Raw genomic sequence first — 47,105 nt, forward strand, 5'->3', positions numbered from 1 at the left:
GCCCCCATCGGGGTTGTCGGTCGGCCAGGTTCGGCTTCGGCAGCGGTGAGGCTGTCGCCGATGGGCCCGCCCGCGCCGCCCGCGCCACCCGCCGGGAGCCTCTGCTGAGTGCCGGGACCGTCGAGATCGGCGAAGATGCGCATCAGCTCCACATCACCCAAGGTCTCCTGCTCGACGAGGGCGTCAGCCAGCCGGTCCAGGGTGGCCCGATGCAACGTGAGGATCTCCCGAGCCTCGTCATGGGCCTCGTCGAGCAGGCGCCGCACCTCAGCGTCGATCGTCGCTGCGATCGCATCGCTGTAGTTCACCTCGTTCCCGTGCTCGCGCGCCAGGAACGGCTCGGCGTTCCTCGTCCCGAGCTGCTGTGGACCGAGCACCTCACTCATCCCGTACTGGGTGACCATCGCCCGGGCGATCTGGGTCGCTCGCTCGATGTCGTTCATCGCTCCGGTGGTGGGGTCGCCGAAGATGAGCTCCTCGGCGGTGCGGCCTCCCATCAACATCGCCAGCTCGTCCCGCAGCTCCGAGCGGGACCGGATGTTCTTGTCCTCGACCGGTAGGGCCTGAGTCCATCCCAGGGCCCGGCCGCGGGCGATGATCGACACCTTGTGGATCGGATCCGCATTGGGCAGCACGTGCCCGACCAGCGCGTGGCCACCCTCGTGATAGGCGATCACCCGCTTCTCCCGCTCCGACATCACCCGGGTCTTGCGCTCCGGGCCAGCCATCACCCGATCGATGGCTTCCTCGAGCTCGGTCATGGTGATGCAGCTCTGCCCCCGGCGGGCCGAGAGGATCGCCGCCTCGTTGACCGTGTTCGCCAGGTCGGCGCCGGTGAACCCGGGGGTTCGCCTGGCGATGATGTCGAGGTTCACGTCCTCTGCCATGGGCTTGCCCCGGGTATGCACCCTGAGGATGGCGCGCCGACCCTCCAGATCGGGGCGATCGACCATGATCTGCCGGTCGAACCGGCCGGGGCGCAGCAACGCCGGATCGAGGATGTCCGGCCGATTCGTGGCCGCGATCAGGATGACGCCAGTGGTGGCGTCGAAACCGTCCATCTCGACCAGCAGCTGGTTCAAGGTCTGCTCGCGCTCATCGTGCCCTCCGCCGTAGCCCGCACCCCGGTGGCGACCGACCGCGTCGATCTCGTCGACGAAGATGATGGCCGGCGCCGCGCTCTTGGCCTGGTTGAACAGGTCCCGCACCCGGCTGGCGCCGACCCCGACGAACATCTCCACGAAGTCGGAACCGGAGATGGAGAAGAACGGCACCCCGGCTTCCCCGGCGACGGCCCGAGCGAGGAGCGTCTTGCCCGTTCCTGGAGGCCCGTACAGCAGCACCCCCTTCGGGATGGTGGCCCCTATGGCGTGGAACTTGGCAGGGTCCTCGAGGAAGTCACGGATCTCCCGGAGCTCCTCGACGGCTTCGTCGGCCCCGGCCACGTCGGCGAAGGTGACCCGGGGCGCGTCTTTCGACGGCCGGCGGGTACGAGCTCGACCGAAGTTGGGCCGTCCACCCTGCATGCCCAGCAGGAGGTAGCCGAACACCCCGATGAGCAGCAGCACCGGCAGCAGTTGCAGGGCCACATCGGCCCACAGCGATCGGGACTGGGCGTCGGCGTCGGTCTCGATGCCCGCCTCGATCAGACGCTGGGTCAGCTCGTCCGCGTATTCGGCCGGGTAGACGACCTTGTACTCGGTGCCGTCGGTGAGCTTCCCGGTGACCACGTTGTCGCGATCCTTGATCGTCGCCGTGGCCACCTGCTGTTCGGCCAACTTGGCCTCGAACGCACCCAGATCAAGCCGTTCCGGGCCTGAGCCGCCACGAAGGACGACGACCAGTGCGATGGCCACCACGGCGCCGAGCGCGATCGCCAGCACCACGACGGGGCGGGACAGATGCTTTCTCACGACCCGGCAAGGCTACCGGCGGCTGGCCGGCCGGCGCCTCCGCCCGCTTCCCCGCCGTTCAGGTGATGCCACCGTGGTACGCGACCACGTCCGGCAGGTTCCGGTAGCGCTCGGCCACGTCGAGGCCGTAGCCCACGACGAACTGATCCGGGATCCGGAACCCGACGTAGCGCAGGTCGGGCTCGACCTTCTGCCGGCCCTCCTTCAGCAGCAGTGCGCAGACCTCGAGGCTCGCCGGATGGCGCGCCTGGAGGTTCTTGATGAGGTAGTTGAGGGTCAGACCGCTGTCGACGATGTCCTCGACCAGCACCACGTGTCGATCGGAGAGGTCGAGGTCCAGGTCCTTCACGATGCGGACCACCCCACTGGTCTTGGTGGCGCTGCCGTAGGAGGAGACGGCCATGAAATCGAACTCCACCGGTAGATCGATCCGACGGGACAGATCGGCCATGAACATGAAGGCGCCCTTCAGCACCCCGACCAGCAGCGGTGAGCGGCCCTCGTAGTCGGCGGTGATCTCCTTGCCGAGCTCGGCGATACGCGCCTGCAGGACCGCTTCGGGCACGATGACCTCGCCGAGGTGCGGATCCAGGCTGGTCTCACGGTCCGGATAGCTCGGCTCCATGGCGAGCGGAACCCTACCGCTCGACGCCCGTGCTCGCCCGGTGGAGTCGGAGGCGCTGACCGCTGCGGTCGACGCGCCAGCCGCCGCCCACCTCGGTACCCGTCGCCTCACCGCTGGCCACCATGAGTACACGCTCCACGGTCGCCAGCGACGGGGGATGCCAGTCGGGTGAGCAACCCCGGAGCCAGTTGCGCACCGCGACCGCGCCGAGCACCGGGGGCGCGGCGTCCAGCGCCCCGGCGTCGGTGGGGTCCACGGCGGCCGCCAGCTCATCGAGCAACTCGGCCGCGGCCCGCACCACGTCCGCCTGCCGGCTGATGATCGGCACCACGTCCCGACCCGCGATGTCCGCGAGCAGCGGCAGCAACTCGTTGCGCACCCGGTTGCGCCGCAGCGACGGGTCACGGTTGCTCGGATCCTCCACGACTTCGAGCCCCAGCTCGTCGCACAGCGCACGGGTCTCCCACCGCCGCAGGTCCAGCAGGGGCCGCCTCCCGTCGCGGCGCATGCCCGCCAGACCGTCGAGCCCGGCACCGCGCAGCAGGTTCAACAGCACGGTCTCGGCCTGGTCATCGGCCGTGTGTCCCAGCAAGGCGCCGGGTGGGAGCACGGCGTGGCGGGCTGCTCGGGCGCGGGCCTCGAGGTTCGGCCCGGGCTCGACGGTCACCCGCTCGGCGCGGAAGGACGCGCCGAGCCGCCGGGCCGCCGCCTCGACCACCCGGGCCTCGTCCTCGGAGCCTTCCCGCAGCCCGTGGTCGACGTGGACCGCCGTGGCCACGCAGCCCGCCTCCACCGCGAGAACGAGCAGGCACAGCGAGTCCGCGCCGCCCGAGACCGCGCACACGACGGGCGTGCCGGGGGGCGGGAACGTACACCTGGCGAGCAGCTCGGTGGCGAGTCCGCCCTCCATCTCCCCACGCTCAAGCGACGCGGGCCGGTGCCACCCGAGCGATCCAGGTCGCAGGCTCGCGGATCTCGGCGATGCTCGGCAGATTCTCCGGCCGCTCCCACGCCAGCTCGAGGAGGGACGGCCCACCCGCCCGCTCAACCTCCTCGATGAACCGCTCCCCCTGCTCGTACTGGGCCAACTTCGCCTCGAGGCCCACGAGTTGCTGCAGGAGCCTGGCCAGGCCCTGGGCCGACTGGCGGCGCTTGCGCAGCACGCTGGAGAACCGGCCGGCGCTCGGCACGAGATCGGCACCGGCCCGGTCCATCGTGACGTCGCCGTGGCCCTCGAGCAGGCTCATGAGCCCACTCAACTGGTCGAGCACCGCCCGCTGCTCCGGGGAGGCCACCAGCGCCACGACCCCGCCGTCCGACAACGGGTTCTCACCTCGACGGACAGCCCCCACGGCCCGGTCGATCGCCGCCAGGAAGCGCTTGGGGTCCGGATCCACCGACTCGAGCATCTGCTCCACGAGCCCGAGGAAATGCTCACGCATCCAGGGGATGCCCGTGAACTGCGCCCGGTGGGTCACCTCATGCAGTGCGATCCACAAGCGGAACTCCCGGGGGGGGAAGGCGTACATCTTCTCCAGCGCCAGCACGTTCGGCCCGACGTAGTAGACGATGTCCTGGTCGTGGGGTGCCTCCTCCTCGATGATGAGCAGGTCGTACTGGCCGAGCACCCGGTTCGACATCCAGCCGAGCATCACCCCGACTTCGGCTCCCGCGACGGTTCGGGTGATAGGTGCGAAGGGGCTCGCCGCCATCCGCTCGCCGAAACGCTGGATGAGGGGGCGCAGGAGTCGCTGGAAGGAGGCGATGTTGGCGCGAACCCATCCGGCGCGGTCGGTGACCCGCCCCCGGGCATCACCGCTCAAAGAGCGCAATCCGGTCGCCTGCTCGACCAGGTCCTCCGCTCGAGCGGTGAACTCCGTGAAGTCCGGCTCCAACGACGCGTAGTGGTAGCTCTCGGCGAACGGCTCCCGGCCGGCTGCACGCACGGCCACCCGTTCGGCCAGCGCCCAGTCGACCGTGCCACTCACCAGGTCAATCCCGCGGGTAGCGCGGCATCTCGACCTTCTTCAGGTACATGATGCCGATGGCGAGCACGAGCCCGATCGCGCCCGCGGCGAGCGCAACGGCGATCCAGAAGTGCCACACGACGGCCAAGACGGGATCCATGCAGACGATCATACGGGCAACGCCCGCCGCGACCCATTCCGCCGGCCCGCCCTGACCCGGCGTGGCCGGTGATCATCGGGGTGGCTGATCGGGCGCAGTCGAGAGGGATCGCAGCGTCTCCTCGATGCGCTGGCGGAGCTCGGGGGGCACCTGTTCACGGCACTTCTGCTGGATCACCAGGCGCAGCTCGGCCTCGAAGTCGAACACCTCGAGGCAGGGGTTGCAGTCGTCCAGGTGGCGGGCGATGACCGACCGGCGCTCCTCGGTCAGCTCACCGTCGAGGAAGACGTAGAGCTCCCGGAGCGCTTCGTTGCAGTCCGTTCGGTGGTCGTCACCCATCGCTCGCCCGGTCACCTGTCCTCACCGGCTCCTGTTCCCCGACCGCTCCGTCACTGGCGTCCCGGGGTGCCAGCCCTCGCCCCGTCGCGTATTCGTACAACTTCTTCTGCAGCGCCCTTCTTCCCCGATGCAGCCTGCTCATCACCGTGCCGATCGGGATGTCGAGGATCTCGGCGATCTCCTTGTAGGAGAAGCCCTCCACATCGGCGAGGAGGACCGCCATGCGGAACTGCTCCGGCAGGGACTCGATGGCGTCCTTCACCTCCGCGTCGGTGAACCAGTCCATCAGCTCGTCCTCGGCGCTGCGCCCGACCTGGGCTGCTTCGAGACCGCCGAGGCGGCGGTAGAGGTAGAGATCTTCTGCCTCGTCGAGCTCCTGCTCGTCGGGCCGGCGCTTCCTGGCCCGGTACAGGTTGATGTAGGTGTTGGTGAGGATCCGGTACAACCAGGCCTTGAGGTTGGTCCCCTCCTGGAACCCGCCGAAACCTCGGTAGGCCTTGAGATAGGTCTCCTGCACCAGATCCTCGGCGTCGGCAGGGTTGCGGGTCATCCGCAGGGCGGCGGCATAGAGCGAGGGCATGTACGCCATCGCCTGCTCCGCGAAGCTCGCCTGATCGGCCATCGATGTCACCCTACCCGCCGCCGGGATGACGGAACCCCGGCACGGAGCCGGGGTTCCGGTGTGTGCACTATCGGGTTGGGACATCCCAGGTATCGGCAGATCCCGGGGGATCCTTGAGCAGGAAGTCGAGGCTCGATCGAAGCCGCCCCATCCCCACCGCCCACCCTCACGGGTCGCGGGCGGCACGATACGTTCGACCCGACATGGAGCCTCCCCGGGGACGCCACCCTCACCCTGTTCGTCCGCTGCGGCGGGGTGCTGGCCTGCTCCATGCTCAATCGATCGACGTGGTCGGCGCGCTGGGGTGGGTCGCCGTGGGCACCCTCCTGCTCGGCCTGCGCGACCCGTCCCTCTGGCGGTGGCGGGACGACGCCGTCATCACCCTGTCGCATGCCCGCGGGTGGGTGGAGCTCGGAGTCCCGTCGGTCTCGGCGGCGGGCGAGCGGGTCGAGGGGTACTCCGCACCCCTGCAGTTCTTCGTCGCTGCGCTGTACTACCGGCTGGGTGGCTCGGGCTGGGACACCTTCCTCGACGTGCAGGTGCTCGCCGGATTCGCCCTCTGCGGCTACTTCGTGTCCCGGCTGCTGCACCATGCCGTGCCCGGCGCTCCGACCCGGGCGCGCCTCGTCGCCGGAACCGCGGTTGCTGTCGTGGGGCTGAGCACCTGGGTGGCGCTCGGGTGGTTCGGATCGGGGATGGAGAACAGCATCACGGTGCCGTTGCTGTTCGGCGTGATGGCCACCATGCTCGGGGTGCTCCGTGAGCGCCCCCATCGCGGCTACGCGGCAGGGATCCTCTTCGGTCTCGCGGGCATCGCCCGCACCGAGCTCGCCGTGTTCCTGCTGCCTGCGCTGGCTGCAACCACGTACCTGCTGTGGCGCGACCGGCCCGCCGTGGCGGCCCGGGTCGCCGGGATCGCGATCGCGATCTGGGCGCTCGTCCACGGTTGGAGGTCGGCCACGTTCGGCACGCTCCTGCCGAACTCGGCGATCGTGCAGGGCAAGACCTCGGTGTCGCTGACCGGTCTCCTGGCGCTCGGTGCCGTGGCGGCGCTGCTCGCGGGCGTCGGCTGGCGATGGCGCCGGGCATCCGGCTGGCTGGTGGTGACATCGCTCGCGGGCGTGGCCTTCCTCACCATCGCCCTGGTCGCCGCCGCGGACCCCGACGGCCTGCTCCTCGACGATGTGCCCACACGGCTGGTCATCGCCCTGGCCGGTCTGCTGATGATCGCGGCGGCCGGATGGGCACTGCGCGCAGGGGACCTGCTCAGCTGGGCCGTGATCCTCCTGGTGGGAATGGCACCCATGGCCCAGGAGCTCATGCTGGGTCCCGCCCGCCTCGATCCTCCCCGGATCGGAGGCCAGAGCCTGATCCTGCTGGCCTCCGGTGTGGGGGTCGTGGCCCTGTGGCTCCTCACACCTCCGAACGCGTCGAGACTCCGCACCGAGTGGGAAGCGGGAGCTCGGCGGGCAGCCGGGGCGGCGACGGTGCTGGCCTGCGGCGGACTGGTGGCGGTCGGGGTGATGGCCTGGCGGTCCGGAGACGCCGAGCTGTGCTGTGCCGTGGACAACCACCGGGCGGTGCTCGATCTCGCTGCCGAGCATGCGCACGACACCGGGCTTCCGAGGACGATCGTCGCCGCACCCGACATCGGCAAGCTCTCGTTCGAGAAGGCGGCTGTCCTCGTCGACCTCGGCTTCCTCGGGGACCCGGTGGCCGCGGAGATCCGCCGCACCCGCCCGGATCTCCTCGACGACTACCTCCTGCAGGTCCAGGTGCCCGATGTGGTGGAGGTGCACGGGATCTGGTCCTGCTACATCCAGGACGACTGGGTCACCTCCCCGCCGTTCGCCACGCGGTACCGGCTGGCCAGCCTCGCTGACGACCCGCCCGACCCAACGACCGACCCGCTCTGCGGTGACCGGGCACGAGGCCGCTCCTACGTGCGATCGCCCTCCGATCCCGGGTATCGCCAGGAGATCGACCTCACCGTCGCGCTCGCGCGACGGGTCGAGGAAGCCCCCTCGCTGGTCGCGCGGGCCACGGAGCGATGCACCGCCGGAGCCGCCCACCCGCTCGACTGCCAATGGATACGCCGTAGCATCCAGCGAGCCATGCCCGAGCTCCGGGCGGCCGGAGCCGACGACGCCACCGTCGAGGCCCTTCTCGCCACCTCGCCCACGCCAGAGCTGGACCGGCTCTTCCTGCGAACACCCCCCGGCTGGTCGAGAGGTGCAGCCTCGGAGATCATCGAGGCGCTCGACCGTGGCTGATCGACGAGCCCGCCGCGGAGCCCGGGCAGGGAAATCGAACCCGCAACCTTCCTGACCGTGGCCGGCTGAGCCGGCCGGGCGGCCGGCGCACCGGTAACGTCGCCGCCCGTGACCCGTGACCGATCCGGCCCGCGCTCATCACGAAGGAGAACACCGAGGACCTTCCGGGCTGACCGGCCTGAACGATGGGACCCGCCGCTACCCGGCCGTTTCACCCCCGGGTGACGGTCCGATCGTCGCGACGCGTCACGGCGGTCGCTGCGGCAACGGCGTTCGCCGGTGTGCTCACGATGCTGAGCACCCTTCCACCATTCGCCCATCGCGTTCGCCGTCTCGCCGGGGTGCTGGACCCGATCGAGCTGCGCGTGGGCGCGAACGTCACCGCATTCGTCGTGGGCTTCGCACTGCTGTACCTCGCCGGCAACCTCGCGCGACGCAAGCGGTCCGCCTGGTTGCTCGCCACGACGCTGTTCGGCGTACACACGCTCGTGGTGACGGCACGGTTCGCGGCCGCGGGCGCGCTGCCCAGACCGAGCGTCGCCGAGCTGATCGTCGCCGCCGCGGTGCTGGGGCTGCTCGTCGGCTCGCGGTCGTGGTTCACGGCGGCGTCCGATCCGCCGACCCTGTTCCGCGCGCTCCGTTTCGCCGTGCTCTACACGACAGCCGTGGTCGCGTACGGCGTGTTGACGCTCTCACTCGCGCGCAACCACCTGGAGCAGGAGCCGAGCGTCCTCGACAACCTGGTCACCGTGCTCGAAGGCCTGATCGGCGTGGAGGGGGAATACACGTACCAGCCCGGGATCTTCGGGGTCGTGTTCCCGATGTCGCTCGTCGCGCTCGGTTCGATCGGCGTGGTGACCACCCTGGTGCTGATCTTCCGACCGATCGTGGCGGCGCCGCGGACCGATGCCGACTGGGCTGCCGCGAAGCGCCTCGTCCACCGGTATGGCACGGACACGCTGGCCTACTTCGCGCTCCGTCACGACAAGAGCTACTTCTTCTCGTCCGACGGTGAGGCGATGATCGCCTACGCGTACCTCGGGCGCTACGCGCTGGCCTCCGGAGACCCGATCGGTGCAGCGTCCTCGATCGATCTGGTCATCGACGAGTTCCTCGACATGTGCGTCCAGCACGGTTGGGGCGTCGCGTTCCTGGCGGTCCGGCAGGACCAGGTCGCACGCTACGAGCGTCGCGGCCTGCGATCGCTCTACCTCGGCGACGAGGCCGTCATCGACTGCACGAAGTTCACGCTCGAGGGCAAGCGCAACAAGAGCGTGCGACAATCGGTCGGCCGGGTCGCCCGCACCTACGACTTCGAGCTCGTCGCCGAGTCGGAGGTCGATGCGGCGACCGTCGCGGCCTGCAACGCCGTCAGCGAGCGATGGCGGGGCAAGGCGCCCGAGCGTGGGTTCACGATGGCGCTCGGCCAGGCCGTCGAGGGCAAAGAGCAGGAGTACCTTCTCGCGATCGCGCGCGACCGTGCCGACGCCAGCATCGGGGGCTTCCTGCGGGTGGTGCCGGTGTACGGCGAGCCGGAGCCCGGCGGGACGGTGCCGATCGTGGGGCGCACCCTGGACCTGATGCGCCGCGATCCGGACACACCGAACGGGATGACCGAGTTCCTCGTGGCCAACACCGCGTTCGCCCTCCGCGACCGCGGGGAGCGAATCCTGTCGATGAACTTCGCCTTCATGGGGCGCCTGTTCGAGTCCGACGTGCGATTCACCCTTCGCCAGCGCGTGGCGCGTGTCCTGGTGTCCACGCTGAACCCCTTCTTCCAGGTCAAGTCGTTGCGTGACTTCAACCGACGCTTCCGGCCCGACTGGGTGCCGCGGGTGATCATCTACGAGGACCAGCGCTCGCTGCCCCAGGTCGCAGTGCTGTTCGGGGCCGCCGAAGGCTTCGTACGCCTGCCGCTGGTGGGCCGCTACCTCGTGCCGCGTCGCATCGAACCTGGCCACGCCGGCGGAGCCGATGGGTGATCAGCGCCGGTGACGATCCCGGCGCGGCCTGGTCAGAGCCTTCCGAGCCCGGGAAGGGAATCGAACCCTTGACCTGCTCATTATGAGTGGTACGGGCCTGAACGCTGTGCTCACCTGCGCAAACGCCAGGTCGGCGGCGAGCGTTGTGCCTGGGTGGTATCCGCTGTCGTCGACCGTCAGGTCGTCGGCGGCGGCCCGGGCACGGGCTTGGTGTAGTCGGTGGGGTCGGCGACCCCTACCAGTTCCACTACAGCTACATCTGCTGGGAGCCGGACTGTCCTGGCCACCGGCAATCGATCATCGACTGGGAGATCGCTCAGGCATGGCGACGGTGGCGACACGCGTACTCTGATCCGCTGGAGGCGATCCGCAGGAAGTGGATCGGTGAACTCTGCGCGCCTGACCGCGATACGCAGTTCTTCGTGGGGAACATGCACCAGCACCCGAACTCGTTCCTGGTGCTTGGGGTGTTCTGGCCGAAGAAGCCCTAGACCCTCACCACCCCGACCGACGGGTCGAGGGCCACGGCGCGCTCGACGATGCACTGCCGGTGACACTGCCGCTCGTCGTGCTCGAAGCAGAGCAGGGCCACTCTGTGGGCACGTGCCAGTTCCATCACGCGATCGAACGCCGGACCCGAACCGTTGTCGAGCCTGGCAAAGTACCGCTGACGACGACGAGGAAGGTCGCCCGTGACAAATGGTTCGCGGTTGTCCTTGGGATTGCCGAGGTCCCGCTCGTGCACGTAGCCGATTCCTCGTTCGCCGAGCGCCTCACGGAGTGCCGTCTTCGATAGGCCCCTCTTCCGACTGATCGGGTTCAGCCGAACATCGACGAGTACCTCAACGAGGTTCGCCTCAAGGATGTCGAGGAGTTCCTCCGCCGACCGCCCCTCGTAGCCGATGCTCACGATCCGGTGCGTCTTGTCAGTCGACATCGCTCACCTCGGTCACGGGTGGTGATGATGTTCGGCTATGGCGACCTGCGCCAATCGTCGCGCGCCCCGCCAAGGCCCCCAAAGTGTGGCCGGACAGCGATCCCGGAGCAGGGATCTGGAGCGTGGAACCGAGGTGTGCGCGCGATGAACGCGCGATGGCTCTGCACGAGGAAGGCCCAGTCGATCGGCACTCTGGCCGTGACCTGGGCCTTCACGCGAGCCCGGGAAGGGAATCGAACCCTTGACCTGCTCATTACGAGTGAGCCGCTCTGCCGACTGAGCTACCCGGGCGAACAGGCTGCGTACCGTAGCAGTCAGTCCAGCGGCTCATGACACCTCTTCCCACCGCCCTGGCTCCCCACGGCACCGCCGTCTACGCTCTCCCCGGCGTCGATTTGACGGCTGGGGAGCCGGGGGCGACGGCGCCGACGTTTGGGGGGAGGACCGAGTGACCCTCGATCACGGGCACCACGAGGATCTGGTGACCGGCACGGGCACCGGAACCGCCCGCGGTCCCGGAGTGCTCCCCTTCCCGATGCCAGGGCCGGACGAGACCCTGCTGCGGGAAGCACCCATCGCCATCTACTCGGTCGACCTCCGAGGCCGCATCATGTCGTGGAACCCCGCTGCGGAGGAGATGTTCGGCTGGACGGCCGGGGAGATCATCGGCCGCCAGGTGCCGTTCCTGCCTCCCGAGGAGCGTGAGCGGGCCGCAGACGCGCTGCTCCGGCTGCGTCAGGGCGAGTCGGTGCCACCAGTCGAATACCGGCCGGTGCGAAAGGATGGGACCCGGATCGATGCCCTCAGCTCGGCATCGGTGCTCACCGGTCACGACGGCACCCCGCTCGCGATCGTCGCGTACGCCATCGACATCACCGCTCAACGTCGAGCCATCGAGACGGTCGCCCAGGCGGAGTACAAATGGCGTGTCCTCCTCGAGAGCACCAACGACACGGTGACACTGGTCGACCGCGCCGGTCGGGTGAAGCAGACCACCGGTGAGTTCACCGACGTGCTCGGCTACCCGGCCGAGTGGTGGAGCGGGCGATCGGGCTTCGAGCTCATCCACCCCGATGACCGCACCACGGCGCGGGAACTGTTCGCCTGGGCGCTGAACCATCCCGGCGAGCCGATCACCGAGGTCTTCCGGACCCGTCACCGCGACGGCCGATGGGAGCTCATCGAGTACACGGCGGTGAACAAGCTCGACGACCCCGCGGTCGACGCGGTGGTGATCACCACCCACAACGTCACCGAAGTGAGACGGGCCGAAGCACTCGTGTCCGACGAGGCAAGGGTGCTCGAGCTGATCGCCCGCAATGCCTCCCTGCGCGACATCCTCGACGAGGTTGTCCGCATGATCGAGTTCCACACCGGCGGCCGGGCGGGGGTGTTCATCCTCGATCGCGCCGCTCCGGCCGATGCCCAGGCGTGCGCGTCGTCCGAGTTGTTGCACACCCTGGAGGCTGCCGCGGCAGGGGGCGTCGCCAGCACCTGCGAGGAGGCGATCCGCCGCCGCGAGACCGTGATCGTCCCCGACATCCGAACCCATCCGCTCACCGCTGCCGATCCCGGCCCGTTCCTCGGTGCAGGCATCCGATCGGCGTGGTCCCGGCCGATCCTGGACACGGACGACTCCGAGGTGCTGGGCACCATCGCCGTGTACAACCCCGACCCGCGCGAGCCCACGCCACGGGAGCTCGACGTGGTCGGCGTGGCCTCGCACCTCACGGCCATCGCGCTCGAGCGCGACCGGGTCCAGCGCCGCCTCGAACATCAGGCCCGCCACGACCAGCTGACCGGGCTGCCGAACCGGTGGGCCATCGTCGAGCGGGTCGAGGCGGCGCTCGAGCGCGCTGACGACCGGGGAGCGGTGGCTGTGGTGCTCATCGACCTCGATCGATTCAAGCTGATCAACGACAGCCTGGGCCACGAAGCGGGTGACACGGTGCTGGTGGCGTTCGGGGAACGCCTCCGATCCCTCGTGGGAAGAGACGATCTGGTCGGACACTTCGGCGGCGACGAGTTCGTCGTGGTGATGGAGGGGGTCGAGGACATTGAGGTCGTCCACCGGCTCGCCAGCAGACTCGACCTGGCCCTCTCCGAGCCGTTCACGATCGCGCTGCGGGTCAGCGACACCGGGGAGCTCGCTGCGGTTCCGGTCGCCACCACGACCAGCATGGACGTCGGGGGACCGATCGAGCACCAGATCTTCCTCTCCACCAGCATCGGGGTCGCCCTGGGACATGACCGGTCGATGAGCGGCCATCAGCTCCTGCAACAGGCCGACACCGCGATGTTCCGGGCCAAGGACCGCGGACGGGACCGGCTCGAGGTGTTCGATGACGGCATGCGGCGGCGTGCCACCGAGCACCTGCGGATGGACCGTGAGCTGCGCCTCGCGGTGGAGCGGGCACAACTCCGGGTCCACTACCAACCCAAGATCGACCTGGCGACCGGACGGATCGTCGGCGCCGAAGCCCTCCTCCGATGGGATCATCCCGAACGGGGCCTGGTCACGCCTTCGGAGTTCATCGGCCTGGCCGAAGAGACCGGGCTGATCGTCCGCATCGGCGCCTGGGTCCTCGACGAGGCCGTGCGGGCGGCCAGCACGTGGCGCGAGCGGGCCGGCACCGAGTCGTTCCGGATCTCGGTGAACCTCTCCCCTCGCCAGCTCATGGCTCCGGGTTTGGTGAGCATGGTCGCCCGGACGCTGGCCCGCCACCGCTGGCCCGCCGGCCAGCTCGTCCTGGAGCTCACCGAGAGCCTCCTCATCGACGACGCCGATGCCGCTCTCGGCGTTCTCCAGCAGCTCGAGGCGCTCGGGGTGCAACTGGCCATCGACGACTTCGGCACCGGCTACTCCTCCCTCGGGTACCTGCATCGCTTCCCCTTCGACGTGGTGAAAGTCGACCGGGAGTTCGTCGGACCTCTCGACGCGAACGGTGAAGGCTCGGCGGTGGCCGCCGCGGTCATGCACATGGCCAGGGCGCTGGGTCTGCGGACCGTCGCCGAGGGTGTGGAGTCGGACGAGCAGCTCGCCGGGCTACGCGCCCTCGGCTGCGGGGCAGCCCAGGGCTTCTACTTCAGCGAGCCGGTGCCGGCTCCCGGACTGACCCGCCTGCTCGAGAACGACCCGAGCTGGTGATCCGCCTGAGCCGGGGCGCGACGCGACGGGCGCGCCGCCGGCATCACGTCGAGCTGCGGTCGCCGAGCTTCACGAACAGCGCTTGGAGCTGCAGGCGCTCGTTCGGGTTGCGTACGAGCGCCTGCGCCACCTGCTGCACGGCGTCGAGCGCGGCCACGGCAGGCTGCGGGCGAGCCGAGGCCACGAGCTGGTCGCGGTAGCGGCGGGCCAGGGTGAGCAATCCGAAGCGCAGCTCGTCCACCCGGTGGCGGCGTTCCTCACGCTTGTGGCGCTCGGCGAGCTCCCGGCGGCCCGAACCGCGCTCGCCCGAGCGCGAGACCCGCTCCTCCAGCTCCTCCAGCTCGGCGGCATGCCGGGCCCGCAGCGGCTCGAGCGAGTCGTCGATCATGGCCAGCAGCTCGTCGACCAGCCGGGTGGCGGTCGCGCCCGTGCCGTCCAGGCGATCGGGCACCTCGTGCCAGGCCTGCCGGCGCAGCGCGAGCCGATCATCGGCGGCCAGTACACGCGCCCGGCGAAGATCCCCGCCGGACAACGCGGCGGCCTCCTCGGCACGGGCCTCGTCGACGCCCTCACCGACCAGCCGGGCCACGATCTCCCCGGCGGGCACGGGGCCGAGGTCGACCCGCACGCATCGCGACGCGACGGTGACCAGGTCCGCCGTGATCTCCTCGGCGAGCACCACGAAGAAGGTCCCCTCGGGTGGCTCCTCGATGGTCTTCAGCAACTTGGGACCGACCGCTGGGGTCACCAGGTGGAACTCATCGAGAACGAGCACCTTGCGATCACCCTCCACCGGCGTCCGGCTGGCACGGTCGATGATGCGGTCCGCCTGCTCCGCACTGATCGACGCCCCGACTCGTTCGACCACCACCAGGTCAGGATGCTCCTCGGCCAGCGCCAGTCGCCGGTGCCGCTCGGGGTCCGGGCGGCCCTCAGCGAGCAGTTCCGCTGCGAACGCCCTGGCCAACGCCCGCTTGCCGCTGCCGCGCGGCCCCACCAGCAGGTAGGCGTGCACGGGAGACGCGACCGCGGCCTGCAGCTGGGCCAGGGCCCGGGGCTGACCGACGATGTCGCCCCAGACGTCGACGACCGTGCCGGACGAGACCGTGGGGCTCACACCGGGAGTTGTAGCCGGTCACGGACCGCGCCGCGCACCCTGGCCGCGATCGCGTCCACCGAGCAGGTGCCGTCGAGCACCACCCAGCGCTCGGGATCGGCTGCGGCCATGGCCCGGAACCCTCCGAGAACCCGGGCATGGAACCCCCCGTCCTCGCGCTCGAAGCGGTCGAGCTCCCGAGCCAGCCTGGCCACGGCCACGTCGTGGGGGACGTCGAGCAGGATGGTGAGATCAGGCCACAACCCACCGGTCGCCCATTCGCAGAGGGATCGCACCTCCTCAATCGGCAGCCCCCGGCCGTAGCCCTGGTAGGCGATCGAGGACGCCGCGAAACGGTCGGTGACCACGTGCCGGCCGGCGGCGAGCGAAGGCCTCACCACTTCGGCCACGTGCTGAGCCCGATCGGCGGCCATGAGCAGCGCTTCCGCCCGGGCATCGAGCGCTCGGGTGGCCGGATCGAGCAAGACGCCACGGATCCGGATGCCGATGTCGGTGCCACCGGGCTCCCGGGTGAGCACCGCGCCCAACGCCTTCGCCAGTAGCTCCGCCTGGGTCGACTTGCCCGACCCCTCACCGCCTTCGAACGCGATGAACCGGGCGGTCACGGCGCCGACAGGTCGTGGCGTGACGGATGGCTGGCCTCGCGCGCGGCACGCAGCCGCTGCCCGGAACGCAGCGAGTGCAGCGCCAGGAATCCCGCGGCGGTGATGATGCCAGCGGCCAGCCACAACGCCAGGCGCACTCCCGGCAGCGCGACGGTGACCGACCCGATCTCCACCGCGCCTCCGACCAGCAGGTCCGAGAGCCGCCCGAACGCCGCGGCGAGCAACGGCCCCGCGATCATGGCGACAAGCACGCACAGGCGGACGAGCGTGTTGAGCGAGCTGAAGACCCGGCCTCGCAGCTCGTCGGTGACCTCTTCCTGCAACAGGACGAATCCGATCACGTAGACCGGGCCGACGAACACCCCCATGAGGAACACCGACACCACGGCCACCGTGAGGCTCGACGTCGACGTGCCGGCGAACAGAGCCGCGCCGGTGAAGAAGAGCGCAGTGGTGAAGACCTTCGCCTTCGGGAGCCGCTTCTGGAGGGCTGACACGATGATGGCGCCCGCCGCGACCCCGAATCCCAGAGCGGTCGTGAACAACCCGTAACCGGCAGCGCCAGCTCCCAGCACCTCGGTGGAGAACACCGCGCCGAGCGGTATGAGCATGCCCCCACCGATGAGACCGGTCGCCAAGCCGACGTTCACCGCCCGCACCGTGTGGTTCAGGAAGATGTAGTGCCAGCCCTCCTTCAGCTCGTGGAACGTCTTGGCGAAGTCGACACGACCGGGCCCGCCCGAGGCGCTTCGTCCTGCGCGAACGGGCAACGCCAGCGAGCGGATCATCAGCGCCGAGAACAGGAACGTCGCCACGTCGACGTACAACGCGAGTGACATCTGGTCGAGGCGCAGCACACTCAGAGCGTCGATGGACGACAGCCGCTCGGAGACCCCGGCCAGCAGCGCGAAGAGCAGCGCGGCGAACGGGAAGGTGCCATAGGCCGCTCCGAGAGACAAGGAGTTCGCGGTGGTGAGCTGCTCCTGCGGTACCAGGTTCGGAACGGTCGCGTCCTTGGCCGGGGACCACAGCAGGGTGAAGACCTCGAGCACGAGAGAAGCCACGACCAGACCACCGAGGCTGTTCACGAACGACAACGTGGCGATCACGCAGGCCCGCCCGACGTCGCACACGACCATGACCCGCTTCCGGTCCCAGCGATCGACCAGGACTCCCGCGAGCGGCCCGAAGAAGAACCCGGGGATGATGCGCGCCGCCATCACCAGTGAGATGGCTCCCGCACCGCCCCCGTCACCGATGCGGGCGGCCAGCAGGATGATGGCCGAGAACCCGAGCCAGTCCCCCATCGACGAGACGACCTGCACCAGCCAGAGCCGGAAGAACTCGTGCGTGCCGAAGAGCCGGACGTGCCACCCGGGGCGGTCGCTCGCCGAGCCGGGGTACATCGTGTCGGTCGGGTCGCCCCTGCCTTCGGCCGCGAGCAGCGCGTCGGCGATCACCGACGCGTCACCTGCCGCCCCGATCGTGGTCCGGGCGCGATCGGGTGAGGGCGCCGCAGTCGCACCGAGATCGGTGGACACGGCGTCGGCGTGAGAGGGGTCAGGTCGCAGGACCGCCACGGCCCACCACGTTAGAACGCACGGCCGGAACGACCCCGGGACCGACCGGTCAGGCGGTAGCGGTCGTCTCGCCCCCAGGTGCCGATCCCGCGGTTGCCCGGTCCTCGGGGGTCGCCCCGCCCGTCGCCGCTGCCTTCTTCGTGCGAGCGGGCACTGCCCTGGTCTTCTCGGCCGTCGCGGCCTTCTTCGCAGCCTTCTTGGCGGACTTCTTCGCGGCCTTCTTAGCGGGCTTCTTCGCCGCTGCCTTCTTGGCGGCTGCCTTCTTCGCCGCCGGCTTCCCGGTAGCGGCCTTCTTCCGAGCCGCCTTCTTCGCGGGTCCGCGGTCGCGCCGGTCCTGGAGCAACTCGGCCGCCCGCTCGTCGGTGATCGTCTCGGGGTCGTCGCCGCGCCGCAGCGACGCGTTGGTCTCCCCGTCGGTCACGTACGGTCCGAAGCGGCCTTCCTTCACCACCATCGGCCTACCGCTCACCGGATCGGGACCGAGCTCGCGCAGCGGAGGTCGGCTGACCTGGCCGCGCCGCCGCTTGGGCTCCGCGTAGATCCGCAGAGCCTCCTCCAGGGTGATCGTGAAGAGCTGCTCCTCGGATTCGAGGCTGCGGCTGTCGCCGCCCTTCTTCAGGTACGGGCCGTACCGGCCGTTCTGCGCGGTGATCTCGGTGCCGTCGCTCGGGTCCACGCCGACCACCCGCGGAAGGCTCAGCAGCCGTAGCGCGTCGTCCAGGGTGATCGTCTCGAGCGACATGGTCTTGAACAGCGAGGCGGTCCTGGGCTTCTGCTTCGACCCCTCGACGACCTCGCCGAGCTGCACGTAAGGGCCGTAGCGACCGGCCCGGGCGATGACCGGAAGACCCGTCTCGGGATCCTCGCCCAGCACCCGATCACCGCTCGGTGCCTCGAGCAGCTCGATCGCCTTGTCGAGGGTGAGCTCGTCGGGTGGGAGATCCTCGGGGATGTTCGCCCGGTCGTCCCCCCGGCTGAGGAACACCCCGTATCGCCCGACCCGCACTTCGACGAGCTGGCCGTTCTCGTCCACGCCGAGCGGGATGGCATTGACGACCCTCGGGTCGATCTCGCCGAGCCGGTCCGAGACCGCTTCCTTCAGCCCCCCGTGCCGTTCGCCGTTGGTGGGCGGACCGAAGTAGAAGTCGGCGAGCCATGGGACCATCTCGCTCTCGCCCTTGGCGATGGCGTCGAGATCGTCCTCCATGCGGGCCGTGAACGCATAGTCGACCAGGTCGGGGAAGTGGCGCTCCAGCAGGCTCACCACGGCGAATGCGGTGAACGACGGGATGAGGGCCGCGCCTCGCTTCCACACGTAGCCGCGATCCTGGATGGTGTTGAGGATGGACGCGTAGGTGGAGGGACGGCCGACGCCGAGCTCCTCGAGCTTCTTGACCAGGGAGGCCTCCGTGTAGCGCGGCGGTGGCTGGGTCTCGTGACCCTTCGGATCGACCTGGTGGGCATCGAGCTGATCGCCTTCGGCCAGCGCGGGCAGGTGGCGCTCCTCCCCACCCTCTGGGGCCTCGCCCTCGTCGAGGGTCTCCACATACGCGAGGAGGAAGCCCTGATGGGTGATGACCGTGCCGCTCGCCGCCAGCTCCACGTCATGACCACTCGGGGTGAGGGTACCGAGCCGCACACTGACCGTCTCGCCAGCGGCGTCGGTCATCTGCGAGGCGATGGTGCGCTTCCAGATGAGCTCGTACACCCGGGCCTCGGTGGCGTTGACCTCCCGGGCCACGTCTTCCGGGGCGCGGAACGAGTCGCCGGCCGGTCTGATCGCCTCGTGCGCCTCCTGCGCGTTCTTCACCTTCCTGGTGTACCTGCGCGGCTCGCCAGGCAGGAACTGGTCACCGAAGCGGCGGCGGATCTCCTGGCGGGCCGCGGCCAGCGCGGTCTCCGACAGGGTCGTGCTGTCGGTGCGCATGTAGGTGATGTAGCCGTTCTCGTAGAGCGATTGCGCGGCCCGCATCGCCTGCTGGGCCGACAACCGCAGCTTGCGTGCCGCCTCCTGCTGGAACGTCGAGGTGATGAACGGGGGGGCCGGGCGCCGGTGGTACGGCTTGCGCTCCACCGAGCGCACCTCGAACGCCCTCCCCGCCAACTCGGCAGCGAGATCGCGGGCGGCGGGCTCGTCGAGCAGAGCCAGATCGTGCTTCGTGAGCTGCCCCCGGCTGTCGAAGTCCTTCCCGGTGGCCAGGCGACGGCCGTCGAGCCCCACGAGGGTGGCCGTGAAGGCTTCGGGTGGCGCGCTGCGGGTACCGAGCTCGACCTCGAGGTCCCAGTAGGACGCCGGGACGAACGCCATCCGCTCCCGCTCCCGCTCGACCACCAGCCGGACCGCCACGCTCTGCACCCGCCCTGCCGAGCGGGCGTTGCTCACCTTCTGCCACATCACCCGAGAGAGCTCGAACCCGTAGAGCCGGTCGAGGATGCGCCGGGTCTCCTGCGCATCCACCAGGCGCCGATCGAGCTCGCGGGGGTGCTCGATCGCCTCTTCGATCGCCTGGGGGGTGATCTCGTGGAACACCATCCGCTTCACCGGCACCGACGGCGGCGGGTTCAGCACCTCGAGCAGGTGCCAGGCGATGGCTTCCCCCTCACGGTCTTCGTCGGTGGCGAGGTACAGCTCGTCGGCCTCCCTGAGGAGCTTCCGCAGCCGCTTGACCACGTCCTTCTTGCCCGGCGAGACCACGTACACCGGCTTGAAGTCGTTGTCGACATCGACACCGAGGCTCGCCCACGGCTCACCCTTGAACTCTTCGGGCAGGGTCTTGGCCACCGCGAGGTCGCGGATGTGCCCGACCGAGGAATCCACCACGAACCCGTCGCCGAGGAACCGCTCGATCGTCTTCGCCTTGGCCGGCGATTCGACTATGACCAGACGTGTCATCGCCGGGAAGGTTGAAGTGCGGATCGACGCCTTGTCAATCCACCCCCGATCGAGCGGGCCCCCTCCTCCCGCTACGCGGGGGGAGAAAAAAGCTCCGCGGCTGCCGTCTCCGACAGGGCAGGCACGACTCCGCACTCCTCCCGAGTCGTCACAGGTGAACTCTTTTCACTTTTGGTCGGAGGTCCGAGGTGCGGACCGGGAACTGGTTCGGGAAGGATGGCCCGGTCCGCCGGACCACGAGGTCCTTCCGACACGAGGAGACGAGATGGACTTCGAGCTGAGCCCAACTGCCAGGGACCTGCGCGAGCGGCTGCTCGCCTTCATGGACGAGAAGGTCTACCCGGCGGAGGCCGTCTACCGCGACCAGATGGCCGCAGCCGGCGACCCCCACCACCACCCGGCGATCCTCGAGGAGCTGAAAGCCGAGGCTCGCGCCCGGGGGCTGTGGAACCTCTTCCTGCCGCACAAGACCGACTGGACCGATGGCCTGTCCAACACCGACTACGCACCGCTCGCCGAGATCACGGGGCGCAGCCCACTCGCACCCGAGGCGCTCAACTGCTCCGCGCCGGACACCGGCAACATGGAGATCCTCACCATGTTCGGCACACCGGAACAGAAGGAGCGTTGGCTCCAACCCCTCCTCGAGGGCGAGATCCGCTCCTGCTTCGCCATGACCGAGCCTGAGGTCGCCTCCAGCGATGCCACCAACATCCGGTGCGAGATCCGCCGCGAAGGCGACGAGTACGTCATCAACGGGCACAAATGGTGGATCTCCGGCGCTGCCAGCCACCGCTGCAAGGTCGCCATCGTCATGGGCAAGACCGACCCGGAAGCCCCGATCCATCGCCAGCAGAGCATGGTGCTCGTACCACTCGACACGCCCGGGGTCACGATCGTGCGCAACCTGCCCGTCTTCGGTTACGAGGACCGCGAGGGGCACTGTGAGATCCTCTTCGAGGACGTGCGGGTCCCCGTTTCGAACCTGCTCGGCGACGAGGGCGGTGGGTTCGCGATCGCGCAGGCCCGCTTGGGTCCCGGCCGCATCCACCACTGCATGCGGGCCCTCGGCGCGGCCGAGCGGGCCCTCGAGCTGATGTGCCGCCGGGTGCGCGACCGGGTGGCCTTCGGGAAGGCACTCGCCGAGCAGGGCGTGATCCAGCAGTGGATCGCGGACAGCCGCATCGAGATCGACCAGGCCCGGCTGTTGACCTTGTATGCCGCATGGTTGATGGACACGGTCGGCAACCGGGGAGCACGTACCGAGATCTCGGCCATCAAGGTCGTCGCTCCGAACGTGGCGCTGCGAGTGGTGGACCGGGCCATCCAGGCGCACGGTGGAGCGGGGGTCTCGAACGACGTGCCGCTGGCGGCCATGTACGCGGGCCTGCGCACGCTACGCCTCGCTGACGGCCCCGACGAGGTCCACCGCATGGTCATCGCCCGCCGCGAGCTCCGCAAGTACGAAGCGGGTGGCACGCCAGCGCCAGCGACGACCTCCGGTGATCTCGGCGTCGCTCGGTGACCGACCCTCCTGGCCGGGGTCGTCGCCGCGCCTCAGGGTAGGGAAGCGTCGAGTGAAGGCTCCGTGCGGAACAGCTCGGCCTCGGCGGCCTCCTCCATCGCGCGCTCTGCGGGTGTCGCCCGCCGTGCCGCGGTCGACAGCACGAGCAGGCTGATCGCGGCCGCGGAGAGCGACGCCGCGAAGATGCCGACCTTGGCATCCTCCTGCAGCACGAGATCGTCGAACGCCAGGCCCGACACGAAGATGGCCACCGTGAAACCGATGCCTGCCGCGATCGCCGCGCCGAGCAGGTGCAGGTTCGTCACCCCGCGGGGGCGGGTGGCCACCTTCAGCTTGATCGCCGCCAGCGCAGCGCCACTGACGCCCACCGTCTTGCCGACCAGCAAGCCGAGGAACACACCGAGGGTGATCCGAGAAGAGACGGCGTCACCCAGCGCGGTTCCGTTCAGCGGGATGGCGGCGTTGGCCAGGGCGAAGATGGGGATGACCACGTAGCTGGTCCACGGCAACAGCAGGTTCGTGAGCCGCAGATCGACCGGCACCGCTTCCTTGATGAGAAATGCCGCATCGCGCACATTCGCGGCCGACAACTCCTCCCTGCCCTCGAGCCGGTCGGCCACCGCCTCCGGGTCGATCTCGGGATGCAGCGGCGACGTGGGGGTGAGGAACCCCGCGATCACCCCGGCGATCGTGGCGTGCACCCCGGAACGGAACATGAAGTACCAGGCCAGCACGCCGAGCACCACGTAGGCGGGGTAGAACCAGACCCGGGCCCGCCGGATCAGGTACATGGCCGCCAGTGAACCGAGGGCTGCGGCGAGCCACGCGAACGAGATGCCAGAGGCGTAGAAGGTGGCGATCACCGCGATCCCACCCAGGTCGTCGGCCACGGCCAGGGTCAACAGGAACAGCTTGAGCTGGACCGGCACCCTCGATCCGAGGAGGCTGACCACCCCGACCGCGAAGGCGATGTCAGTGGCCATGGGGATCGCCCAGCCCTTCGACCCCACACCACCCACGTTCACCGCGCTGTAGATGATGGCCGGCGCCATCATCCCGCCGAGGGCCGCGATGATCGGCAGCGCCGCCGCCTTCGGCTCGCGCAACTCGCCGGTCACCATCTCCCGCTTGATCTCCAGGCCGACGACGAAGAAGAACAGCGCCATCAGGCCGTCGTTGACCCACTCGTGCAGCGTGAGCTCGAGATGGAACCCCCCCAGCGACACGCCGGCCTCCGTCGACCAGAAGGACTCGTAGCCGTGAGAGGTCGCGTTGAACCAGATGAGCGCGACGATCGTGCCGAGCAGCAGCAGGACGCCGCTCGCCGCCTCGATGCGCAGGAACCGGGCCACGGGTTGCGCGACCCGCCTGGCCAGCAGGCGGTCACTCCCGAGCCAGGTCAGACCCCAGCGATGATGTTCAGTCGTCGATTGATCCATAGGTGCGTGCTCAGGCGCCGGGTTGATGCCCCCAGCGCGGCTTGTAGACGACGAGCCGCACCGCAGTGCCGCCCTCCGATGACCGTATCTCGGTCTCGTCCGCCAGCTCGCTCATGAGCGGGAGGCCGAGGCCGCGCTCCCATTCGAGCCGCTCCGGGTGCTCGGCATCGGGGGCCTGCTCCACCGCGTCGGGGTCGAAGCCGGGGCCACGGTCGAGCACCTCCACCTCGATGCGATCATCGGCGAGATTGCAGCGGATGCGGATCTGCTCGTCCCGGGAGAGATCGGCATGAGCTTCGATCGCGTTCGTGGTCGCTTCCGACACGGCCAGTCGCAGATCATCGATGCGCTCGTCACGGAAGGTGGGCTCCACGGACGCCGCGGCAGCCACCACCTGCCTGGCGAGGGCCAGGTACGCGGCTCGCGCGGGGATCACCAGCTCGACCTCAGCCACTGCCGGCACCGGCCATCGCATCGTCGACCGTGTCGAAGATCGGCAGGATCTCCAGGACCCGGGTGACCTCGAACACCTTGCGAACTTTGGGCGTCAGGCCGACCACTGTCAGCTCGCCGCTGTGGCTTCGAACCCGCTTGAGGATCCCGATGATCACCCCCAGCCCCGTGGAGTCCAGGAAGTCGACGCCACCCAGATCGATCACCAACCGGTGGTTCCCCTCGGCCACGACGCGGATGGCCTCCTGGCGAAGTCGAGGCGCGGTGGCGACGTCGAGCTCGCCCGTGACCGCGATCACGACCCAGCCCTCCCGGTGGGAGACCCCGACTTCGAACAGCACGACGTGTCCTTCCAGCCTTTGTCCTCGGACGAGAACCGCTCCGAGGGTATACGAGCACGGTGGGTGCCCGATCCTGCACCCCTGTAATTACGGCGGTGCCACTCGTATCATCCCTGAGGTGGCCTCCGCTCTGGCGGCCGACACCCGGCCGCACGCCGCCTCCTCAACCGCCCTGGAAGCCTTCCTCGCGGCCATCGGTTCCGACCCGCGCCTGGTGCACGTCGAGCGGCAGCCGGCCCGCCCGGCTCGCCTGGGCTCGCTCCCCGATCCGCTGCCTCGGGAGATCTGGGAGCGACTCGGCGTGGATGCCCTCTGGAGTCATCAGGCACAGGCGATCGCCCTGATCCGCGCGGGCAGATCGGTGGCCATCGCCACAGGAACCGCCTCGGGGAAGTCCCTGTGCTTCCAGGCGCCCATCGCCGAGGCAGTCAGCGATCGCAGCAGGCCGGGAACCGCCCTGCTGCTGTACCCCACCAAGGCGCTGGCGCAGGACCAACTCCGGGCCCTCACCCGGCTCGCCGTCCCACCGATGGTGGCAGGAGCCTACGACGGCGACGCCACGCCGGAGACCCGCTCCTGGGTCCGCGCCCACGCCAACGTCGTGCTCACGAACCCCGAGATGCTCCACGTCGGTGTCCTCCCGCACCACGCGCGGTGGGCGACGTTCCTGATGCGGCTCCGCTACGTCGTGGTCGACGAGTTGCACACCCTGCGGGGCATCTTCGGCACGCACGTCGCCCACCTGCTCCGCCGGCTCCGCCGGCTGTGCGCCCACTACGGCTCCGATCCGACCTTCGTGTTCACGTCGGCCACGATCGGCACTCCCGAGCGACTGGCGGCCGAGCTGTGCGGCAAGCAGGTCACCCCGGTGACCGACGACGGCTCGCCCCGCGGCGAGCGGATCTTCGTGCTGTGGAACCCTGCCGGCGGCATCACAAGACCGGGATCGGGGGACGGGCACGGTCCCCCGGCATCCGCCAACCGGGAGACCGCCCGGATCACCGCGCAGCTCGTGTCATCAGGGGTGCGCACCATCGCCTTCTGCCGGAGTCGCAAGGCCACCGAGATCGTGGCCGCCGATATCCGGCGCCACCTGCCGGCAGATCTCGCCAACACCGTGCGGCCGTACCGCGGTGGCTACCTGGCCGCAGAGCGCCGAGAGATCGAGGCCCTCCTGTCCCAGGGCGAGCTACGCGGCGTGGTGGCCACCAGCGCGCTGGAACTGGGCATCGACATCGGTGGCCTCGATGCCTGCGTACTCGACGGGTTCCCTGGCACGATCGCCTCGATGTGGCAGCAGGCCGGCCGGGCCGGACGGGGTCCGTCGACGGCCATGACCGTGCTGGTGGCAGGCGAGGATCAGCTCGACCAGTGGATCATGTCGCACCCCGAAGAGGTCTTCACCCGACCGCCGGAGCCCGCGGTCATCAACCGCTCGAACCCCTATGTCTTCCTCCCCCATCTCGCCTGCTCGGCCTACGAGCTCCCGCTCCGCCCCACGGACGAACGGTGGTGGCCCGACCAGCTCGACGACGGCATTCGGCAGCTGGTCCTCAACGACCGGTTGAAGCTCCGCCCCCGACGAGGCCCGGGACCGGCAGAGCCGGCGGCGTACTGGGCTGGCACCGGGTGGCCCGCCCACGGGGTGGGGCTACGCAATGGTGGAACCGGCGAGCTGTGCATCGCGCACTCGGATGGCACGGTAGTGGGCACGGTGGAGACGGCACGCGCCGTGCACCTCGTGCACCCCGGCGCCATCTACCTCCACCAGGGAGCGGCCTTCCGGGTCCACAGCCTCGACCTCGAGGAGCAGGTCGCGATCGTGGAACCCGCAGAGGGCGGCGAGTACACCCAGCCGCGCACCGAGACCGAGCTGGCTGTGCTGACCGCCGACGACGACCGATGGGTCGGGCGCAGCGGCCTGGGATTGGGGACGGTGCGCGTCCGCTCGAGGGTCGTGGGCTACAAGCGCTTCGACGCCTTCACCGGGGAGCTGCTGGGTCACGAGGATCTCGACCTTCCACCGACGCAACTTGTCACCCGGGCCTTCTGGTACGTGATCGGCCTCGATGTGCTCGACGATGCGGCGATCACGCCCGCCCGGATGCCAGGGACGTTGCACGCCGTGGAGCATGCGGCGATCGGCATCATGCCCTTGTTCGCCATCTGCGACCGCTGGGACGTCGGAGGCGTCTCCACCCCGCTGCTCCCCGAAACCGGAGCGCCGACCATCGTGATCTACGACGGTTACCCCGGCGGTGCTGGCATCGCCGAGCTCGGGTTCCGGGCGGCCGACCGACACCTTGCGGCAACGCTCGAGAGCGTCGAGTCCTGCCTCTGCCCCGACGGCTGCCCCTCGTGCGTGCAGTCCCCGAAGTGCGGCAACGGCAACGAGCCGCTCGACAAGGCGGGGGCGGTCGCTCTACTGCGAGCCGTACTGGAGTGAGCGGTAGGGAAGAGCCAGTTCGCCCCCTGGCATCACGAGATCAGGAGGCGGCACCGTTCCCGGCACGTGTGCCGGCGATCTCGTCCATACGCACCGTCCAGCCGTCGACGACAACCACACCATCGGCAAGGTTGATGTCCTCGACCGGTCCGCTGATGGTCTTCCCCGAACGCAAGACGATCGTGGCCGAGCCGCTCGTGCTCTTGGCCAGCTGCAACTGCTCCGTGATCGTCGCCATGGAACCTGCCTCCGCACTCCTCTCAACGGGCCGACAACCCGTCGCATCGCCGCCGACATGCTAGGCCGCGGGCTTGCGGCGATCAGGCGGCCGCTGCGCGGCCGCCCCCGGGACGACCCGCTCACGGTGGCCCTTCGATGCGCATCGCCGTGGTCGCGGCGAGCTGCAGGTCAGGGACCAGCCGACCGACCACCGGCACATCGGTGGGCTCGCGGAATCGCACCTCGACATCGACCCGGTCGCCAACCACCCGGATGTCGACGTCGAGCCGACCCGGGTCCAGCCCACCGGCCCGCTCGGCACCTCGGCGGGCGGCCGTCAGCCGGTCGGCATCGGTGACCGCGGCGCTGCGGGCCCCCTCACGAGCCGCGTGGACGACCAGCACCTGTCGGTACCCGACCACCACGACCTGAGCCACCGCGAGCGCCAACACCGCGACGAGGGGGAGGAGCAGCGCCAGCTCGACCGTGGCCTGGCCCTGCTCCCCCCTCCTCGGCCTGCTCACGTGACGCGCCCCACGATCTGGTCGAGCACGAAGTCGAGCAACTTGCCGATGCGGTTGGTCTTGGTGGCCCACCCGACCAACAGCAAGGCGACTGCCGCCGCCCCGAGCAACACCAGGGCGTACTCGGCCGTTGTCTGACCTTCGTCGCGCCGTCGCGGCCCGACGAGCATCACCTGGAACCGAACGAACAACTGGAGCATGGGAACTCTCCCCTTTCCGATCCGAGCCTGGGCCCGGTTCGACCAGAGGGCACGCTGGTCGGCGTGCCGAGCGACCCGCCGCGCTCAGATCGACAGCGAGCGCAGGGTCCCCGCTAACAGGGGCACCACGGTGAGGAGCCCGAACGCAGGGAGGATGCACAGCACCAGGGGGAAGAGGAGCTGGACGGGCAGGCGGCGGGCACGCTCCTGGGCAGCCCGGCGACGGATGTCGCGCGCCTCCGCGGCCACCCCCCTCAGCGGCTCCGCCAGACGGGAACCGTCCCGCACGGACGACGACAACGCGAGGTGCAAGGGCAGCACGGGATCGCCGAGCATCCGGAGCACCTCCAGTGCATCAGCCAGCGGGACGCCGAGCCGCATCAGACGCACGACCTCCGCGAGCACGATCCGGTAAAGCCCGTCGACGCGGTCGCTCACCGCACTCACGGCCTGGCCCACCGTCAGCCCGGCACCGGCAGCGAGCCGGAACAGGTCGACCACGTCGGGGAGCCCGTCGACGACCTCGCGCTCGCGCCGCCGCTGCTCGTGGCGGGCCCGCAGCAGCGGTACCGCCCAGGCCGCGGATCCGGCGATGGGCCCCGCCAACGGATGGACCAAGGCGGCTGCTCCACCGGCCAGTACCGCGGCACCGAGGCGACGGGCGGCGCCCTCGTCGTCCCGCCGGCCCACGAGTCGCCTCAGCATCGCCCCCAGCGAGGTGGTTGCGCTCGCCCAACATCCGGCCGCTCGCGCCACCGCTCTCCTCTCCTGCGGAGTCCACCGGGGTCGGAGCTCCCGGACGCGTGCTGGTCGCCGAGCGGGCACCACACCACGGAGCACCAGCGCGGCCGTGCAACCCACCAGCAACCCGAGGGCCGCAGCCCTCATGCAGACGCGCTCCGGACGAGCCGAGCCATCCACCACCCGCCAGCGGCCTCAAGGGTCAGGCCGCTCACCAGGCACAACAACCCCAGCGGCGATCCGACGAGGAACCCGGCGACGCGCCCATCGGTTGCTGCTCCCACTGCGGCGAACGCCGCCGGAGCGGCGGCCATCACCACGGCCGACGCCCTGGCCTGGGTGGCCAGCGCCCGTGCCTCGCGACCGGCTGCGAGACGATCACGGAGCGTCGCGCTGATGCCGTCGAGCAACATGCCCGGCGGGCCACCGAGCTCAGCGACGAGGGACAGCGCGCGGCAGACCAGCTGCCGGGCCTCACTGGGGGAATCACCGGCGAAACGATCGATCGACTCCGCCACGGTTCGCCCCTCCGAGAGATCACGGGCGAGGACGGCCACGTCGGAGCCGAGCGGTGTGTCCCGAACGGCTCGAACGGCGAGGCACAGCCCCTGTCCGAGCGACGCACCTGAGCGAACGGCGCGAGCCGCGGCCTCGATCCAGTCGGGGAGCGCCCGGTCTGCTGCAACGAGCCGGCGCCGCCGGCCCGCTCGCGAGGCGAGTGATGCAACGAGCATCCCAGACCAGGCGAAGGGCCCGCCGGAGGGGCGACCCCGGAGCCCCGCCTCGTCGAGCCGCCCCAATGCTCGCGCCCGGGCGATGCCCCGAGCGGCCCCCTCGATCGTGACCACGGGCAGCACCACCGAACCGGCAGCGAGCACTCCCGCCATCAACGCGGCGCTCACGCACCCACCCAGCCCGGATCGGGCGATGGAGCATCGCCTCGCGCCGGCCGGCGTGGCAGCGCCTCCAGGCGCCCGGATCGCATGAGGGGCCTGGTGCCGATCGTGCCGTCGGTCGCCGGTCTCGAAGCGAGCTCGTCAAGCGCGACCACGGCCCGGCGGCCACCTGGCCGGCGGGCCACCTGCACGACGAGGTCGAGAGCCGAGGCGATCTGCTCGCGAACCGCGGCGAGCGGCAGTGCCACATCGCTCATCAACACCAGCGTCTCGAGCCGCCGGACCGCGTCGGCGGGGCTGTTGGCGTGGCACGTCGACAGCGAACCGTCGTGGCCCGTGTTCATGGCCTGCAGCATGTCGAGCGCCTCCCCACCGCGGATCTCCCCCACCACCAGGCGATCAGGACGCATGCGCAACGCGCTCCGCACCAGGTCCCGGATGCGCACCTCACCAACACCCTCGGCATTCGCTGGACGGGACTCGAGACGAACCACGTGCGGGCCCGGCAGACGGAGCTCCGCCGCGTCCTCGACCGTGATCACCCGTTCGGCGCGAGGCACGTACGCAGCCAGCGCGTTGAGCAGGGTGGTCTTACCCGCCCCTGCACCCCCCGCGACCAGGATGTTCAGCCGAGCGCCGACAGCCCACCGAAGCAGGCTTGCCACACCCGGGCCGCAGATCTCGTGCAGCTCGATCCGGCGGGCGCCGAAGCGCCTGATCGTGAGGCACGGCCCGTCCACCGCGAGGGGGCGGATGATGGCGTGCACCCGGGAACCGTCGGCGAGGCGGGCGTCGGCTACCGGGTTCGACCGGTCGACGTGCAAGCCCAGCGGTGACACCACCCTCTCAATCAACAGCAGCACCGTCGGTTCATCGAGTCGCAGCCCGGTGTCGAGCAGCTCACCGTGACGCTCGACCCAGACCGCGCCGCCGCCGTTGACCATCACCTCGGAGATACCTGAATCGGCCAAGATGGGCTCGAGCGGTCCGAGCCCCCGGATGCGCGCTTCGACCCGCTCGACCGCCCGCTCGAGCACCCGACCCGGCAGCAGCGGGGCGGCATCACGGGCCAGCGCCCGCAGCTCACCTCGATGGGCGCTCGTGAGATCCCGGCCATGATCCGCGAGCAAGCGCCCGTGCACGACATCATCGACGGCCTTCATGCTGCATGCCTCAATGCCCGTTCGAGCCCGCGGGGCAGGCGGCTCGCCAGCAAGCCGGCGTCGACGGCTCTCGCCACCGCGGGGTCGTAGGGCACCCTCGCCACCACGGGCACACCGAGGACATCCTCGACGTCCGCGGTCGACAGCGCTCTGCCCGGCTCGTCGACCACCACCAGCGCGGATGGCTGGAGGGGTGAGGCCACGGCACGGCGCAAGGCGAGGTAGCAGGGTCGAGTCACAAGGAGCGAATGGATCGATGAGGCGGCCAGCACGCGGGTGACCTCCAGGTCGAGCGGACCGCAGTCGATCACGACGGCCCGGCGATCCGCCGCGAGCACGGCCGCGAGTACCTCCGCTCGATCAGGGCGGCCGAGCGGGCCGTCGCCACGGGCGATCAGGGCCAAACCAGGGGCAACGCCGCGCTCGATGCGGGCCAGACCGTCTGCGGGGACCTCGGAGCCGGCTGCCAGCCAGTCAGCCAGCCCGGGACCATCCGGCTCCGGAATGCCGAGCACCGCAGGCGCATCACCGCGCGTGTCGACGAACAGGACACCGTCGGGCCGGTGGCGGGCCAGCACCAACGCGAGCGACACCGCCACCACCGTCGTACCCGAGCCGCCCTTGGCGGACCAGCAGGACACGAACATCTCGACCCTCCCCGAGACGCGAGCACAGACGCCAGCAGGGGGGAAGCCCTGCGTACCTTACCGACAGCGGGTGTAGCGGACAAGGGTCCGAGACGTGACGAACGACATCGCGGGTTCTCGAGGCCCAACGCGACGGCCAGCGGCGGCGACCCTATGCTCGCCCCGGTGGAGGCGGCGTTCTTCGACCTGGACAAGACCGTCATCGCGAAGGCGTCGATGGTGGCCTTCGGCCCGCCGCTGCTGCGAGCGGGCATGATCTCCCGATTGCTCCTGGCCCGTGCGCTCTGGAGTCAGCTGGTGTTCCAGACCCTCGGGGCGGACGAGGAGCGCATGCGCAGGTTCCGGGAATCGGCCCTGCGGATCACCAAAGGTTGGGATCAGGCTCGAGTCAGCGCCCTGGTGCGCGAGACGCTCGCCGATGTCATCGAGCCCATCGTCTACGACGAAGCGCTCGCGCTCATCGCGGAACATCGGGCGGCCGGCCGAAGGGTGTTCATCGTGTCGGCGTCACCGGAGGAGATCGTGGCGCCGCTGGCGGTGTACCTCGGCGTGGACGAGGCGATCGCAAGCCGGGCCCGGCTCGACGAGCACGGGCGGTACACCGGCGAGGTCGAGTTCTACTCCTACGGTCCGTACAAGGCCGAGGCCATGCGCCGGATCGCGGAGCTGGAGGGCATCGACCTCGACCGCAGCTTCGCCTACTCGGATTCCATCACGGATCTGCCGATGCTCGAAGCCGTCGGGCACCCCGTCGCGGTGAACCCTGACCGGGAGTTGGCGCGCGTCGCGCGACAGCGGGGCTGGGAGATGCGGCAGTTCCGGATCGGGGTTCCACTGCGCGAACGAGTGCCCATGCCCCCGCCACGCATTGCCGTGCTCGTCGCGGGCTCCACCGTGACCGCGGCCGCGGTGGCCAGCGCCGTGTGGTGGTTGCTACGGCGACGGCCAGCGCCTCCCCCGCCCACCGGGGCAGCCCGGGTGCGAGCCGGAGCCGAGCGTGCGCTCGCGCCGCTGCTCGCTCGGAGGTTCAGGACTCCTGGAGCTTCTTCACCGCGAAAGCGGCGAGCGCGACCACGACGATGAGGACGAGCAGCTTCTTCATGGCCTCAGCTTAGGGTCTGTCCCGAGCTCGTGCAGCGGCCAGCCGCTCCTCGAGCCCGGCTGCGCTCAGACCGCGAGCAGGTCGCGCGCACCGGTGTCGCTCGAGGGGTGGCGCAACTTCGACATGGCCCGGGCTTCGATCTGGCGGATGCGCTCGCGGGTCAGGTTGAAGTGCTCGCCGACCTCTTCCAGCGTACGAGGCTCGCCGCGATCGAGCCCGAACCGCAGCTTGAGGATCTCACGCTCGCGCTCGTCGAGCGGGCTCAGCAGCCGGGTGATCTCCTCCGGCAGCAACGCGGTGGCGGCAACCTCGAAGGGCGACTCCGCGGATCGGTCTTCGACCACGTCGCCCAGCTCGGCATCGCCGTCTTCACGCAGTGGCTCGGAGAGCGAGAGCGGCTCAGCGGCGAAGCGCAGCGCCTCGGTGACCTTGTCCTCGGGCATCTCGACCTCGGCCGACAGCTCCGCGAGCGTGGCCGGCCGCCCGAGCTTGAGCTCGAGCCGAGCACGTGCCTTCTGGAGACGAGCCAAGGTGTCGCCTGCGTGCACGGGCAGCCGGATGGTCCGACCGGTGTTCGCGATGCCGCGGGTGATCGCCTGGCGGATCCACCACGTGGCGTACGTGGAGAACTTGAAGCCCTTCCGCCAGTCGAACTTCTCGACCGCGTGCATCAGGCCGAGGTTGCCCTCCTGGATCAGATCGAGGAGGGGCAGGCCAGAGGCCTGGTACTTCTTGGCGATCGAGACGACCAGGCGGAGGTTGGACTGCACGAACGTGCGCTCGGCCTCCTCGCCCTCGCGCAGGAGGCGGCGCAGCTCGCGCTTGCGGGCCGGGGTGAGGTCCTTGCCGCCGGCCTCGAGATCGGCCCGGGCGGCGTTGCCGGCCTCGATCGCCTGTGCCAAGCGAACCTCGTCGTCCTTGGTGAGCAACGGGTACTGACCGATGTCAGTGAGGTAGAGTCGGACGAGGTCTTCTTCGTCGCGCTCGACACGCTCTTTGGGCAACGTGCACCTCTCGTTCAGCGGCCACTGGCCGGGCGGGCAGACCTGACTGACCTGGCCGGACGGTCCGTGGCAAGCGATATGTCTGACGCCGTGCCCGGGCCGGGGCTCTCCCTACGATACCGAGGTGGTCAAGAGGCCCAACCCGACTCGGCGTGCCGGTCTTTCCTAGGTTCGGTCAAGTTTCCGTGGTCTTGAGCCTTCAGGAACGCTTTTTCACCAGGAGAGACCACCATCGCCATCCAGTTTCGGCGCCCTTCCGGTGGCAGCGTTGCGGGCGGAGAGACCGACAACCGGAGAGGTCAGGCCCCGACGACGGAGGAACGCGCCTCGGCGGAGCAGCGCTCGATGTCTCCCCACACCAGGTTGCCTGACTCCCACAGGTGCTCGAAGGCCCGATCGACCTCGTCACTGAAGCCATGTCGGGTCCGGAAGGCGTAGAGCCAGCGCTGGCGTTGCGCCGGATGACCGAGCCGCTCGAGGCGGCCCGCGGCGTTCACATCCCAGGCGACACGCAGCTGGAGAGACAGCTCATCGTCCGGCGGCGGGTCACCGAAGGCCGGATCGAGCAGATCCCGGACCTGGAACAGGAGGCGGCCCAGCGCCCGGGTCGCCGCCTGCGGGCTGAACGCCCGCAGGCGCTTCGAGTCCTCCAAGGCGCCCCCTTGCACGTCGAGCACCACCGGTTCGATCGACCGGATGCGGGCCCGACCGAGCGGCACCGACTCGTCGACGTCGACCGCGATCGGGAGGTGGTCCGGTAAGCCGATCTCACGGGCCAACTGTTCCACGATGGCACCGATGTCACCGGCGTCGAACGACACCATCGTGAACCTCTCCGGGGAGACGGCGACCGCAGGCATCGTCAACCGGTGGTCTCGGCCAGCGTGCTCGCAGCCTGGACCCGGCTCTCGAACACCCGGCGAGCCTCGTGCGACAGCTCGGCGATCTCGTCGATCTCCTGCTGATCGAACCCCGCCAACTCCCGGAACCGCCGCGCCAGACGAATGGGGCTGTCGTCCTCCTCCCCACGAAACCCGCCCAGGGAGAACAGCTTGTCGACCGTGCGCTGGAACTCGAGTGCCTGCTCACGCCGATCGGGATCGTCCGCGGTCAGCCGGCGCAGCCAGTTCGAGCCCATCTTCACGTGCGTGACCTCGTCGGCGAGCATCCAGTCCTCGCAGAACTCGAGCACCGGGTCCCCGGCCACCTGGGCGAACTCGCGCATGGTGTTGAACACGTCGATCGCCAGCCCTTCGAGCGCCCGGTTCACCCCCGTCAGGCGCAGCACCGGATCCGGCGCACAGGCAGCCTGGTACAGGAACACCCCTTCGCCGAACTCACCGATCTCGGTACCCATCCATTCGCCGAGCTTCACGGAGATCTCGCAGTGGCGGGCCTCGTCCCAACACTGCCTGGCCATGTCGAGCTTGAGCTCGAAGGGCACCTCGTCGGTTCGCGCCGCGCTCCCATCGTTGCTCGTGGCCACCTCGAAGTCGAAGCACGTGCGGCCGGCGCCTTCGAGGGCCTGCAGCTCGCCGACGAAGATCCCGTGCATGAGCGCCCGTGCCCGATCCGGGGCGTCGGGTACCTCGGGGGTGAGTCGTTGCGAGCCGCGGCGACGGCCACCGCGGCTGGCAGTCCGCGGATCGTTGATCTGGTCGACGATGTCGCTGCGCACGAACCGGCGGTCGCGAGCGAGCTCCTGAGCAGGCAGGTGCTTCTTCACGACGTGACCTCCTCCGTGGACTCGACCGAGCCGATCGACCCCGGGCCGGCGATCCCCCCGGCACTGAGCAGCAGCGTCTGCAGTCTCGCCTGGTGCGCAGCCGCGCGCTCGACCTCGGCCGGGGTCTCGATGAGCGACTGCAGCAACATCTCACCGTCACGCCAGTCTTCGAACTCATCCTGCAGGATGAACCTGAGCGAGCGGATGGTGGGCGCGTCGGTGATGGTCGAGGTGTTGTTCAGATGGAAGGTGTACGCAGCGATCTTGGCGGGGATCAGCACCCGGTACACGCCGACCAGCTTCTCGATGGTCTCGCCCGGCGCTTCCGGCTCACTCATCGCGTCCACGAATGCCACCAACTCGTCGTTGGGTGGCACGGTGAGGCGGTCCGGGTTCATCTCGCGCAGCTCGGGCAGCCGCTTGTGCCAGAGCTCCGCGTGCCACGCATGGTGGTAGCAGTGGGTGCCGAGGCGCAGCTTCACGTCGAGCTCGGGAACCGTGGCCACCCAGCCGCCCAACACCTCGAACAGCCGCATCTCGATCCACTTGTAGTGACCGATTCGCTTGGCCGACTCCTCGACGCCGAACAGGCCCGGCAGCTCCCGCCGATCCCATGGTGCGAATGCCGCCCTCGGCTTGTCCGGATCGGCCACACGTCCCCCTTGTGTGAGTCCGTGCGATCGGCTGGCTACGACCGCTGCTCGAAGCGAGTGTACTGATCCGATCAGCCGCGGTACCCGTTGGTGATCGGCAGGCGGCGATCCTTCCCGAACGCCTTGGTGGTGACCCGTACCCCTGGTGGCGCCTGGCGGCGCTTGTACTCGGCGAGGTCGACGAGCCGGACGACCCGTCGGACGAGCTGCGGGTCGAACCCGAGCTCGATCAGCTCCCCGGCCGTGCGGTCGTGCTCGATGTAGGCCGCAAGGATCGGATCGAGCTGGTCGTACGGCGGCAGGCTGTCGGTGTCGAGCTGGTCCGGTCGCAACTCGGCCGACGGCGGCTTGTCGATCACCGTCTGAGGGATGAGTTCCCGGCCGGCTCGACGGTTCAGGTCGCGGCAGAGCTCGAACACCCAGGTCTTGGGGACGTCCTTGATGACCGCGAACCCACCGGCCATGTCGCCATACAGCGTGGCGTACCCCACCGCCATCTCGCTCTTGTTGCCCGTCGTGAGCACCAACCATCCGAACTTGTTGGACAGAGCCATCAGGAGGGTGCCCCGGATCCGTGGCTGGATGTTCTCCTCGGTGGTGTCCGCCGGTCGTTCACCGAACGATGGGGCGAGCATCTGGAGGAAGGCCTCGAACGCCGGCTCGATGACGATGGTGCGGTGCTCGATGCCGAGGTTGGCGCAGAGCTGCTCGGCGTCGCTGATCGAGTGGGCAGAGGAGTAGCGCGACGGCATGAGCACACCGTGCACCCGATCGGGGCCGAGCGCGTCCACCGCCACCGCGGCGACGAGCGACGAGTCGATGCCCCCCGACAGGCCGAGTACCACTTCGCGGAAGCCGTTCTTCCGGACGTAGTCCCGGGTGCCGGCCACCAGCGCCCCGTAGACCTCCGCCCACCGTTCGAGCGGCTCGGCCGGCACCGCGACCAGTACCGGACCGGTGGCGGCGGATTCCCGAGTGACCATCTCGATCGGGAGCGCCGCCTCCGGCCATGGCCGGCTCGGCACCTCGAGATCGGTGATGAACAGCTCCTCGGTGTACTGGCCGGCCCGGGTGACGACCTCCCCGTCGTTGGTCACGACGAAGGACGCACCGTCGAAGACCAGCTCGTCCTGGCCACCGACCATGTTCACGTAGACGATGGGGCAGTCGGCCTCATCAGCCCGAGATGCGAGCATCTCCTCCCGCTGGCGCACCTTGCCGGCGTGGTACGGCGAACCGTTCACGTTGACGATCAGCTCCGCGCCGCCCCGGCTGAGCTGTGCGATCGGCCCGCCCGGCGCCCACGCGTCCTCGCAGATCGACACCCCCACCCGCACCCCGCCGATCTCGTAGAGCCGGAGTGGCTCACGACCCTCCTCGAAGTAGCGCTGCTCGTCGAACACCGCGTAGTTGGGTAGACGCCGCTTGCGGTACACACCCCGGATCCGGCCACCGGCACAGACGGCGACCGCGTTGTAGAGGCTCTCCGGGTCACGGTCGACGAAGCCGATCACCGCTGCGCAGCGCCCGACCCGGGGCACGATGCGGTGGAGGGCTTCGAGGTTGTCCTCGACGAAGCCCGGCTTGAGCAGCAGGTCCTCTGGCGGGTAGCCCGTGAGCGCCAGCTCGGGGAAGGCGATCAGGTCGCACCCGTCGGTCTCGGCCGACTGGATCCACTCGACGATCCGCTCGGCGTTGCCATCAAGGTCGCCGACTACGACGTTGAGTTGAGCGCAGGCGATGCGGACCCGTCGCATGAGCAGCCAGGCTACCGGTGGCCTCTCCCGCCTAGCCTGGCCCCGGTGTCGCGCACGCCAGCGTCGAAGCCGGGACGGATCGGCCACATGGGGTTCGACGACGAGATCGAGCGGTCGGCCGCGCCCGTGTTCGTGCGAGCCGCGCTGGAGCGCATGGTGGAGGCCGACCCCGACCTCCTCGACCGGCTGCGCGAGGACGACCGGATGCGCCGGTCGCTGCTGGCGGTGGTGGCCGCCAGCCGCTCACTGACCAGGCTCCTCGAAGGGCACCCTGACGCACGGGGGATTCTCGCCGATCTCGACGCGCGACCTCCGGTCGACAACGCCACCGTCGAGCACCTCGTCCACTGGAAGCATCTCGAGTACCTGCGCATCGCCGCTCGCGACCTCACCGGCCTCGACGACCTGGAAGCGACCGGCCAGGCGCTGACCCGGCTGGCGATCGACGTGCTCGAGTCGGCCTGCGCGATGAGCCTCGCCGAAGGGTTGGCGGTCATCGGCATGGGCAAGCTCGGCGGCCAGGAGCTCAACTACTCGAGCGACATCGACGTGGTCTTCGTGAGCGAGGGTCGCCGGGAGGACATCGAGCCGTTGGCCCGCCAGGTCATGGGCATCGCCAAGCAGTGCTTCCGGGTCGACGCCAACCTCCGTCCCGAGGGCCGTGACGGCCCGCTGGTGCGCAGCATCGACTCCTACGAGGCCTACTGGGACCGGTGGGCCGAGCCGTGGGAGTTCCAGGCACTGCTCAAGGCCATGCCGGTGGCCGGCGACGCGGCCCTGGGCCGACGCTGGCACGACACCGCGCAACGATGGCTGTGGTCACGCCCCTTCAGCGCCGACGACCTGCGCTCGCTGCGAACCATGAAGCGGCGCGCCGAGGCCGAGGTCACCAAGCGAGGCCTGGCCGATCGGGAGATCAAGCGCGGCCCGGGCGGCATCCGTGACATCGAGTTCACCGTGCAGCTCCTCCAACTGGTCCACGGCCATTCCGACCCCGCGCTTCGCTCCCCCAACACCCTCGCCACGCTCCGCGAGCTGGCCGCGGCGGACTACATCGGCGACGACGACGCCAACCTGCTCGGGCAGTCGTACCGCTTCTACCGGGCGGTCGAGCACCGCCTGCAGCTCGTCGACGATCAACAGGTCCACACCCTTCCCACCAACGAGGCTGCGGTGGACCAGCTCGCCCGGGTCTTGGGATACCGCGACTCGGTGGAGGGGACCGCCGTCGAGCGGCTCCGCTCGGAGCTGCGCCGGCGCCAGGTCACCGTCCGCTCGATCCACGAGCGCATCTACTTCCGCCCCCTGCTCGAGGCGTTCGCGGGCGCCACCGAGGCGATGAGCCCCGAGGCCGCGGTGGAACGGCTCACCGCGTTCGGCTTCACCGACGCGAAGCGCACCCAGGCCGCGGTGCGCGAGTTGACCCGTGGCCTCAACCGCTCGAGTCGGCTCATGCAGCAGCTCCTCCCGTTGCTGCTCGACTGGCTCTCGACGTCGCCCGACCCGGACCTCGGCCTGCTCATGCTGCGGAACCTCTTCGGCACCGCCGAGCGCACCCGCCTACTGGTCGAAGCCTTCCGCGACTCGGCCGAGGTGGCGCAACGCCTCTGCACCCTGGTGGGCACGAGCCGGCTGCTCGGCGACACCATCGCCCACAACCCCGACCTGGTGGCCCGGCTGCCCTACGAGGAACGGCTCCTCACCCTTCCCCGCGACCAGCTGGTGGCGAGTGCGCGCGCCGCGATCGCCTGGCGGGGGGAGCTCGCCGATCGGCAGGAAGCGCTCCGGCGCTGGAAGGATCGCCACCTGCTCGGCATCGCGGCCCGCGACATCTTCGGGCACGCGTCGCTCGAGACGGTGGGTGAGGATCTGACCCGGCTGGCGGAGGCGACCCTCGAAGCCGCCCTCGCCAGCCTCGACCCCCGGGTGCCGTTCGCGGTGATCGGTATGGGCCGGTTCGGAGGGGCGGAGCTGTCGTACCCGAGCGATCTCGACGTGCTGTTCGTCTACGAGGGCACGTCGACGACCGCGACCGAGGAGGCAAGCCGGGTCGCCACCAGGCTGGTGCGCTTCGTCGGTGGCTCCACCCCCGCCGAGCGCATCTTCGAGGTCGACGCCGACCTCCGACCCGAGGGCAAGCAGGGGCCCCTCGCCCGCAGCTTCGACGGCTTCCTGTCCTATTGGCGTGACTACGCGCAGACCTGGGAACGGCAGGCGATGGTCCGGGCCCGACCCGTGGCCGGCGATCGCGACCTCGCCGAGCGGCTGCTCGGCGCGCTGGAGCCGCGGGTGTGGGGCACCGGCCTCACACCCGACGAGGTGCTGGAGATCCGCCGCATGAAAGCTCGGGTGGAGAACGAGCGGATCCCGCCGGGTGAAGACCCGCTGTTCCACCTCAAGCTCGGCCGAGGGTCGCTGTCGGACGTGGAGTTCACCGCCCAGATGCTCCAGCTTCGCTCCGGCGTGCGCGCCACCGGCACCCTGCCCGCGCTCGCCGCGCTCGAACGAGCCGACGTGCTCGACGGCTCCGATGCCGACGTGCTCGCCGAGGCGTACCGCTACTGCGGCGAGGTGCGCAACCGCTGGTTCCTGGTGAACAGCGCGCCGAGCGACTCCCTGCCCACCCAGCCGGAGCCGTTGCGCTGGCTGGCCCGCTCACTCGACACCACCCCGACCGAGCTGCGTGAGCGCTACCGGCGGGTGACCCGCCGAGCTCGCCGGGTCGTGGAGCGGGTGTTCTACGGGCAGCAGGGGTGACGGCGCCGTCTCAGGCGTAGGTGCGGATCAGACGAAGCACGTCCGGGCCATCAGGGCCGGCAGCCGTGAGTGACGTGTCCTCCGGACGGAGGCGCCTACCCGCGACCCGGCAGAGCTCGAAGGCATCGCCGGTCACCGTCGTCGCGGGGGTGCCGTCGGAGAACGACCAGATCTCCCCCGACGGGCCGGTGAGGATCAGCGCGACCGGACCCGAGAGCTGCTGACCCGCGCGGGCGAAGGCGTACGGGAGGGTGCGCCAGGCGAGACGGGCGATGTGCCAGAGCCGGTCGGTCGGCGGCAGGGCCACGCCGAGGGCGTCGGCGACGTCACCGGTGTGGATCCAGGTCTCCGCCAACCGGGTGGAGACGAGGGTCCGGGCGGACAGCTCGCCCGCCACCCACTGCACCCGGGTCGACAGGTCGGTGTGCTCGATGGCGTCGGCCAGCGCGGCCACCGAGGCGCGATGACGCTCGAAGATGGCGGAGGGGCCGATGTCCCGCTCGTTCGCCACCATGGCCGCGGCACCGTCGTCGATCGAGGTGGACGGCGGTAGCCCGTCGGTGAGGCGCGCCAGGGCCGCGTCGAACTGGCCTCGCAGGCTCCCCGCCGCCAACTCGTCGGTCTGCGCCAGGTGGAGCACCACATCGGCGACATCCCACCCCTCACATGGAGACGGCCGCGACCAGTCCGCCTCGCTCAGGTGGTCGACGAGCGACTCCAGCTCCGCCTGCTGCTGCCTCAGCGCGGTCACCACGTCGGTGCGCTCGCTCATCGCTCCACGGCTCTCACCTAGGGTGACACCAGCAGCAGCACCCCGACGCCGGAGACCAGCGCCCCGGCGGCCACCCTCAGGGCCGAGGCCTTCCGCAGCTGCAGGCCGATCCCCACACCGCTGAGGTGCAGCAACGCCGTGGAGGTCACGAACCCGGCGACGTAGCCGAGGGCTGCCGCGCCCTCCGGTAGCTCGGAGCCGTGGGCGTGCCCGTGCAGCGCGCCGAACGCCGCGGCCACGAGGGGCAGCCAGAGCCCGGAGCCTTCGGATCTGACGGCGATCAGGCCTCCCAGCGCCACCAACGACGCCGCGATCGCGAGCTCGGTGAACGGGGCCGCGATCCCCACGATTCCTGCCACGCCACCCACGACCATGCCGGCCAGGAAACCCGCCGGCGTCAGCCAGGCGATCCGCCGATCGGGGGTGAGCGCGGCGAGCACGCCCACGGCGACCATGGCCAACAGATGGTCGGCCCCGGTCAAGGGATGGGTCAGTCCGTCGGCGACCCCGTGCGTGGACAGACCGGTGTGGGCGGCCGCCGGCGAGGCGACGAGCACGCCTGCGGCGACGACCCCGGCGATCCCCGCCACGGCGTGCCGGAGGAGCGGGCGCGACTCGGAGCGGTACGTCATGGGAGCACCCTAGCGAGTCCTCCGGCCCGGGCCCGGGGATCAGGATCCCGTCGGCGGCCTGCTCGGCGGGGGGTCACGGCTCCCGCCGCGCCCTCCCGGTTCGAGTCGACCCGTCAGCCCGTGAAGCGAGGTAGGGCCACCCGAGCTGCGGCCGGCTGGGCGGTGGTGGAGGTCGACGCGGGAGCGGTGGTGGTCGTGGTGGGGGCCGAGGTCGTGGTGGTCGAGGTGGATGTCGTGGTGGTCGGCGGATCGGGCTGGGTCACCTGCAGCTCCCAGGTGCCCCCAGGCTGGGCGAAGGTGTCGTCGATGATCACGACGTAGTAGTCGGTGCCCGCGGTGAACTCGAAACTGAGGTTGATGGGATTCGTGTTGCTCGCCGCCACGCAGGTCGGGACAGGGTCGTCCGGGTCGAAGCTGCCTTCCATGACGTACAGGGCGATCTCCGCCGTCGACGGGTACTGCACGAAGGTGTACGTCCCACCGACCGCGTTCGTGAACGGGATGACCTCGTAGTGCACGCTGATGGGGGTGGTGCCGCCGGTGCAGTTCGGCGTCAAGATGAGGGGCACGACGGGCATCGTCGGATCGCTGTTGTCGAGCACACCGCTGTAGGTGTTGACGGCAGCGCCAGCTGAGCTGGCCAGCCCGACCCCAGACGCGGCGAGAACGATCAGAACGGCCATCGCCGCGAGGCTTCGCTTCATCGGATTCTCTTTTCTCCCAGCACCCGGGGCGGACCCGGCTCGCACGAGCCTAGGCGATGGATCCGAGATCGGCAGCACGGCCGGTACCGACCGACACCGAAGCCATCACCGACCAGCTCGTCGCCACGAGCCCGGACGGGTACGTTGGCGTCCCTTCCCGGACGGACCACAGGCGGACCAAGGCGGCCGCGGACCCACGCAGATCAGCGGCTGCCCTCCTCAGATGTCGTAGTAGAGGGCGAACTCGTAGGGGTGCGGGCGCAGGCGGATGGCGTCGATCTCGTTGCGGCGCTTGTACTCGATCCAGGTCTCGATCAGGTCGTCGGTGAACACCCCGCCCACCTTCAGGAAGTCCTGGTCGTTCTCCAGCGCTCGCAGTGCCTCATCGAGCGATGCCGGCACCTGCGGCACCTTCGCCAGCTCTTCGGGCGGCAGGTCGTAGAGGTCCTTGTCGACCGGCGCGGGGGGCTCGATGCGGTTCTGGATGCCGTCGAGGCCGGCGAGCAGCATCGCCGAGAACGCCAGGTACGGGTTCGCCGTGCTGTCGGGGCAGCGGAACTCGATGCGCTTGGCCTTGGGGCTCTGCGACGCCAGCGGGATACGGCAGGCAGCCGAGCGGTTGCGCTGGCTGTACACGAGATTGACCGGGGCCTCGTAGCCGGGCACCAGGCGCTTGAAGCTGTTCGTGGTCGGATTCGTGAACGCGATCACCGCGTGTGCATGGTGCAGGAGCCCACCGATGTACCAGCGGGCGATGTCTGACAGCCCCGCGTAACCCGCCTCGTCGTAGAACAGCGGCTCGCCGCCCTTCCACAGCGACTGGTGGGTGTGCATGCCCGAGCCGTTGTCCTCGAACAGCGGCTTCGGCATGAATGTCAGCGACTTGCCCGCCTGCCAGGCGACCCCTTTCAGCACGTACTTGAAGGTCATCAGCTGATCGGCCTGGTCGAGCAAGGTGGAGAACCGTATGCCGATCTCACCTTGGCCGCCGCTCGCCACCTCATGATGGTGCAGCTCGGTCTCGATCCCCACCTCGTGGAGGGTGGCTGCCATCTCCGAGCGCAGGTCCTGGTAGTGATCGGTCGGCGGCACCGGGAAGTAACCCTGCTTGGTGCGGGGCTTGTAGCCGAGGTTGCCGGGCAGCTCGTCGGCACCGGTGTTCCAGATGCCCTCCACGGAGTCGACGAAGTAGTAGGACTCGTTGGCCCTCGTGTCGAAGCGAACGTCGTCGAACACGAAGAACTCGGACTCGGGACCGAAGTACGCGGTGTCGGCGATACCGGTCGAGCGCAGGTAGGCCTCGGCCTTCTGAGCGACGTAGCGCGGATCGCGCGAGTAACTCTCGCCGGTGACGGGGTCGGCCACGAAGCAGTGGATGACCGCCGTCTTGCGCTTCATGAACGGGTCGACATAGCACGTGTTCGGATCCGCGATGAGCACCATGTCGGATTCCTGGATCTCCTGGAACCCGCGGATCGACGACCCGTCGAAGCCGTGGCCTTCGGTGAAGTGGCTCTCACCGAGCAGCCGAGCTGGGATGGTGACGTGCTGCATGATCCCGGGCAGGTCCGAGAACCGGAAGTCGACGAACTCGCATCCCTCGCTCTCGACCAGCGCGAGGACCTCATCGGGAGTGCGTTCCTGCACGGCAGCTTCCTTTCCTCAGCTCGCTCAGCGCGTTGACCGCTCAGCGCGTGACCACCGCCGGCATCGCACCGGCGCCAGCCCCGTGCACGGCACGGGACGGAAGGACACTAGCGGCCCCTCCCCACCCACGCCGCCGGGGTGCCGGAGGGGCCGCCGAGGATCCGCCGATCCAGATCGATGAGCGGCGGGCGTGGCGAACGTCAGCTCGCCAGCGCGCCGCAGCAGGTCTCGACGATGAGGCGGGTCACCGTGTACGGATCGCAGTTGGCGTTGGGGCGGCGATCCTCGATGTAGCCCTTGCCCTCCTTCTCCACCTGCCAGGGGATACGCACCGAGGCGCCCCGGTCGGACACGCCGTAGCTGAACTCGGTCCACGGCGCGGTCTCATGCAGGCCCGTCAGCCGCCGCTCGACACCCGCGCCGTAGTTCTCGATGTGCTCCGTGGCGTTCTTCCCCAGCGCCTCGCAGGCGGTGATGATCGCGTCATAGCTCTCGCGCATCTTGTTGGTGGAGAAGTTCGTGTGGGCGCCGGCGCCGTTCCAGTCACCCGGCATCGGCTTGGGGTCGATGGTGACCGCGACGTCGAAGTCCTCGGCGATGCGGTACAGCAGCCACCGCGCCACGTACAGCTCGTCGGCCACCTGAGGCGGGGCGACCGGCCCGATCTGGAACTCCCACTGGCCCATCATCACCTCGGCGTTCGTCCCCGAGATGTGCAGGCCCGCGTCCATGCACGCCTTGGTGTGGGCCTCGACGATGTCGCGCCCCCAGATCTCGTCCGCGCCCACACCGCAGTAATACGGGCCCTGCGGACCGGGGAACCCGCCCTGCGGCCAGCCCAGCGGGCGCCCGTCCTTCAGGAAGGTGTACTCCTGTTCGATGCCGAACAGCGGCTCCTGATCCGCGTACTTCTCGGCCGCCGCGGCGCAGGCCGCCCGGGTGTTGGTGGGGTGCGGGGTGAAGTCCGTCAGCAGCACCTCGCACATCACCAGCTTGTCGTCGCCGCCTCGGATGGGGTCCGGGCAGACGAACACGGGGCGCAGCACGCAGTCCGACGCATTGCCCGGGGCCTGGTTCGTGCTCGAGCCGTCGAAGCCCCAGATGCCGGGCTCCTCCCCGCTGGGGATGATCTTGGTCTTCGAGCGCAGCAGCGGTGTGGGCTCGGTGCCGTCGATCCAGATGTACTCAGCCCTGTAACTCACGAGGTCTCCTACTCACAGATCCGGTCGGCGTTCCACGGTCCCAGCGCAGCCGACATTGATTCGGGACGGTTCACCCACGCAATCGTGCGGGGTGCGAGCAGGTTCGCAACACGCTGTTTCCCGGCCTTTTCCCGAATGTGAACGCTATGTGAACACGGAAGCGGCCCGGCCGGGCACCGCACGGCCCGTGTAAACATGCGGCCATGGAACGCCAGCAGGACTACGTGCTCCGAACGGTGGAAGAGCGTGGGGTACGGCTCATCCGCCTGTGGTTCACCGACGTGCTCGGCCAGCTCAAGTCGGTCGCCATCTCCCCCGCAGAACTCGAGAACGCCTTCGACGAGGGCATGCACTTCGACGGCTCCGCCATCGACGGCTTCAGCCGGGTGCAGGAGAGCGACGTGCTCGCCAGACCCGACCCGAACACCTTCGAGCTGCTTCCCTGGGGGGACCGCGAGGACGTCTCCGCCCGCATGTTCTGCGACATCCTGAACCACGACGGCACGCCGTTCGAAGGCGACCCCCGCCAGGTGCTCAAGCGCAACCTCGACCGGGCCCGGGAGAAGGGCTTCTCGTTCATGGTCGCCCCGGAGATGGAGTTCTTCTACTTCGAGGACGGCGACCCCTCCCACCTCCCGCGCCCACTCGATTCCGGCTCCTACTTCGACCTCACCACCGCCGACGTGGCCAGCGACCTGCGCAAGCGCACCCTGCAGGTGCTGGAGGCGATGGGCATCCCGGTCGAGTACTCGTTCCACGAGGACGCTCCCAGCCAGCACGAGATCGACCTGCGCTACACCGATGCGCTGAGCATGGCCGACAACGTCATGACGTTCCGGCTCGTGGTCCGCGAGATCGCCCTCGAGCAGGGGGCGTACGCGACCTTCATGCCCAAGCCCCTCGCAGGGGTGCAGGGGTCGGGCATGCACACCCACATGTCGCTGTTCGAAGGTGATCGCAACGCCTTCCACGAGCCCGGCGACCAGTACGGCCTGTCGAAGGTGGCCCGGGGATTCATCGCCGGGTTGCTGCATCACGCCGGGGAGATCACCGCGGTGACCAACCAGATCGTGAACTCCTACAAGCGCCTCATCGTCGGCTACGAGGCGCCGGTGTACGTCACCTGGGCTCGCAACAACCGCTCAGCGCTGGTCCGGGTGCCTGTCACCAAGCGAGGCAAGGAGTCCTCGACCCGGATCGAGTACCGCGCCCCCGATCCCGCCTGCAACCCCTACCTGGCGTTCTCGGTGATCCTCGCGGCCGGCCTGCGGGGCATCGAAGGGGGCTACGAGCTCCCGCCGGAGTCGTCGGCCAACGTCTTCGAGCTGACCCCCGAGGAGCGGGCCGCCGAAGGGATCGAGCCACTCCCGCAGTCCCTCTCCGACGCGCTCGACCTCATGGAGGGGTCCGAGCTGGTGGCCGAGGCGCTGGGCGAGCACATCTTCGAGTGGTTCCTGCGGAACAAGCGGGCCGAGTGGTTCGCGTACAAGTCCCAGGTGACCCAATTCGAGCTGGATCGGTACCTGCCCAACCTCTGACGGCGACCGATGGAACCGCTGTTGCTCTTCCCGGACCCACCGCCGCCCGAACTCGCCCAGGCCCTTGACCTCAGCGGCTACCCGTGGAAGTCGGTCGGGGACGAGAGCGGCATCACCCGTCACGAGCCCCACGACGGTTGGGCAGGAGCGATCGTGTGCGCTGACCGGGACCCGGAGGGCGCGTTCGCCGTGTGCCGGGCGTTGCGCAAGCGGGACGTGCCCCTCGAGCCGGTGCTGCTGCTGATCAGCGGCACCCAGCTCACCGACCTGGAGCTGCGCGACGATCTCTTCGACGACTTCTGCCTCACGCCGTTCCATCCACGAGAGCTGGAAGCCCGACTCAAGCACCTGTTCTGGCGTACCGGGCGTGGCACCCGGCCCGAGCTGGTCGAGTACGCCGGGCTGGTGCTCAACCTGGAGACCTACCAGGCCGCGATCGACGGCCGGCCGCTCGATCTCACCTACATGGAGTACGAGCTGCTCAAGTTCCTCGCCTCCCACCCCGGCAAGGTCTTCACCCGTGAGACGTTGCTGTCACGGGTCTGGGGCTACGAGTACTACGGCGGGGCGCGAACCGTCGACGTCCACATCCGTCGGCTCCGAGCCAAGCTCGGGGAGGAGCACGCTGGCCTCATCCAGACCGTCCGCTCGGTCGGGTACCGCTTCGGTCAGAGCCGCTGGAGCGTCTGACCCTCCGCTGACGACCCCTTCGCACTCCTTCGCGCCCTCCCCCTCACTCCGCAACTGTTCACCGGCACGCGGTCACCGACCGCGGATCCATGAACAGTTCGGCAGGAGGAGCGCAACTGTTCACCGGCACGCGGTCACCGACCGCGGATCCATGAACAGTTCGGCA

Annotated in this window: 41 protein-coding genes and 1 tRNA gene; 9 read left to right on the forward strand and 33 right to left on the reverse strand. The window is 69.6% G+C overall.

What is annotated here, in order from left to right:
- The 7 genes from ftsH to V7004_RS02555 all read right to left on the reverse strand — a co-directional run.
- Positions 1–1,901: ATP-dependent zinc metalloprotease FtsH (ftsH, locus tag V7004_RS02525; RefSeq protein WP_442967992.1), on the reverse strand; the 1,901-nt coding region annotated here is incomplete at its 3' end.
- Positions 1,902–1,971: 70 nt separating this feature from the next.
- Positions 1,972–2,538 carry a hypoxanthine phosphoribosyltransferase gene (gene hpt / locus V7004_RS02530; protein ID WP_334141843.1) on the reverse strand — a complete coding sequence of 189 codons (567 nt, stop codon included), beginning with the start codon at positions 2,536–2,538 and terminating at the stop codon, positions 1,972–1,974.
- A 13-nt stretch (positions 2,539–2,551) separates the two neighbouring features.
- Positions 2,552–3,448: a tRNA lysidine(34) synthetase TilS gene (gene tilS, locus V7004_RS02535; RefSeq protein ID WP_334141845.1), complete on the reverse strand. Its 897-nt coding sequence runs from the start codon at positions 3,446–3,448 to the stop codon at positions 2,552–2,554.
- A 10-nt stretch (positions 3,449–3,458) separates the two neighbouring features.
- Positions 3,459–4,526, reverse strand: coding sequence for a zinc-dependent metalloprotease (locus V7004_RS02540; RefSeq protein ID WP_334141849.1), 1,068 nt, complete (start codon positions 4,524–4,526; stop codon positions 3,459–3,461).
- Positions 4,527–4,530: 4 nt separating this feature from the next.
- Positions 4,531–4,665, reverse strand: a complete 135-nt coding sequence (locus V7004_RS02545) for a hypothetical protein (RefSeq protein WP_334141851.1) — start codon at positions 4,663–4,665, stop codon at positions 4,531–4,533.
- A 72-nt stretch (positions 4,666–4,737) separates the two neighbouring features.
- Entirely contained in the window at positions 4,738–5,004 is a 267-nt protein-coding gene (gene rsrA, locus V7004_RS02550) for a mycothiol system anti-sigma-R factor (RefSeq protein WP_334141853.1), read from the reverse strand.
- Positions 4,997–5,626, reverse strand: a complete 630-nt coding sequence (locus V7004_RS02555) for a sigma-70 family RNA polymerase sigma factor (protein ID WP_334141855.1) — start codon at positions 5,624–5,626, stop codon at positions 4,997–4,999. The genes rsrA and V7004_RS02555 overlap by 8 nt, the downstream gene beginning before the upstream one ends.
- A gap of 314 nt (positions 5,627–5,940) precedes the next feature.
- Between V7004_RS02555 and V7004_RS02560 the strand changes: the two genes are divergently transcribed.
- Both V7004_RS02560 and V7004_RS02565 read left to right on the forward strand, forming a co-directional pair.
- Positions 5,941–7,899: a hypothetical protein gene (locus tag V7004_RS02560; protein WP_334141857.1), complete on the forward strand. Its 1,959-nt coding sequence runs from the start codon at positions 5,941–5,943 to the stop codon at positions 7,897–7,899.
- Between the two features lie 185 nt (positions 7,900–8,084).
- Positions 8,085–9,881 carry a bifunctional lysylphosphatidylglycerol flippase/synthetase MprF gene (locus V7004_RS02565; RefSeq protein WP_334141859.1) on the forward strand — a complete coding sequence of 599 codons (1,797 nt, stop codon included), beginning with the start codon at positions 8,085–8,087 and terminating at the stop codon, positions 9,879–9,881.
- Between the two features lie 487 nt (positions 9,882–10,368).
- On the opposite strand, the gene V7004_RS02570 is transcribed toward V7004_RS02565, so the two are convergent.
- On the reverse strand, positions 10,369–10,818 hold the full coding sequence (locus tag V7004_RS02570; RefSeq protein WP_334141862.1) for a DUF488 domain-containing protein: 450 nt from the start codon (positions 10,816–10,818) through the stop codon (positions 10,369–10,371).
- A 218-nt stretch (positions 10,819–11,036) separates the two neighbouring features.
- Positions 11,037–11,109, reverse strand: a tRNA-Thr gene (locus tag V7004_RS02575).
- Positions 11,110–11,266: 157 nt separating this feature from the next.
- Between V7004_RS02575 and V7004_RS02580 the strand changes: the two genes are divergently transcribed.
- Positions 11,267–13,966, forward strand: coding sequence for a sensor domain-containing protein (locus V7004_RS02580; protein WP_334141864.1), 2,700 nt, complete (start codon positions 11,267–11,269; stop codon positions 13,964–13,966).
- A gap of 43 nt (positions 13,967–14,009) precedes the next feature.
- Here V7004_RS02580 and V7004_RS02585 read toward each other — a convergent pair whose 3' ends face one another.
- The 4 genes from V7004_RS02585 to topA are packed head-to-tail and all read right to left on the reverse strand — an operon-like array spanning position 14,010 to position 20,161.
- Positions 14,010–15,083 carry an AAA family ATPase gene (locus tag V7004_RS02585; protein WP_334141866.1) on the reverse strand — a complete coding sequence of 358 codons (1,074 nt, stop codon included), beginning with the start codon at positions 15,081–15,083 and terminating at the stop codon, positions 14,010–14,012.
- On the reverse strand, positions 15,080–15,688 hold the full coding sequence (gene tmk / locus V7004_RS02590; protein WP_334141868.1) for a dTMP kinase: 609 nt from the start codon (positions 15,686–15,688) through the stop codon (positions 15,080–15,082). The genes V7004_RS02585 and tmk overlap by 4 nt, the downstream gene beginning before the upstream one ends.
- Positions 15,685–17,268, reverse strand: coding sequence for an MFS transporter (locus V7004_RS02595; RefSeq protein ID WP_334141870.1), 1,584 nt, complete (start codon positions 17,266–17,268; stop codon positions 15,685–15,687). The genes tmk and V7004_RS02595 overlap by 4 nt, the downstream gene beginning before the upstream one ends.
- A gap of 49 nt (positions 17,269–17,317) precedes the next feature.
- Positions 17,318–20,161: a type I DNA topoisomerase gene (gene topA, locus V7004_RS02600; protein ID WP_334141872.1), complete on the reverse strand. Its 2,844-nt coding sequence runs from the start codon at positions 20,159–20,161 to the stop codon at positions 17,318–17,320.
- A gap of 265 nt (positions 20,162–20,426) precedes the next feature.
- Here topA and V7004_RS02605 point away from each other — a divergent pair, with 265 nt between their 5' ends.
- Positions 20,427–21,686 carry an acyl-CoA dehydrogenase family protein gene (locus tag V7004_RS02605; RefSeq protein ID WP_334141874.1) on the forward strand — a complete coding sequence of 420 codons (1,260 nt, stop codon included), beginning with the start codon at positions 20,427–20,429 and terminating at the stop codon, positions 21,684–21,686.
- Between the two features lie 32 nt (positions 21,687–21,718).
- Here V7004_RS02605 and nhaA read toward each other — a convergent pair whose 3' ends face one another.
- From nhaA to V7004_RS02620, 3 genes are read right to left on the reverse strand one after another with little or no spacing between them, the layout of a single operon-like run.
- Positions 21,719–23,125, reverse strand: a complete 1,407-nt coding sequence (gene nhaA / locus V7004_RS02610) for a Na+/H+ antiporter NhaA (RefSeq protein ID WP_334141875.1) — start codon at positions 23,123–23,125, stop codon at positions 21,719–21,721.
- Between the two features lie 10 nt (positions 23,126–23,135).
- Positions 23,136–23,588, reverse strand: a complete 453-nt coding sequence (locus V7004_RS02615; protein WP_334141876.1) for an ATP-binding protein — start codon at positions 23,586–23,588, stop codon at positions 23,136–23,138.
- Positions 23,572–23,919 (reverse strand): STAS domain-containing protein, encoded by a 348-nt coding sequence (locus tag V7004_RS02620; RefSeq protein WP_334141878.1) that lies wholly within the window; start codon positions 23,917–23,919, stop codon positions 23,572–23,574. The genes V7004_RS02615 and V7004_RS02620 overlap by 17 nt, the downstream gene beginning before the upstream one ends.
- Before the next feature lie 118 nt (positions 23,920–24,037).
- On the opposite strand from V7004_RS02620, the gene V7004_RS02625 reads away from it, so the two are divergent.
- Positions 24,038–26,365: a DEAD/DEAH box helicase gene (locus V7004_RS02625; RefSeq protein WP_334141880.1), complete on the forward strand. Its 2,328-nt coding sequence runs from the start codon at positions 24,038–24,040 to the stop codon at positions 26,363–26,365.
- Between the two features lie 40 nt (positions 26,366–26,405).
- Here the strand turns inward: V7004_RS02625 and V7004_RS02630 are convergent, their stop codons facing one another.
- From V7004_RS02630 to V7004_RS02660, 7 genes are all read right to left on the reverse strand, one after another.
- Positions 26,406–26,603, reverse strand: coding sequence for a hypothetical protein (locus V7004_RS02630; RefSeq protein WP_334141882.1), 198 nt, complete (start codon positions 26,601–26,603; stop codon positions 26,406–26,408).
- 121 nt (positions 26,604–26,724) lie between these two features.
- A complete protein-coding gene (locus V7004_RS02635; protein WP_334141886.1) occupies positions 26,725–27,108 on the reverse strand; it encodes a TadE/TadG family type IV pilus assembly protein in 384 nt (127 codons plus the stop codon).
- Positions 27,105–27,308, reverse strand: a complete 204-nt coding sequence (locus tag V7004_RS02640) for a DUF4244 domain-containing protein (protein WP_334141889.1) — start codon at positions 27,306–27,308, stop codon at positions 27,105–27,107. The genes V7004_RS02635 and V7004_RS02640 overlap by 4 nt, the downstream gene beginning before the upstream one ends.
- Before the next feature lie 84 nt (positions 27,309–27,392).
- Entirely contained in the window at positions 27,393–28,013 is a 621-nt protein-coding gene (locus V7004_RS02645; protein WP_334141891.1) for a type II secretion system F family protein, read from the reverse strand.
- Positions 28,014–28,192: 179 nt separating this feature from the next.
- Positions 28,193–28,951, reverse strand: coding sequence for a type II secretion system F family protein (locus V7004_RS02650; protein WP_334141893.1), 759 nt, complete (start codon positions 28,949–28,951; stop codon positions 28,193–28,195).
- The gene (locus V7004_RS02655) at positions 28,948–30,108 is read right to left on the reverse strand and encodes a CpaF family protein (RefSeq protein WP_334141895.1); all 1,161 of its coding nucleotides are present in this window, start codon (positions 30,106–30,108) and stop codon (positions 28,948–28,950) included. The genes V7004_RS02650 and V7004_RS02655 overlap by 4 nt, the downstream gene beginning before the upstream one ends.
- A complete protein-coding gene (locus tag V7004_RS02660) occupies positions 30,105–30,755 on the reverse strand; it encodes a hypothetical protein (protein WP_334141896.1) in 651 nt (216 codons plus the stop codon). The genes V7004_RS02655 and V7004_RS02660 overlap by 4 nt, the downstream gene beginning before the upstream one ends.
- 165 nt (positions 30,756–30,920) lie before the next feature.
- On the opposite strand from V7004_RS02660, the gene V7004_RS02665 reads away from it, so the two are divergent.
- On the forward strand, positions 30,921–31,838 hold the full coding sequence (locus tag V7004_RS02665) for an HAD family hydrolase (protein WP_334141897.1): 918 nt from the start codon (positions 30,921–30,923) through the stop codon (positions 31,836–31,838).
- A gap of 84 nt (positions 31,839–31,922) precedes the next feature.
- Here the strand turns inward: V7004_RS02665 and V7004_RS02670 are convergent, their stop codons facing one another.
- The 5 genes from V7004_RS02670 to V7004_RS02690 all read right to left on the reverse strand — a co-directional run bounded on the left by V7004_RS02670 (position 31,923) and on the right by V7004_RS02690 (position 36,997).
- Positions 31,923–32,861: a sigma-70 family RNA polymerase sigma factor gene (locus tag V7004_RS02670; RefSeq protein ID WP_208027560.1), complete on the reverse strand. Its 939-nt coding sequence runs from the start codon at positions 32,859–32,861 to the stop codon at positions 31,923–31,925.
- Between the two features lie 299 nt (positions 32,862–33,160).
- Positions 33,161–33,685: a hypothetical protein gene (locus V7004_RS02675; RefSeq protein ID WP_334141901.1), complete on the reverse strand. Its 525-nt coding sequence runs from the start codon at positions 33,683–33,685 to the stop codon at positions 33,161–33,163.
- A gap of 38 nt (positions 33,686–33,723) precedes the next feature.
- Positions 33,724–34,587 (reverse strand): DUF455 family protein, encoded by an 864-nt coding sequence (locus tag V7004_RS02680; RefSeq protein ID WP_334141903.1) that lies wholly within the window; start codon positions 34,585–34,587, stop codon positions 33,724–33,726.
- The gene (locus V7004_RS02685) at positions 34,584–35,240 is read right to left on the reverse strand and encodes a hypothetical protein (RefSeq protein ID WP_334141905.1); all 657 of its coding nucleotides are present in this window, start codon (positions 35,238–35,240) and stop codon (positions 34,584–34,586) included. The genes V7004_RS02680 and V7004_RS02685 overlap by 4 nt, the downstream gene beginning before the upstream one ends.
- A 71-nt stretch (positions 35,241–35,311) precedes the next feature.
- Entirely contained in the window at positions 35,312–36,997 is a 1,686-nt protein-coding gene (locus V7004_RS02690) for an NAD+ synthase (protein WP_334141908.1), read from the reverse strand.
- 45 nt (positions 36,998–37,042) lie between these two features.
- Between V7004_RS02690 and V7004_RS02695 the strand changes: the two genes are divergently transcribed.
- Positions 37,043–39,754: a bifunctional [glutamine synthetase] adenylyltransferase/[glutamine synthetase]-adenylyl-L-tyrosine phosphorylase gene (locus V7004_RS02695; RefSeq protein WP_334141910.1), complete on the forward strand. Its 2,712-nt coding sequence runs from the start codon at positions 37,043–37,045 to the stop codon at positions 39,752–39,754.
- A gap of 10 nt (positions 39,755–39,764) precedes the next feature.
- Here the strand turns inward: V7004_RS02695 and V7004_RS02700 are convergent, their stop codons facing one another.
- The 5 genes from V7004_RS02700 to glnII all read right to left on the reverse strand — a co-directional run bounded on the left by V7004_RS02700 (position 39,765) and on the right by glnII (position 44,711).
- Positions 39,765–40,526: a maleylpyruvate isomerase family mycothiol-dependent enzyme gene (locus tag V7004_RS02700; protein ID WP_334141912.1), complete on the reverse strand. Its 762-nt coding sequence runs from the start codon at positions 40,524–40,526 to the stop codon at positions 39,765–39,767.
- 17 nt (positions 40,527–40,543) lie between these two features.
- Complete coding sequence (locus V7004_RS02705; RefSeq protein ID WP_334141914.1) at positions 40,544–41,158, reverse strand: HupE/UreJ family protein; 615 nt, start codon at positions 41,156–41,158, stop codon at positions 40,544–40,546.
- Positions 41,159–41,271: 113 nt separating this feature from the next.
- Entirely contained in the window at positions 41,272–41,862 is a 591-nt protein-coding gene (locus tag V7004_RS02710) for a hypothetical protein (protein ID WP_334141916.1), read from the reverse strand.
- A 219-nt stretch (positions 41,863–42,081) separates the two neighbouring features.
- Positions 42,082–43,509: a type I glutamate--ammonia ligase gene (gene glnA, locus V7004_RS02715; RefSeq protein WP_334141918.1), complete on the reverse strand. Its 1,428-nt coding sequence runs from the start codon at positions 43,507–43,509 to the stop codon at positions 42,082–42,084.
- 200 nt (positions 43,510–43,709) lie between these two features.
- Positions 43,710–44,711, reverse strand: a complete 1,002-nt coding sequence (gene glnII, locus V7004_RS02720) for a glutamine synthetase GlnII (protein WP_334141920.1) — start codon at positions 44,709–44,711, stop codon at positions 43,710–43,712.
- A 203-nt stretch (positions 44,712–44,914) separates the two neighbouring features.
- Between glnII and V7004_RS02725 the strand changes: the two genes are divergently transcribed.
- Together V7004_RS02725 and V7004_RS02730 are read left to right on the forward strand one after the other, a co-directional pair.
- Positions 44,915–46,249, forward strand: a complete 1,335-nt coding sequence (locus tag V7004_RS02725; RefSeq protein ID WP_334141922.1) for a glutamine synthetase family protein — start codon at positions 44,915–44,917, stop codon at positions 46,247–46,249.
- A gap of 9 nt (positions 46,250–46,258) precedes the next feature.
- Positions 46,259–46,939, forward strand: a complete 681-nt coding sequence (locus V7004_RS02730; protein ID WP_334141925.1) for a response regulator transcription factor — start codon at positions 46,259–46,261, stop codon at positions 46,937–46,939.
- The last annotated feature ends 166 nt before the right edge of the window (positions 46,940–47,105 follow it).

Origin of the sequence: Rhabdothermincola sp., assembly GCF_036846205.1 — a bacterium.
Lineage (GTDB): Bacteria > Actinomycetota > Acidimicrobiia > Acidimicrobiales > Acidimicrobilacustridaceae > Rhabdothermincola.

Bases quoted from the DNA above. Each gene is read 5' to 3' on its own strand.
- hpt (WP_334141843.1), bottom strand. From the start codon at position 2,538: ATGGAGCCGAGCTATCCGGACCGTGAGACCAGCCTGGATCCGCACCTC.
- tilS (WP_334141845.1), bottom strand. From the start codon at position 3,448: ATGGAGGGCGGACTCGCCACCGAGCTGCTCGCCAGGTGTACGTTCCCG.
- V7004_RS02545 (WP_334141851.1), bottom strand. From the start codon at position 4,665: ATGGATCCCGTCTTGGCCGTCGTGTGGCACTTCTGGATCGCCGTTGCG.
- rsrA (WP_334141853.1), bottom strand. From the start codon at position 5,004: ATGGGTGACGACCACCGAACGGACTGCAACGAAGCGCTCCGGGAGCTC.
- V7004_RS02555 (WP_334141855.1), bottom strand. From the start codon at position 5,626: ATGGCCGATCAGGCGAGCTTCGCGGAGCAGGCGATGGCGTACATGCCC.
- V7004_RS02565 (WP_334141859.1), top strand. From the start codon at position 8,085: ATGGGACCCGCCGCTACCCGGCCGTTTCACCCCCGGGTGACGGTCCGA.
- V7004_RS02570 (WP_334141862.1), bottom strand. From the start codon at position 10,818: ATGTCGACTGACAAGACGCACCGGATCGTGAGCATCGGCTACGAGGGG.
- topA (WP_334141872.1), bottom strand. From the start codon at position 20,161: ATGACACGTCTGGTCATAGTCGAATCGCCGGCCAAGGCGAAGACGATC.
- V7004_RS02605 (WP_334141874.1), top strand. From the start codon at position 20,427: ATGGACTTCGAGCTGAGCCCAACTGCCAGGGACCTGCGCGAGCGGCTG.
- nhaA (WP_334141875.1), bottom strand. From the start codon at position 23,125: ATGGATCAATCGACGACTGAACATCATCGCTGGGGTCTGACCTGGCTC.
- V7004_RS02630 (WP_334141882.1), bottom strand. From the start codon at position 26,603: ATGGCGACGATCACGGAGCAGTTGCAGCTGGCCAAGAGCACGAGCGGC.
- V7004_RS02640 (WP_334141889.1), bottom strand. From the start codon at position 27,308: ATGCTCCAGTTGTTCGTTCGGTTCCAGGTGATGCTCGTCGGGCCGCGA.
- V7004_RS02645 (WP_334141891.1), bottom strand. From the start codon at position 28,013: ATGCTGAGGCGACTCGTGGGCCGGCGGGACGACGAGGGCGCCGCCCGT.
- V7004_RS02655 (WP_334141895.1), bottom strand. From the start codon at position 30,108: ATGAAGGCCGTCGATGATGTCGTGCACGGGCGCTTGCTCGCGGATCAT.
- V7004_RS02660 (WP_334141896.1), bottom strand. From the start codon at position 30,755: ATGTTCGTGTCCTGCTGGTCCGCCAAGGGCGGCTCGGGTACGACGGTG.
- V7004_RS02675 (WP_334141901.1), bottom strand. From the start codon at position 33,685: ATGGTGTCGTTCGACGCCGGTGACATCGGTGCCATCGTGGAACAGTTG.
- V7004_RS02690 (WP_334141908.1), bottom strand. From the start codon at position 36,997: ATGCGACGGGTCCGCATCGCCTGCGCTCAACTCAACGTCGTAGTCGGC.
- V7004_RS02700 (WP_334141912.1), bottom strand. From the start codon at position 40,526: ATGAGCGAGCGCACCGACGTGGTGACCGCGCTGAGGCAGCAGCAGGCG.
- V7004_RS02705 (WP_334141914.1), bottom strand. From the start codon at position 41,158: ATGACGTACCGCTCCGAGTCGCGCCCGCTCCTCCGGCACGCCGTGGCG.
- V7004_RS02710 (WP_334141916.1), bottom strand. From the start codon at position 41,862: ATGAAGCGAAGCCTCGCGGCGATGGCCGTTCTGATCGTTCTCGCCGCG.
- V7004_RS02725 (WP_334141922.1), top strand. From the start codon at position 44,915: ATGGAACGCCAGCAGGACTACGTGCTCCGAACGGTGGAAGAGCGTGGG.
- V7004_RS02730 (WP_334141925.1), top strand. From the start codon at position 46,259: ATGGAACCGCTGTTGCTCTTCCCGGACCCACCGCCGCCCGAACTCGCC.